The organism is Pleomorphomonas oryzae DSM 16300 (genome assembly GCF_000422965.1).
GTDB lineage: Bacteria > Pseudomonadota > Alphaproteobacteria > Rhizobiales > Pleomorphomonadaceae > Pleomorphomonas > Pleomorphomonas oryzae.
The window spans coordinates 1-56,299 of sequence record NZ_AUHB01000001.1 but is presented as its reverse complement, the minus strand read 5'-3'; the positions used below and the strand labels follow the sequence as shown (position 1 = coordinate 56,299).

Below are 56,299 nucleotides of genomic sequence, written 5' to 3'. Positions count from 1 at the left end.
AATGGGGGCTGCCGCCACCGTCTCGGCACGCACTTCGGCCGGTCGGCGCGCGCGCAAGGCTGCCTCCAGCTGCTCGATGCGCCGCTCCAGGTCGCGCGTTCTGGCGAAGGCAATGATCCCGAGCAGCGAGCCGACCAGAATGGTCAGGACAACGAGGGCGGCTAGAAGCAGAAGATCGTCCATGGCGAAACCAGTTCCCTTTTGGGAACCACTGATAACCGATTACGCGTATTTGCGGAATGCTTCCGACGGTTAGCCGTAGCGGCGCTGTCCCGGCCGTTTCGTTCGCCCGTGCGCGCCTTCGACGATGGGCGGCATCACTTCCATGACGCGCGACGGCGGGAAGGTGATGGTCACTTCGGTGCCCTCGCGCAGCTTCGACTGCAGGTCGAGCGTTCCATCATGCATCTGCATCAGCGCCACGCAGATCGGCAGACCGAGGCCGGTGCCCTGTTCGGCCGTCTGGATGGCCAGCGAGCCCTGGCCGAAGGCCTGCAGCACGATGGGGATTTCGTTCTCGGGAATGCCGGGGCCGTTGTCGCGCACCGACACATACTGGCCGCCGCCGGCCGTCCAGCCGAGCTTGATGCGGATTTCGCCGCCGGGCTGGGTAAACTTTACCGCGTTGGAGAGCAGATTGAGAATGATCTGGCGCACCGCCCGCTCATCGGCCCAGATCTTCGGCAGGTCGGATTCGAACTGCTCGATGATCGTCAGGTTCTTGGCCTTGGCCTTGAGCTTCAGGAGGTGGTGGCATTCCTCGGCGAGGAAGGAGAGGGTGACCGCCTCCTCGTTGATCTGATAGCGGCCGGCTTCGATGCGCGACAGGTCGAGGATCTCATTGATCAGCTTGAGAAGATGCTGGCCCGACGTGTGGATGTCGACGGCATATCCCTTGTAGTGCTCATTGCCGACCGGCCCGAACACCTCGTTCATCATGATTTCGGAGAAGCCCAGGATGGCGTTGAGCGGCGTCCTGAGCTCGTGGCTCATGGTGGCGAGGAAGCGCGACTTGGCAAGGTTGGCCTCTTCGGCCCGGCGACGGCTGTCGTCGGAGATCACCTTGGCCTGTTCCAGCTCGACAATCAGCGCGTCCTTCTCGACGCGGAACTCCATCATCGTTAGCGTCGACTGATAGAGCCGATAGGCCAGCAGCACGAAGAAGATTTCCGCCAGCACCAGGAAGCTGGCCATCGAATAATCGACGAAGCCACGGCCCATGGCGAGTTTCAATGCGCCACCGAGGGCGATTGGCAGCGTGCTCAGCACCACGGCGCGCGGCAGATTGCTCGTCACCATCGCCAGCACGGCGATGGCGGTCAGAAGCGCGCCGAAGGCAAAGGTGCCGGTGCCGCCGAAGATGGCGCCCGGCAGGAAGAACAGCGCGGAGAAGACAAGGCCGAACAGCGCCTCGGCGATCAGGAACTGACGGCGCCAGTAGCGGAGATTCACCGTTCCCGCCGGCGTCTGGCTGAAACGCCGGGCGATGAGGCCGATCAGCATATGGGCGATGAACACGGCACCGGCCCAGATCGCAACATACTGATAGGTCATCCAGTAGGCGGCGATGCCGCCGAGCGCCAGGATGAGCAGGCTGACCGGCAGCCAGCTGGATAGGCGGTTGCGGGCATATTCCAGCAGGATTTCATAGTCGAAGGCTGGCCTTGTCCCGGAGTCCGAAGACAGGCGCTCGCGGACGTCCCGCACCGCACGCGTCACGTCGCGGCGGCGCATCGAGCGTTGCCTGTTCTGCTCGAGGCGGGCGGTCTGAGACTGGTCCGAGCCCAGGATCATTCTTTATGTCAACTTCCAGCCAGTGGTTGCGTCACACTAATGCCCGATTTTCCCTAACGGCCGGTTCGCTCGTATGGTTAACGACCGGTGTGCAGATATTGAGCAAGAAGGGCGTTTTCCGACGGCTCTTGACAAAATGGAGAAAAAATTTCTTATTCGTAGCTACATTGGCTTCTAAAATAGAAAGTCATTTCACTTTATTGGCGGATGCGCGATCATGCTGGACCGGCTGGACAAGAAAATTCTCTCGATCCTCCAGGAGGACGCCACCATTCCGGTGGCGGAGGTAGCCAAGCGCGTGGGGCTGTCGACGACACCTTGCTGGCGGCGCATCCAGAAGCTCGAGGAAGATGGGGTCGTTCTGCGCCGCGTGGCGTTGCTCGATCCCAAGTCGGTCAACACCAAGGTGACGGTGTTCGTCTCCATCGTCACCAACCAGCACTCGGAAGAGTGGCTGCGCCGCTTTGCCGAGTTGATCCGCGAGTTCCCGGAAGTGGTCGAGTTCTACCGGATGAGCGGTCAGGTCGACTATCTCCTGCGCGTCGTCGTGCCGGACATCGAGGCCTATGACGCCTTCTACAAGCGGCTGATCGCCAAGATCGAGATTTCCGACGTCTCCTCGGCCTTCGCCATGGAGCAGATCAAGTACACCACGGCCCTGCCGCTCTCGTATATCCAGCTCGACAAGGACAAGCCCGTCTGAATATGGGTGGATTTAAAGATGAATGCCGGTTGGAGGTTTCCTCCGCCGGCCGGTTGGGCTATCCTTGCCACCTTCGCCGGCTCGGCTTTCGGGTGAGCGCAACCGCATGCAGCACGCTTCCAATCTGATTGATCCCTTCGGCCGGCGCGTCGACTATCTGCGTGTCTCGGTCACCGATCGCTGCGACTTCCGCTGCGTCTACTGCATGTCCAGCGACATGACGTTCCTGCCGCATGGCGACCTGTTGACGCTCGAAGAACTCGATCGGCTGTGCGGCGCCTTCATCCGGCGCGGCGTCCGCCGCATCCGCATCTCCGGTGGTGAGCCGCTGGTCCGGCGCGGCATCATGGCGCTGTTCCGGTCGCTCAAGACCTATCTCGATGACGGCAGCCTCGACGAGGTGACGCTGACCACCAACGGCTCGCAGCTGACCCGTTACGCCGACGAGCTTGCCGCCTGCGGCGTTCGCCGCATCAACGTGTCGCTCGACAGTCTCGACGCCGACAAGTTCAAGGCGATCACCCGCACCGGCAGCCTCGACAAGGTTCTGGCCGGTATCGACGCGGCGGTGCGCGCCGGCCTCAAGGTGAAGATCAACGCGGTGGCGCTCCGGGACGTCAACGAGTTCGAGCTTGGCGACATGCTGGCCTGGGCGCACGGGCGCGGCTTCGACATGACGCTGATCGAAACCATGCCGCTCGGCGAAATCGATGGCGACCGCCTCACCCAGTATCTGCCGCTGACCGAGGCGAGGGCGCAGCTTGCCCGCCGCTTCACGCTCGACGAAACCAATTACCGCACCGGTGGCCCGGCCCGCTACGTGACCGTTCGCGAGACGGGCGGCCGGCTCGGCTTCATCACGCCGATGACCCACAATTTCTGCGAAAGCTGCAACCGCGTGCGCGTCACCTGCACCGGCACCGTCTACATGTGCCTGGGGCAGGAGGATAAGGTTGATCTCCGCGCGCCGTTGCGTGCCTCCGAGGGCGACGACCTGCTCGACGCGGCAATCCTCAAGGCCATCGCCCACAAGCCGCGCGGCCACGACTTCGTCATCGACCGCACCGGCATTCCCTCGGTGAAGGGCCGGCACATGAACACGACGGGCGGGTAGGGGACGCACACTTGCGTCCCCCCTTTGGCTACATCACCCCTTGAGAGCTACGTCGGCCCAGTTGGACACGGCCCAGCGGGGATTGCTGGCGACGTTCTCGACGCTGTCGCGGGCCACCGTGATGAAGCCCCATTCGGCGACGTTGATCAGCGGCAGATCGGCGGCCACTTTCTTCTGGAACTCCTTGTAGAGCTCGGTGCGCGCGGCGCTATCCACCGTCTCCGCCGCCTTGTCGATCAGCGCGTCGAGCTCGGCGTTGGCGTAGCCGCCCTGGTTGGAGAAGGGTACGCCATCAGGCGTTCCCGAGCGGACCAGGATGGTGGTGGAGATGGCCGGGTCGCCACGGAACACCGGCGGCGCCACCGCCAGATCGAACGTGTGGTCGGTGTAGACGGCCTTCATGTGAGCGGCGGCGTCGTTGTTGACGATCACCGCGTCGATGCCGACGGCGGCCAGAGCCTGCCGGAGATAATCGCCGAACTGGCGCGTCTCGTTGAAATAAGGCGCTGGCAGCAGCTTGAGCTGGAAGCGGGTGCCATCGGCGCCGCGCTTATAGCCGGCCTCGTCGAGCAGCGCGTTGGCCTTGTCGACGCTGAACTCGTAGGTCGGCACGTCGGCCGTGTAGAACTCCGGCGCGTTCTTCGGCACCGGACCGGTGGCGCTGGCCGCGTAGCCGAGGAACACCGTCTTGACCACGAAGTCTTTGTCGATGGCATGGGCGATGGCCTGCCGCACCTTGAGATCGCTGAGTTCCTTGCGGCGATGGTTGATCTCGACGACGAGCTGATAGGTCAGCGCCTCGTAGCCTTTGGAGATTACCTTGATGCCCGGCACCTTGGAGATGCGGTCGAGGTCGGCGAGCGGCACGGCCGAGAAGGCGGCGAGGTGCACTTCCTCCGCCTCTAGCGCCGCGCCGGCGCCGGCCCGGTCAGGCAGCACGCGGAAGACGATCTCGTCCACCTTCGGCTCGCCCTTTTCCCAGTAATTCTCGTTCTTCGAGAGAAGGTAATATTCGCCGGGCTTGTACTCGGTGAACTTGAACGGACCCGTGCCGATCAGCTTGTCGATGGCCGGCGCCGCCTTGAGGTCGGTGCCCTCGAACACATGCTTCGGCAGCACGGCGGTGACGACCGGCAGCGCGTTGCGGATCAGCTGGACCGGTGTCGGCTTGCTGAACTTGAAGACGGCGGTGTGCTCATCCGGCGTATCGACCGCGGTGAGGTTGGCGAATATCGAGCGGCCCAAATTCTGCAGCGGCTTCCACACCTCCAGCGCCGAGAAGGCGACGTCTTCAGAGGTGAACGGCTTGCCATCATGCCAGACGACACCCTCGCGCAGCTTGAAGGTGATGGAGAGGCCATCGTCAGCCCCCTGCCAGGACAGCGCGAGTCGCGGCGCAAGTCCGTTCTCGCCGTCGTAGGACGCTTCGGCCAGCGGCTCGATCACCTTGCTCGACAGGAAGAACACGCCGTTCGATGCGACGACGGCCGGATTGAGGTTCTTCGGCTCGCTGTCGGCGGCCACCACGAGGCGCGTCTTGTCCTGCGCCAACAGGCGGGTGGTGGACAGCGCGGTCGAGGCGGCGAGAACGAGGGAGGCCTTGATGAGGCCACGGCGGGACAGAACGGCAAAGGTCATGGTGGGCTCCGGCGAAAGCTTCGGCGATCGGACCGTCGCGGATGCGATCGTGGTGACACTGTCGATCCGCCGGGCCGGATGTTACAGGGATGAATTTGCGGACGGCAACGGTCCGGAGAACTATTTTTCGTGCCGAGCCGCCTGTTGGCGCTATTCCCCGCCGAGACGATGAAAATCGCCGCTAGCGACGCGAAATCATTCCCATTCACTGACCTGCCGCTGCGCAAACATTCGGCTTTCGCAGCCGGCGCCATCCCTCTACACCTGGAGCATCCAACGGGGCCTTTCATGCAGCCGCACGACTTCTGGCAGACGATCCATCCCGCCGGCACCCATGGCGACACCGGCCCGTTCGCCGAGGCCTATCCGGCCCGCCTTGCCGATGGCCGGCAGCTGCTGCTGCCCATTCGGACGCTGACCGATGGCCGGCATGGGCTTGCCTCGCTGATCGTCAACCAGGCCAGTTTCTCGGTTCTCTCGGCACTGGCAGACGACCTTGCCGACCGGCTGCGCCCCTTTGCGCCCGACGTCGTGGTTGGATTGCCGACGCTGGGGCTGACGTTGGCCGCGGCCGTCGCCGAGCGGCTGGGTCATACGCGGTATGTCCCCTGCGGCACATCGCGCAAATTCTGGTATGTCGAGGAATTATCGGTGCCGATGAGCTCGGTCACCACCCATCATGTCAAACGCCTCTATATCGACCCGCGCATGCTACCTCTCCTCGAGGGACGCAAGGTTGCGCTGATCGACGACGTGATATCCTCGGGCAGCTCCATTGTCGCCGGCCTGCGCCTGATGGCGGCCATCGGTGTCGAGCCGGTGGTGACCGGCGCCGCCATGCTCCAGACCGACCGCTGGCGGCCGGCGCTTGCCGAACTCTCGCCGGTATGGCCCGAGCGGGTCGTCGGCTCCCTGTCGACGCCCTTCCTGGAACGAAGCAGCGGCGGCTGGATTATCTCGGCCTAACCGGACAGCACCGCCTTGAGGCTCTCCACCGTGTCGCCCGTTGGCTGATATTCGAGGCCGATGCAGCCGGTGTAGCCGTTGGCTTCCAGCCAGGCGACGCAGGCCCGCCAGTCGAGGCCGCCGCTGCCGGGTTCGTGACGACCGGGCACATCTGCCAGGTGGCAGTGGACGACCCGGTCGAGCCGATTGGCCAGCACCTTGGCGATGTCCTCGCCCATCACGGCGGAATGATAGAGGCTGTAAAGCAGCCGGATCTCCGGCCGACCGATCTCGTCAATGATATCGAGCCCTTCCGTCGTCGAGGAAAGGAAGCAACCTGGATGATCGACGAGGCTGTTGAGAGGCTCCAGGGCGAGCACCAGGCCCGACTCCTCGAGCACGCCCGCCGCCTCGGACAGTCCCTCGACGAGCGCCGCGCGCAGCTCGGTGCGTTCGCGTCCGGGAATGTCGGGCCCTGCCTCGGCGATCAGCGTCGTCGCGCCGAGCTTGCGGGCGATGTCGATCGCCTGCCGCAGTTCTTCCATGTATTCGCCGTGATAGGCGATCTCGGTGAGCGGCGCTGGCTGCTCCGACTGTTCGACGGCAAGTGCCACGAGCGGCAAGCCTGTCTCATCAAGCGCCGCCTTGATGGCGTCGATCGGTCTGTCGCGCCATTGCCGTAGCTCGACACCGTGAAGACCGGCTTTCGCAGCAAGCCGGATGCGCTCGGCAATGCCCGGCGTCTCCTTGGCGAACAGCCATTCGATGCAGGCGATGGTGCGCATGAAGCTCCTCCTCCAAGGCGTCGGCGCCGGTGACAGAGCACCGCTGCATGACTTGAGATAGTGGGGTGCCCGAGCCGCCGCGGCAACCTTTGGCACCTGCTGACGGAACGAGACGGGTGTCTCATTGAATAAAAAATTGATGGCGTGGGGAATAAAATCGAACGGACGGTGTTGTTGTCTTTGGGAGCTGGAACACTCGCGCCTCCCAAGGAGGGTTTAGTGATGAACAAACTGATCGTTTCCGCACTGCTCGTCGGCTTTGCCGTCACCGTCGCCGCGCCGGCTTTCGCCGAAGATTATGCGTCGGGCGCCATCAAGACGATGGATACCGCCAAGGGCGGAATCCTGACCGACGCCAAGGGCATGTCGCTTTATACCTTTGACAAGGATGCTGCCGGCGTCTCCAACTGCAATGGTGATTGCGCCAAGAAATGGCCGCCGGTGACGGCCGCGGCCGGCGCCAAGGCAGATGAGGATCTCTCGCTGGTGACCCGCAAGGACGGCTCGCAACAGTGGGCGTTCAAGGGCAAGCCGCTCTATCTCTGGCAGGGCGACAAGAAGCCGGGTGACATGACCGGCGACGGCATGGGCGGTGTCTGGCATCTCGCCAAGGAGTGATACCAAGACGCATTGAAAATGCTCTTGGTATTCCGCTCGCGGATTTCTCATGCAACTGATGCAAATGAGAAATTCGCAATGGTTCAATGAGCAGTTCCAGCAAAAGTGGGAACCGGTTTTGCGTCCGGAACTGCGGCTTAACAAGAAGCGGATGCGTCAGCATCTTCGCGAATTGGTGTAAGATCGGATCATGTCGAGCTTCCTGGACGATATCGAGACGCTGGTGCCGGCCTTGAGGCGTTATGCCAGGGCACTCACCCGCAATGCCGATCAAGCCGACGATCTCGTCCAGGATTGCCTCGAACGTGCCATTGCCAAGCAAAGCCTCTGGCGGCCGATCGGCCCGGTTCGCCCGTGGCTGTTCAAGATCATGATCAATCTCCACCGAAACGACCGGCGGAGGCGACGCAGCGCACCCGAGTACGAGGCGCTGGATGTCCTGCCGTTCGAGCCGGCGAGCCCGGCAACGCAGGGTGCGCGCCTGGCTTTGGCTGAAACGGCGGCGGCGCTCGACCGTCTGCCGGCCGAGCAGCGCGAGGCGTTGCTTCTCGTGGCGCTCGAAGGAATGAGCTATGCGGAGGCGGCCGGCGTTCTCGACATACCCACGGGAACGCTGATGTCGCGCATCGGCCGAGCCCGCGAGGCCCTTAGAACCATGGTGGACGGGACAGGTCCAAGATTGAGGTCGGTGAAATGAACGACAAAACCATCATCACCGAGGCTGACCTCAACGCCTATGTCGACGGTGAACTGCCGCCGGCAGAGCAGGCGGAGATAGAGGCCTATCTTGCCGACCATCCCGCCGACCGCGAGCGTGTCGCCGCGTGGCGCGACCAGGAAGCGACGCTGCGCGCCCTTTACGGCCATGTTGCCGAAGAAACGGCGCCGGCTCGTCTGTCGCCCCATCGAATTGCCATGGAGAGGCGGCGGAATTTCAGCCGAGCCGCCATGGCCATCGCCGCGTCCCTGGTACTCGTCCTGCTCGGCGGTACCGGCGGCTGGATCGGCCGAGGCCTCGTCACACCGGACGCCTCCCAGATGACGCTGGTCAGCGAGGCAGAGGCCGCGCACGCGCTTTACACGCCGGAGGTGTTGCACCCGGTGGAGGTGAACGGCGAGGACGGCGCTCACCTTACGAAATGGCTGTCCAAGCGGCTCGACCGCAGCCTGAGCATCCCAGACCTGTCGTCGGAAGGTTTCTCCCTGGTCGGCGGGCGGTTGTTGCCAGCCGCCGGCAGTGCCGCGGCGCTCTTGATGTATGAGAACCGCGACGGTGCCCGCGTCACCCTCTACGTCGTGCCGAAGTCGGGCCAGGAAACGGCCATGCATTTCAGCACCGGTGATGGGCTCACAGCGGTGTCCTGGCAGGCTGAAACGCTCGGCTGCGTGCTGGTCGGCAATCTGCCGCGCGAAACCCTGCTGAAACTCGCCAAGACCAGCTATGGCAGCCTTGATTCGGGTTCGAACGCCTGAGCGGCCCAGAGCCATTTCAGCAAAAGTGGGAACCGGCTTTGCGTCCTGACAAAGGGATAGAGCGGTTTCGGTGAACCTGTTTTCACCGGAAACGCTCCCGGCCCTCGCGATCCTAAAGCCTGGGCTGTTCGGTCCGTCTGCGGCTGCGCATCTCGCGCCAGGCTTCCATGCGGGGCGCAATGCCAAGCGCCACCGGCACCGCGATGATGAAGGTTAAGCCGACCACCCAGGGCACGTAGACCTGAGCCTGGTCGCTGAGCGGTGTTGCCATGACGGTGACCATGCCGATGCCGAACAGGACACCCTGCACGATCAAGTAGATCAGCAACGTGAGCATGATGCGAAGTCTCATCGCCATCTCCTTGAAAGTAGCCTGTACCTTCAACGCAGAGATGGCCCGCTTGGTTGCGCAGGAGGGCGAGAGCAGGCTGGACTAGAGGTTTTCCTTGATCAGCACTTCGATCCGGATCTTCTCCTGAGAGGCTAGGATCTCCCGCCGGTCCTTGCGGGCTCTGAGGATGCGGATGGCGCTGCGCACCAGATGGCCCGGGTCTTGGGTGATCAGCGCATCGACATGGTTGGCGCGCAGGGCAGCTTCCGTGAAGGGTGTGCGCTCATGGGCGATAATCACCGGCTTGTCCCTGGTGAAAACCTTGGTGACCACCTCCAAGGGAACCCGCGCCTCGGAACTCACGATGTAGACGCCCGCGATATGGGGCTGGCTCAAGAGGCTGTTGTGAATGACGCGCGTGGTGCGCTCGGCATCGCCATAGGTTTCCAGCGAGGGCAGCACCACGAGGTTCGGATAGTCGGTGTTGATGATCTCGTCAAAGCCCAGCCGCCGCTCCAGGCTGTCGCGGGCGAGCATCGTCTCGGCGATGACCAGGATCGCCCCTGCGGAGTGCTCCAGGAAACGCCCCATCAGCCTCCCTGCCGTGGCGCCCGCCGCGTGATTGTCGATGCCGACGAAGTCGTCGTGGTCGCTGGCGATCTGCCCGGCGATGAAGCTGACGGTGTCGATGCCCTTTTCGATCAGGCGCGCCTTGGCGTCGCGCACCTGGGGCGATTCCGGCGCCATGATGGCGATCCCATCCACCTGATCCAGGTCGAGCGAGCCGAGCACCTTGGCGATCTGGTGCGGATCGCTTTCGTGGATGTGCATGACATCGGCGTGAATCATCTCCGCCGCGAAGCTCTGGTTGGCCTCGTGGATGCGCGCGATCAGGCCGGCAAGAAACTCGTCGCCGGTGCGCGGCAGCAAAAACAGGAAGCGATAGCTTTTTCCGCGGGCCAGGTTGGCGGCAACGACATTGCGAATGAAGCCGAGTTTTTTGATGGCTTCATTCACCTTGAAGACGGTGTCCTCGCGGACGCCGGGCCGGTTGTTCAGAACCCGATCCACCGTCGCAAGGCTGACCCCCGCCTCAATCGCCAAATCCTTGGTTGTCGGTCGCATTCGGCCTCCCGCAGTGCGCACTTGTATCTTCTCATTGAAATTTCGCTCGAGCGCAACAGGCTTTGAGGTACGTACCTAAAAGTCTGATTGCCGTGAGGCACGTACCTCATATACGGTCAATCCCGTAAGTGTTGTAGCGAGGAGGCTGCTGCGCTTGCTAAGGGGAGGACCAACCAAATGAGCGTGAAACAGTTATTCAAGCGGGCCTTTCTTGCCGCGGTCGTCGCCCTCGGCTTCAGTGCCGGCGCAGCGCGCGCCACGGACCTGACGCTATGCTGGGCGGCCTGGGATCCGGCCAATGCGCTGGTGGAGCTCAGCAAGGAATATGAAGCCCAATCGGGCAACAAGATGCATTTCGAATTCGTGCCGTGGACCAGCTTTGCCGACCGCATGCTGAACGAGCTGAATTCGGGCGGCAAACTCTGCGATCTGATGATCGGCGACAGCCAGTGGATCGGCGGCGCCGCCGAGAATGGCCAGTACATCAAGCTCAACGACTTCTTCGACGCCAACAAGATCAAGATGGACGACTTCATCCCGGCGACGGTGGTGGGCTATTCCGAGTGGCCGAAGAACACGCCGAACTATTGGGCGCTTCCTGCCTTCGGCGACGTGGTCGGCTGGACCTATCGCAAGGATTGGTTCGCCCGTCCGGAGCTGCAGGCCGAGTTCAAGAAGAAGTACGGCCATGACCTTGCTCCGCCGACCACCTTCGACGAGCTGAAACAGATCGCCGAGTTCTTCCAGAACCGCGACATCGACGGCAAGAAGGTCTACGGCGCGTCGATCTATACCGAGCGCGGCTCGGAGGGCATCACCATGGGCGTGATGGATGTCCTCTATAGTTATGGCTTCAAATACGACAACCCGGACAAGCCCTACGACATGGAAGGCTTCGTGAACTCTGCCGATGCCGTCAAGGGGCTGGAGTTCTACAAGTCGCTCTACGATTGCTGCGTGCCGCCCGGATCGTCGAACGGCTACATGACCGAGGGTGTCGACGCCTTCAAGTCGGGCCAAGTGGCCCTGCAGATGAACTTCGCCTTCACCTGGCCGGGCTTCAACACCGATGCCAACGTGGGCGGTGACCGCACCGGCTATTTCGCCAACCCGGCCGGCCCGAAGGGTGACAAGTTCGCCCAACTGGGCGGGCAGGGCATTTCGGTTGTCGCCGCCTCGGACAAGAAGGACGCGGCGCTCACCTACATCAAGTGGTTTGCCCAGCCCAGCGTCCAGGCCAAGTGGTGGAAACTCGGCGGCTACTCGGCGCTGCGCGCCGTGGTGGAAGACCCCGGCTTTGCCAAGAGCCAGCCCTATGCCCAGACCTTCCTCGACAGCATGGCCATCGTGAAGGACTTCTGGGCCGAGCCGAGCTACGCGACACTGCTGCAATCCTCGCAGAAGTGGTTCCACGACTATGTCGTGGCCGGCCACGGCACCGCCAAGCAAGCCCTCGACGGACTGGTGGCCGATTGGCACGCCACCTTCGAGGAAGACGGCAAGTACTGACCAAGCTCATGCGGGCCGAAGGCTGTTCGCGCCTTCGGCTCGCCGCTCCAGGAAAGCAAAGCCATGTCCCTTAATCTCGCCCAACGCGTCGCGTCAGCCACGCCACCGAAGCTTGCGCGCCGGATCCGGGGCGTATCCGACCGGACGATCGCCTGGCTGTTCGTGACGCCGACCATTCTGCTGCTGCTGGCGGTGAATATTTTCCCGCTGATCTGGACGATCCGCCTGAGTCTCACGAACTTCCGCACCAACCGGCCGAACAACCCGGTCGAGTTCGTCGGTCTTGAGAACTACCGCAAGATCCTGACCAATCCGGACACCTGGGCATCCTTGCAGGCGACCGCCCACTTCCTGATCTGGACCATTGTCCTGCAGGTCGTGCTCGGCTTTTCGCTGGCCTATCTCATCAACAAGAAGTTCCGCGGCAACGATCTCTGGACCACGCTGATCGTGCTGCCGATGATGCTGTCGCCGGCTGTCGTCGGCAACTTCTGGACTTTCCTCTATCAGCCGCAGATCGGATTGTTCAATTACTTCATAGAGTTCTTTTCCGGTGTCGATCCCGCCAGCTTCTCGATGATCGGCGATGTCTCGCTGGCGCCTTGGACGATCGTCCTCGTCGACACCTGGATGTGGACGCCCTTCGTGATGCTGATCTGCCTGGCCGGTCTGCGGTCGATCCCGCCCAGCATCTATGAGGCGGCCGAATGCGATCGCGCCAGCAAGTGGCGGCAGTTCTGGACCATCACCCTGCCGATGGCGCTGCCCTTCCTGATGCTGGCGGTGCTGTTCCGGGGCATCGAGAACTTCAAGATGTTCGACCTCGTGGTGCAACTCACCGGCGGCGGCCCCGGCGCCACCACCCTGCTGACCTCGATCGACCTCAAGCGCGAAGCCTTCGAGAAATGGCGCACCGGCTTTGCCTCGGCCTACGCGGTGATCCTGTTCGTCACCGTCTTCGGTCTGGCCTCGATCTACGTGAAGGCGCTCAACAAGGTGAAAGACAGATGAGCTACTCCATCACCGAGCCGTCCAATCGCCAGAAGTGGTTCGCAGGGATCCTGGTTGTCGGCTACGCGCTGCTGACCTTGCTGCCGCTCGCCTGGATCATCGCCACCGGCTTCAAGACGCCGGCCGACGCCATCGCCTATCCGCCGAAGGTGATCTTCAGCCCGTCGCTCGAGGGCTACGTCAACCTGTTCACCTCGCGCAGCCGGGTGACGCCGGAAGACCTCGCCGCGCTGGGACCGCCGACCACTTGGTACGACGCCATCGTGCGGCAATACGACATGGTCATCAACGGTCCCTCGCGCTACGGCGAGCGGTTCATGAACTCGGTGATCATCGGCTTCGGCTCGACCTTCCTGTCGGTGTTCCTCGGCACGATCGCCGCCTATGCCTTCAGCCGCTTCAAGGTGCCGCTGAAGGACGACCTGCTGTTCTTCATCCTGTCGACCCGGATGATGCCGCCGATCGCCGTCGCCATCCCGATCTTCCTGATGTACCGGCAGCTGGGCTTGAGCGACACCCACCTCGGCATGATCCTGCTCTACACCGCCGTGAACCTGTCGCTGTCGGTCTGGCTCCTGAAGGGCTTCATCGACGAGATCCCCATCGAATACGAAGAAGCGGCGCTGATCGACGGCTACACGCGCTTCCAGGCCTTCTACAAGGTGGTGCTGCCGCAGGCCGCCACCGGCATCGCCTCCACGGCCATCTTCTGCCTGATCTTTTCCTGGAACGAATACGCCTTCGCGGTGCTCCTGACCTCGGGCACGGCGCAGACGGCGCCGCCCTTCATCCCCACCATCATCGGCTCGGGCGGCAAGGATTGGCCCGCCGTGGCCGCCGGCGCCACGCTGTTCCTGCTGCCGATCATGATCTTCACCATCCTGCTCCGCAAACACCTGTTGCGCGGCATCACCTTCGGAGCGGTCCGCAAATGAACGATTTCATCAACGGTCTCCTGCGCCTGCGCCGAGGCCCTTGGGAAATGGTCGCCACGGTGCTGATCGCCTTGGGCGTGGTCATGCTGATGCAGCCGATCGCGCTGGTGCTCTTCACCTATTCCTTTCTCGTCACGTTGATCGGAACGGTGATGTTCATCGTCGTCAGCCATTTTCCGGAGTAACCGATGGCACAGATCGTCATCAAGAACCTGCGTAAGGAATTTGGCGCCTTCACTGCCGTGCAGTCTTCCAGTTTTACCATTGAAGACGGCGAGTTCTTCATGCTGCTGGGACCGTCGGGCTGCGGAAAGACGACAACGCTCAGGATGATTGCCGGGCTGGAGCTGCCGACGGCCGGCGAGATTTACATCAACGGCACTGAGGTGAGCCAGAAACCGGCGTCAAAGCGCGATATCGCCTTCGTCTTCCAGATGTTCGCCCTCTACCCGCACATGAACGTGCGCAAGAACATCTCCTATCCCTTGGTCAGCCAGGGCATGCCAAGAGACCAGGTGCGGGCCAAGGTCGATGAGGTGGCCAAGATCCTGGGCATCACCGCCTTGCTCGACAAGCCTGTGGGCGGGCTGTCGGGCGGTGACAGGCAGCGCGTCGCGCTCGGGCGCGCCGTGGTGCGCGATCCCGCCTGCTTTCTGATGGACGAGCCGCTGGGCGCCCTCGACGCCGAGTTCCGTGAGCACATGGCGCAGGAGCTGCGCGCCCTTCACGACCGGATGCACGCCACCACGGTCTACGTGACGCATGACCAGCTCGAAGCGATGCAGATGGGCGACAAGATCGTGGTGATGAACCACGGCGTCGTCGAGCAGTTCGGCCGCCCGCAGGAGATCTACGACTGGCCGGCGACCACCTTCGTCGCCACCTTCATTGGCTCCCCGGCCATGAACCTGCTGCCCTTCGAGGGCATGGTGGGACATGGCGCGACGTCGGTGATGCTGGCCGGCACCGAGGTGCAGATCCCCAAGATGATCAGCGGCAGCGACGGCACGCTGGTTCTGGGCGTCAGGCCCGAACACGTGCATCTCGACGATGCCGCCGCCTATCGCGGGCGCATCATGGCGGTCGAATATCTCGGCACCACCCAGATCGTCACGCTGGATACGCCGCTCGGTCTGGTCAAGGCGCGCCTCAGCTCCAACAAGATGGTGACGGTTGGCGAAACCGTGGGGCTCCGGTTCGACGCCCGCTCGATCTCGCTGTTTGGATCCGATGGTCGCGCGCTGATCTCAACGGCCAATCATGGGGTATTGCACCATGGCTGAAGTCCTTTTGCAGAACGTCTCGAAATCCTTCGGACGGCAGACGGCCCTCGAGGACGTTTCCCTGACGGTGCCCGATGGCTCCTTCGTGGTGTTGCTGGGGCCGACCGGGGCGGGAAAGACGACGCTGCTGCGCATGGTGTCGGGGCTTGATACGCCCAATTCAGGCGAGGTGTTCATCGCCGGCCGTTCCATGCGCGGGTTGCCGCCGGCCGAGCGCAACGTGGCCATGGTGTTCCAGCAATACTCGCTCTATCCGCATCTGACGGTGCGCGAGAACATGGAGTTTCCGCTCAAGTCGCCCCTGCTCAGGACGCCCAAGGCTGAGATTGCCCGCAAGGTGGCCGAGGTGGCGGAGATCCTTCAGATCTCCCACAAGCTCGACAACAAGGCGACGGCCCTCTCAGGCGGCGAAATGCAGCGCGTGTCGATCGGCCGCGCCCTGGTTCGCAGTCCGTCGGTCTACCTGATGGACGAGCCGCTCTCCTCGCTGGATGCCAAGTTGCGCGCCGACCTGCGCATCGAGCTCAAGAACATCCAGGCCAATCTCGGCGCCACCTTTCTCTACGTCACCCACGACCAGATCGAGGCGATGACCATGGCGACCCATGTCGGCGTCCTCGATCATGGCCGGCTGGTGCAGTTCGGAACGCCACGCGAGATCTACGAACAGCCCGTCAGCATCTACGCCGCCGGACGCCTGGGGCAGCCGCATATCAACATCCTGCCGGCCGACCTGTTCGGCCCGGCACCGTCGGGCGCTGCCTACATCGGCATGCGGCCCGAGCAGATCCTTCAGGGCGAGGGACAGGACAGCCTGGTCAAGCGTGTCGAGCATCTCGGCGATCAGACGCGCCTGCATCTCGCGTTCAGGAACCACGACCTGACCACCGTCATCGATGCGCACACACCGCTGCGTGCCGGCGATATCGTCAAGATCCAGCCGCTGAAGCCATTCTATTTCGACGCCGCCGGCGCGCGCATCGTCTGAGGGGGGACCAACATGACGCAGTTCATGAACAAGCGTGAGAACATCGTCACCGAGGCGATCGAAGGGGCGGTGATGGCCTCGGGAGGGCGCCTCGTTAGGCTGGACGGCTTCCCGCATATCCGCGTGGTGATGCGGGCGGATTGGGACAAGAGCCGGGTCGCCATCGTCTCTGGCGGTGGCTCGGGGCACGAGCCGGCGCATGTCGGCTTCGTCGGGCCGGGCATGCTGACGGCCGCGGTTTGCGGCGACGTCTTCGCCTCGCCGTCCGTCGATGCGGTGCTGGCCGGAATTCTGGCCGTCACCGGACCTCAGGGCTGCCTCTTGGTGGTCAAGAACTACACCGGCGACCGGCTGAACTTCGGCCTCGCCGCCGAACGGGCGCGCGCCTTCGGCCTCAAGGTGAGCATGGTCATCGTCGACGACGACATTGCATTGCCCAATCTGCCACAATCGCGCGGATTGGCCGGCACGCTGTTCGTGCACAAGGTGGCCGGCGATCTCGCCGAGAAAGGCTGCGATCTGGCGACGGTCACCAGCGCCGCCGAAAGGATCATTGCTGGTACCCGGTCGATCGGCATGTCGCTCGACACCTGCACCGTGCCCGGTTCGGCCAAGGAAAGCCGCATTGCGCCCGGCAAGGCCGAACTGGGCCTCGGTATTCACGGCGAGCCGGGTGTCGAGCAGATCGACTTTCTCGGCGCCGAGCAGGCGATGGCGGCGATGATCGACAAGCTGGCGGCGCAAGCCGGCGACAGGGAGTATGTCGCTCTGCTCAACAATCTCGGCGGCGCCTCCGTGCTGGAAATGTCGGTGCTGGCCTACGAGTTGCTGCGCTCGGAGCTGGGCAGGAAGATCAGGTTCATCGTCGGGCCGGCCGCCATGATGACCTCGCTCGACATGCGCGGCGCCTCGGTGTCGATCTGTCCGCTGACGCCCGATGACGAGGCGTCGCTACTGAGCCCGGTTGCCATGTCCGCCTGGCCCGGCTGCCATCGGGTCAGCGCCCCCGCCGTCTTGGCCCTTCCCGATGGCCTGAGGCCGATTCTGCCGATTCCCTCGCAGCATCCGGCGACCCGCGACTTTCTCGTCAGGTGTTGCAACATCATGATCTCGCTGGAAGCCGAACTGAACGCGCTGGACGCAAAATCGGGAGACGGCGACACCGGGTCGACCCTTGCCGGCGCGGCGAGGGCTCTGTTGGGCGCTTTGGATCACCTGCCGCTTGCCGACCATACCCAGCTCTATCGGGCGATCGGGCTTGAGTTCAGCCAGACCATGGGCGGGTCGTCGGGCGTGCTGCTGGCGATCTTCTTCGCGGCGGCCGGCGACGCGGCCTCCAGCGGATTGCCCATGCGCGACGCGCTGATGGCCGGGCTGGCGCGCATGCAGGAAATCGGCGGGGCAAGGCTGGGCGACCGCACCATGATCGACGCCCTGCAGCCGGCGCTTTCAGCCCTGAAAGACGGCCTTGCCGCCGCGGCGACGGCGGCGCGAAAGGGCGCGGACCATACCGCGACGCTGAGTGTCGCCAAGGCCGGCCGCGCCGCCTATGTGAACGCCGAAAAGCTGGCCGGCCACGCCGACCCCGGCGCGGAGGCGGTGGCGCGATTGTTCGAGGCGCTGAGCGGGTAGCCACAACGGCGGTCGGTCTCGACTAATGGCAAAGGGGCGGGAATCGTGACGTTGGTTGCGTTCCTGCCCCCTCCGCACGCCTGCCAAACAGTCTGCATCCGGTAGCATCCGAGCGATCCATTCGATGGCGCAGAGCCGCAATTCACTGCGACAGCCAGCCGAGCGCGACATCTCCACCGCGAAACACGCCGCAGCGAAACCAGTGCTTATCAGGAGGCTATGCGTGGAAAAAGAGATGGTGGGAGAAGTAGGACTCGAACCTACGAAGGCTTAGCCAGCGGATTTACAGTCCGCCCCCTTTGCCACTCGGGACATTCTCCCATCCTGCTCCGCCGCTGCCCGAAGACGTCAGCTGAACGGGCGCTCTTATGGCGACCATGCCGGGCGCTGTCAACCCCACCGCCCGATTGTTTTGTCGACAACGCAATCGGCCTGAAGCGGTCGCCGATGGTCGGCCGGTCGGCCGGTGCATGAGCCCGAAGAAAAAGCCGCGCCACTGGCGCCGGACGGGCGTCGCGGCTATAAGCGCGGCATGTCTGACGAAACCTCTTCCCCCAAACGCCCCGGCAAACGTCCTGGGCGGCCGCAGGGCCGGCCCGCCGGTAAATTCGGCCCGCGCGAATTCCGCCCCCGCCCCAAGCGCGAGCGCGAGGCGGGCGAGGCGCTGTGGCTCTACGGCCTGCACACGGTGGAATTCGCGCTGAAGAATCCCCGCCGGGTCGCTCTGCGCCTGCTCGCCACCCGCAACGCCCAGGCCCGCCTTGCCGAGCGTTTTCCCGAGGGCAAGCTGCCGATCGCCGCCGAGGAGGCTTCTCCCTATTCTCTCGACCGGCTGCTTGGCTCCGAGGCCGTCCATCAGGGCTGCGCGCTGGAAGTCCAGCCGCTGAAGCCACTGACGACGGTGGACCTGTCCGGTGCCCGTCTCGTGCTGGCGCTCGACCAGGTGACCGATCCGCACAACGTCGGCGCCATCCTGCGGTCGGCAACGGCTTTCTCGGTCGATGCCGTGCTGACGACGACGCGTCACAGCGCCGCCGAATCCGGCGTGCTGGCCAAATCGGCCTCCGGCGCGCTCGACGTGGTGCCGGTGACCACGGTCCGCAATCTCGGCGACACGCTCGAGGAAATGAAGGCGGCCGGCTTCACGGTGGTGGGGCTCGATTCGGAGGCGCCGGAGGCGCTGGACGAAGCGCGCTTTGCCGCGCCGGTCTGTCTGGTGCTCGGTGCCGAGGGCAAGGGGCTGCGTCAGCGGACCCGCGACCTCTGCGATGTGCTCGCCCGCATCGACATGCCCGGCGAAATCAAGAGCCTCAACGTCTCCAACGCCGCCGTGCTGTCGCTCTACATGGTGCGCAAGGCAATTGCCGGCGCTTGACGATAGGACGCCTAAGAGGTGCACGGGCAGGGTTGCGCCTGACCGTGCCTTCGGTTATTCGGAAACCCGCGCCGGCGTAGCACAGCGGTAGTGCAGCGGTTTTGTAAACCGAAGGTCGGGAGTTCAATCCTCTCCGCCGGCACCATTCTCCTTTCGAGACACAAACAAACCCAAGATTTCGTTCCGATCCGTTGCGCCGCCATGCCGATGGATGCGGGCGCGGCGGGTATAAAGCTGTATTGGGCGTGGAGATGTGTGGCGTCACCATCGGTGTTCAGGCCGACGTGGGCTTCCACGGAGGCGAGCTGCTTGAGCTCCCACTCTGCAGGCAACTTTCCACGTGACAACGATAGCCGCGAACGGGTCGAAAAGAGCCAGTGAACTGTCGGCCGCGAGTAACGCTTAGTTGATCAAACGGCTCGCCGGACGAGCGGTCGCGCGATGACCGACCGGTCTGGTTGCGCTAAGGTGTACAAGGGCAATAATTTCAATGAGGCTACTATGCGTGTTGGCTTTGCTATCCTGGCCATCGCCGGGCTCGTTCTTGCTGCCTGTCAGACCGCTCCCGCCAACAATGGGTTTGGCCGGGTGATTTTTAAAGCTGGCGTTCGCGATCCCGAAACGCAGCGTGATTTTGATGCGTGCAAGATCGCTTCCATCAAAGAAATTCCTCAGAGTATCAATCCGCAAAACGGGCACGACGTGAACCAGGGACTGAGACACCGGTTCATAGATAAGTGCTTGCAAGGTAAGGGTTATTCGTTGCTCGTAAGACCGTACTGCACGGCTGGCCAAAAGAATCCGGAAGATTCTTACAAAAATGCAGATGCAATCAAATGCGCGGGGAGATCTTTTGACCGGTAATCAGCGGTCGGGAGTTCGATCCTTTCCAATGGAGTCATTGCCCTCCTGAGCGACAAGCAACTCAAAGCTTCTTTCCGATCCACTGCGCCATGCCGATGGAGGCAGGCGCGGTGGAGTCGAAGCCGTATTGGGCATAGAGGTGCCTAGCGTCGCCATCGGCGATCAGGCTAACGTAGGCTTCCGCCGGAGCGAGCTGTTTGAGCTCCTGCATCAGGTTTGACATGATCGCCTTGCCAAGGCCGCGCTTCTGGTGGGCTGGGTCCACGGCGATATCGACAATTTGGTAGCAGAGCCCATCGCCAACGGCGCGCCCCATGCCGACGACGGCCTCGCCCTGCCTGACCAGGACGCCGACAACCGTGTTGGGAAGACCGGCCGCTGCCGCCGTTGCGCTTCGGGGCGTGAGACCGGCAATTCGGCGAAGGCGACAATAGTCTTCAACGCCGGGCACCTCGACGCTCACCGCATATTCACCCATCATTTGGCTGTCTCCGCTGGCGGAGCAGACGATGGCTGCTTTCCAGGAGCCGCGCAACGGCATGGGACGGGCGGGCTCAAAGAGATTATTTTTCCTTGCCTTCCGGCGGCTCTAGGCATTTCAAATGGGCTGTTCCAGATGTCTGGCCTCTCGGCCAGAAAGCCGCCGGGAGTCTTGAAGCTTGCATCGCGCCCTGATCCTCGTCAGGCGGCGGGCGGTCAGCGCCGTTCCCGTGCTGCTGATCGTCGTGGTCGCCACGTTTCTGCTGCTGGAGGCGGCGCCGGGCGACGCGGTCGATGCCTATCTGCTGTCATCAGGTGGTGGCGACGCGGCGCTGGCCGCTGGCTTGCGGGCGCAATATGGGCTCGATCAATCGCTCCTCTCCCGCCTCATCCTCTATATCACGGCGCTCGGCCGGCTCGATCTCGGCTGGTCGGTGGCCTTCGAACGGCCGGTCAAGGATCTGATTTTCGAACGCCTGCCGACCACGCTGCTGCTGATGGGATCGGCTACCGCCTTGTCCTTCGGCCTGGGATCGCTGCTCGGCGTCGTCGCCGGCAGCCGTCCCGGTTCCTTCCGCGACCGGGCGCTCTCCATCGGTGCGCTGACCCTCTACGCCATTCCCGGCTTCTGGCTGGGGCTCGTGCTGGTGCTGGTGTTCTCGGTGTCGCTCAGGTGGCTGCCGATCGCCGGTATCGAGACCATCGCGTCCGGCAAGCAGGGGCTTGCCCGCGCCCTCGACATCGCCCGCCATCTGGCGTTGCCGGTGGCCGCGCTCGGCTTCATCTATCTCGCCCTGTTCCTCCGGGTGATGCGCACCGCCATGGCCGAGGTCTGGCGGCAGGACTTCGTGCTGGCGGCACGCGCCAAGGGCCTGACGCGCCGCCGCATCGTCTGGCGTCACGTTGTCAGGGCGGCGCTGCTGCCGCTCGTCACCGTGCTCGGCCTGCAATCGGCCGGCATGCTGGGCGGCTCGGTGGTGATCGAGAGCGTGTTCGCCATCCCTGGCTTCGGGCGGCTGGCGCAGGAGGCGGTGGCCGGCCGCGATGCGCCGCTCCTCATCGGCATCATCCTGACGTCGGCGGTGCTGGTGATCCTGGTCAACCTCGCCGTCGATCTCGTCTATGCGGTGCTCGACCCGCGCATCGGCGCTTCGGAGGCCGTGCGATGAGCTTCCTGCGCCGGCTCCTTGCGATCCCGACTGGCGCCGTGGGCGTCGTCCTGCTGGCCGTCATCGCCGCCGCGGCGCTGCTCGCGCCGTGGATATCGCCTGGCGATCCCTTGCGCATCGCCGGCCCGGCGCTGCTGCCGCCTTTTTCCGATCCGGCGCTGCCGTTCGGCACCGACCGGCTCGGCCGCGACGTGCTGGCCGGCCTCCTGCACGGCGCCCGCACCTCGCTGATCGTCGGCATCGCGGCGGCGGCCGCCTCGGTGCTGCTGGGGTCGGTGGTGGGCACCATCGCCGGCTTTGCCGGCCGGCTGGTCGATGAGGCGCTGATGCGCGTGGTCGATGCCTTCCAGATCGTGCCCGGATTCCTGCTGGCGCTGGCCTTCGTGTCGGTGGCCGGCGGCTCGCTCCCCACCGTCATCGTCGCCATCGCCCTGTCGTCCTGGGCGCAGCCGGCCCGTCTGGTCCGCGCCGAGGTGCTCAGCATCCGCGAGCGCGACTATGTCGCCGCCGCCCGCGTCATCGGCATGCATCCCCTTGAGATCGCCTTCAAGGAGATCCTGCCCAACGCGCTGCCGCCGGTGCTGGCGCTGGCGGCGGTGATCGTCGCGGCCGCCATCCTCACCGAAGCCGCGCTGTCCTTCCTCGGCCTCGGCGACCCCAACGTCGTCACCTGGGGCTCGATGATCGCGGAGGGGCGCAACGTGCTGCGCGCCGCGCCTTTCCTGTCGATTATTCCCGGCATCGGCCTCGTCGCCGCCGTGCTCGGCGTCTACCTGGTCAGCGAGGCGGCCGGCGAGGCGCTGGGGCGGGGAGGGCAGCCATGACGACGCTCGCCAGCCTCTCCGATCTCACCGTCACCTATCGCCGCGCCCCAGCACCGGCGCTCACCGGCCTGTCGCTCGATATCGAGGCGGGGGAAATCCTGGCGATCATCGGCGAAAGCGGCTCCGGCAAATCGACCCTGGCCCGCGCCATTGCCGGCCTGCTGCCTGAACGGACGGAGGTTGCCGGCACCCTTCGCTGGCCCGGCCTCGATGGCGCGCCGCGCGCCGGCCGCGACATCGGCTATGTGTTCCAGGACCCCGGCTCCAGCCTCAACCCGGTGCTCAGCATTGGCGAGCAGGTGGGGGAGGGCGCGCGCCGCCATCTCGGCCTCAGCCGCCGCGCTGCTGACGCCAAAGCCGTGCGCCTGCTCACCCGCGTTCACCTGCCGGAGCCGCAGCGCATCGCCCGCGCCTATCCGCATCAGCTCTCCGGCGGCCAGCGCCAGCGGGTGGCCATCGCCGCCGCCATCGCCGCCCGGCCGCGCCTGTTGATCGCCGACGAGGTGACCTCGGCGCTCGACGTGCTGGTGCAGGCGGCCATCGTCGATCTCCTCGTCGAACTGGTGCGCGCCGATGGCATGACGCTGGTGTTCGTCACCCACGATCTGGCGCTGGCCTCCGGCATCGCCGACCGTGTCGCGGTGATGGCCGAGGGACGCCTCGTCGAACTGGGACCGGCCGCCCAAGTAGTTGCCGCTCCCAAGGCAGCCGAGACGGCGGCGCTGATAGCAGCCCATATCGATCTGGCCACACCACCCCTCATCGGGGAGGCGCCATGACCGAACCGCTCCTCATCGCCCGCGACCTCAGCCGAACCTTTACGAGCGGCGGCCGCCATGTCACCGCGCTCGACGACGTGTCGCTGACCATCGCCCCCGGAGAAACGCTGGGGCTGGTCGGCGGCTCAGGCTGCGGCAAGTCGACGCTGGCGCGCGTGCTGACCCGCCTCATCGCGCCGGAGAGCGGCTCCATCGCCTTCCTGGGCGACGACTGGCTGGCGCTCGGCGGCGGCCGCCTGCGCGCCGCCCGGCGGCACATGCAGATGGTGTTTCAGGACCCGCTCGCCGCTTTCAACCCGCGCGCCACGGTGGGCGGCGTCGTTGCCGACGCCTTGCGCATCCACTCCGTGGTTCCCAAGGCGGAGCGCGCCGCCGAAGTGGCCCGCCTCGTCGACCGCGTCGGCCTGCCGTCCGGCCTGATGGACCGGTCGATCCGCGACATCTCCGGCGGCCAGCGCCAGCGGGTGGCCATCGCCCGCGCCATCGCCGTCCGGCCGCGCCTTGTCGTCCTCGACGAGGCGGTGTCGGCGCTCGACGTTTCGGTGCGCGGGCGCATCCTGGAGCTGTTGGTCGGCCTGCAGCGGGAAACCGGCGTCGCCTATCTCTTCATCTCGCACGACCTCGCGGTGGTGCGCGCCGTCTCCCACCGCATCGCCGTGATGGCCGAGGGACGCATCGTCGAGGAAGGACCGGCTGCGAATGTTCTGGCCGTGCCGTCTTCCGACACCCTTCTGGATCTGATCGACGCCGTGCCGCGCCTCAAGAGGGAGCCCAGAGCATGAGCGATTTCGACCCCGCCGCCCTTCTCGATCCGCCAGCCTTTCCCGCCGACCGCGTCGCCGGCCTCGCCGACCGTTTCGCCCGGCTGATCGGCACGTCGGGCGACGTGCTGCTCATCCAGGCCGAGGCGGTGGTGGCGCTCGAAGCCGTGGCGGCCAGCCTCGGCCGGCCAGGCGTCAAGGCCATCAACATCGTCACCAGCCCCTATGGCATCTGGTTTGGCCGCTGGCTGCGGCGGGCCGGCGCCAACGTCATCGAGATCCGCGCCGAAGCGGCAAGGCCGATCAGTGCGCGGGCGGTGGCGGCAGCGCTCGACGCCCATCCCGATGCCAGGCTGCTGGCGGTGGTGCATGCGGAATCGGCGAGCGGCATCTGCAACCCGTTGGAGGCCATCCTGCGCCTTGCCCGCGAGCGCGACATGCTGACGGTGGTCGATGCGGTGGCTTCGCTGGGTGGACATCCCCTCGCCGCCGACGCGATGGGGGCCGACATTGTCGTGGCTGGCCCGCAGAAAGCGTTGGCCGGGCCGGCCGGCATCTCCGCCGTCGCCGTCAGCCAGCGCGCCTGGATCGAGATCGACTGGCCCGATGCCCCTGTTACCTCGACACTGTCGCTCGTCGACCAGAAACGCCTTTGGCTCGACGCTGGCAGGGGTGCGCTGCCGGGCACGCCGTCGCCGCTAGAACTCTGGGCGCTAGCCGCTGCGCTCGACCGGGTAGAGGCCGAGGGAATCGACGCCATCATCGACCGCCACAGCGAAGCCGCCACCGCCGCCCGCGACGGCCTGGAGGCGCTCGGCCTGACGCCTTGGGCGTCACAGGAGGAAGGCTCGCATCTGGTCACGACTTTTGCGGTGCCGGCCGATATCGACATCGTCCAGCTCCTCGAACGCCTCAGAGCCAGCGACCCGGAATTCTCTCTGGGTGTCGGAGCGGGAGCCGACCGCCTCATCCGCCTCAACCACACCGGCCGCCGCGCCGATCCGGCCGTGGTGCATGCCATGATCTCGGCCCTCACCGCCGCCCTCCGCCGTTGACAAGCCGCCCGCGTCTCCCTAAACATCCCGCCTCGAAGCGGGTGTAGCTCAATGGTAGAGCAGCAGCCTTCCAAGCTGAATACGAGGGTTCGATTCCCTTCACCCGCTCCAAAATTCTCTGTCAATTCAGTGCATGTGCGTTGCGGGAAATCCTCGTATAGGTTTGGATTGGCGATATTATTGTGCTGTAAAGCAATGTCATTTCCGCATATCTAGGATTTATAATCAGGTTTGTATATAGATGTTATTCATGATTTTGGGGCTGTAGACGCTGAATCTACTGGGTGGTGAATTAATGTGATCTTTAGATTAACTGAATAATGCGCTGTTAATGCTTTTATATAGGTAGTTTGTACAGAACGTTTATTATCTCGGACTTGATTTGAAGCGAACCTCTTCCGCCCGTCCGACATTCCGGTTCGGATGGGATGAAAGCAGTTTCCTCTTAGGCGCCATAAGCTTGCGCCGTATGGCTGACCTGGATAGTGTCCGGCTGTGTTTCAGGGAGGGGAGCGACTCCACAATGCCGGAACTTCACATCAATGTGGTCGTTGAGGAGACCACTTACGAGAAACCGACAGCATGGAGATTGCTCGGTTCAAAGGGGAAAGCCGGGCATGTCATCGCGCTTTGCGACAGAAACGGTATCAAGCCCGAGAGTCTTCTTGAGGTCGGGGCCGGTGATGGTGCTATTCTTCGCTCGCTTTCTGATAAACACTTTTGCGATAACATGCATGCAGTCGAAATATCGAAATCGGGCGTAGAGGTCATTCTGGAGCAGAACATTAGTGGTCTGCGTTCATGCCAGGTCTTCGATGGCTACAGTCTTCCCTTCCAAGACAATGCATTTGATTTAGTAGTGCTCTCACACGTCCTGGAACACGTGGAGCATGAACGAGCGCTCCTGCGCGAGATTTTGCGTGTCTCAAAATTCCAAGTTATTGAAATACCTATGGACTGTAACGTTTTGCACGACGAGGTTTACCATGCACTAGGCCCAAGTTATGGGCATATAAACGCTCGCTCGCCGGATTCACTGAGATTTCTGCTTACAACAGAAAACATGGTTGTGATCGATGATGACCTTGGCAAGTACGAATTAGATCTTCAGGAATACGACTATTTCGTCAACAATTCGCGAGAACGATCAGAAGCAGCCGTTGGCGAGTTTCGTCGTCGTTACCACGAGGATGAGAAGCGCTTTAACAGTCTTCAGGGTAATGACAAGGTTAAGGCCGCTAACTACTACGCCGTCCTGACGCGAGCCGAAACGACGGAGGAGCGGACTAAAAGAGCGGTTTCGGCAGCAAAAAAGGCTATTGCCAGTGGCCGGGTGCAGGCATCGCGACTAATTTTCGATCACTTCATCTCGCAAGAGAAAATAGACGATTGCGCTCTGGAAATCGCGGCGGAATTCGCTGAAGCACGCCCGGACATAGCGCTGGAATATTTGGAGAGAATATCACCGGCTCGCGCAAACTCCGAAGATGTAGTCAGAGTAAGGGGCCTCGCAGCGTCGGCTAATCGTGCGACGGCCGTTACTTTGCATGCGAAGCCTGCGAAAGGTTTACGAGCGAAGATCGGCAGAGTATTGACTTTCCTGGCTCGGGTTTCCCGAGCCTCCAGGAAGTAGCCATGGGGCACGGGATGGGGCCTGTCGTAAAGAATTAATCTAGCGTTGGTCTTGAAATCCATTTGCCGGCAGACGTCATAAGTATCTGTGTCCTGAACGTAGCCTGTCTCGTGTTCGACAGCGGCTAGAATCTCGGCATGACAGTCTCTCCCGGGGTAGACGTCGGCATCAATGGCTGGAGCGGTCCGTTCTCCGCGATAGAGATTGCGCGCGATAGCGGGTGGGGTGGGCGTTCTTTGAACGCCGGCCTTGCTCGTCTTTCCAAAGCTGGCGATGAGCGCCCTATCTGGGCGCCTCGTTTCAGCACGCCAACCTTCCTCCCCTATGAATAGACCACACCGCAAGCGCACCTACGCCCTTGCAATGTTGGGCAAATTCCCTTTCATACCGGGAGGCGGACGTGCAGATACGGGCAAGTCAGGGCGAGCAATGAGCATCGCCCGCCTCATCGAAGAACTGGCGGCCACTGGTGCCCCGATCGATGCCATCGTCATCGCCGTTCGTGCAGTTGAGGAAGGGCTGGTTGTCGAGGCCGAGCGGCGCGCCAGGGCGACCGAGCGCAAGCGCCAGCAGCGTGAGAGGGACAGGAAGCGTGACGGTCACGCGACGGTCACCGGTCAGTCATCCGACACCCCCCGTCCCCCCTCTTTCCCCCACACCCCCAAACACCCCCCTATATCCCCCCAGACTACACCGGATGAGGCGCGCGACACGGCTTCAGAACCGGTGATGGAACCGATGTCGGCCTCGATGCCGATTCCTGGGCCGACTTCCGGGCCGATCTCGGAGCCGGATGGCGAAACGTTGGCTCGTGAGCTGGCCGATGCCGGGGGGAGGGCGCTGGCCAAGCCCGCCTCGGCGCCGGGGCTGCTCGTGCTCTCCGATCCGATGAACTGGATCCGCAATGGCTGCGACCTCAAGGCCGATATCCTCCCGACCATCCAGGCCCGATGCAGCCGTGCCAGACCGTCGAGCATCCGTTCCTGGAGCTACTTCACCAAAGCCGTCTACCAAGCCCGCGACACCCGCCTGAAACCCGCACCGGAGCCGAACCCTGTCCAACTCTCCCGCACGTCCCGCAGCACTTCCCGTCCAGCCGCAACCTCACCCCAAGACGCTATCCTTGCCGCCTTCGCTCGCCGAGCTGGAGCGCACCTTGCGGCCAGAGGAGGCGGCGAGTCGGACCCCGACCTTGAGCCGGGCGCTTACCCCGGACGAACGATCGATCTTGTCGCGGTTGGTCGATGAAGTTGCGCCGCGTGCCGAGGCCAAGCCCGGTTCCGTGGCGGCGCTTCAGGAGGCCGCCAAGCTCCTCGTGGTGTTTCCCGCTAGCAACATCAGCGAAGCCGTCATAGATGCCCGCTCGGAGGCCTATGAGATCGCCCTTGAGGACGTGCCGGCTTGGACGGTCGAGGCTGCTGCCAAGCGCTGGCTCAAGGGCGAGGTGGCCGTCCTCGCCGACAAGCCGAACCTCTCCTTTCCGCCATCCCCACCCCAGCTCCGCGCGCTGGCGCTGGACGAATGGGGAAAGGCACGGGCCGCGCTGTGGCGGTATCGGCGGCTGATGGAGGGCAGGGTGGAGCGCGTGGTGCCGCTGAAGGGGCGGAGGTCGTTGCCAAAAGTGACGCTTCAGGCGTTTGATCCAAAATGTCGCCCGCCGGCAGATGCCTATCCTGGTTGAGCATGAGGCCTGAGACCTGGCCCTATCAGTTGTCGCAATAGCCACCATCCATGAGGATCTCCCCCGTGTCCTCATTGAACACAAAGCGCATGTCGCAGGTTTCTGTGTCTGGAGCCGAAATTGGGCCGGCGCAGGCGGTGTCGATCGGCGTGTAGAGTTCCGCATACCAGCGATGATGCACGTAAGTATCGAAGCCGACGGTCTCTTCCGGCTGAACCAGTGCGTATTCTTTCAGTTGCCCGTCGAAGTCCGCCCAATAGATGCGCATCGCATATTGGGTGGCATTGGTGAACCGGATGCCGGTTGGAATGTTTGTGGCAGGCGATGGCGGCTGCGTGTCTCCGCATCCACCGGCAGAAGCGGGCAGCGCTTGAAGCGCGACCGCTGATAAAATGGCGGCACCCAATAGATTTCTGAGCATGACACGACCGTCCCCCGAACAGCTGGCTCATATGCGGAGTCACCATAAAAGCTAAACAAAAGCAATGGATCTCTACGTATTTTTCTGAATGGCGTTCGGGCGCCAAAACCACGAGCTCCGCCCCCCGGAGCGGATCTGCCGACAGAGAATCTGAAGGTGACCTTCAGAACTTGCGATTAGGTCGCAGGCGCCTCCGGGCCTATATTGAGGGTGCAAAAGAAATGAGAGAAAGAGGCCGGAAACCTCCGGTCTGGAAGAAGGAAAAACCGAGATGTTCGCCACCCTCAAGCGTACCGCCAAGCTCCTCCGCGTTCCCACCCAGGCCGAGCGCGATCTGGCCTACCTCAACGAAGCTGGCGACCGCTACGACCTGGAAGCCCGCGAGCGCAACCTCAGCCGCCGCGTTGCCAACCGGGGCCTCGGCCTCTGAGGATCTGACGGCGGAAAGCCGACAAGGCTGACCACGACGTCGAGCGCTCGAAACCTGACCGGTTCGGGCGCTTTGTCGTTCTTGCGGCCTGGTCGAAGATGATGCCGAAACACAAAACCCCACCGGTGAGGGCGGGGCTTTGGCGGTCTTGTTGTCGAAGGGTCAGGCGGAGCGCTTGCGCTGCTGGCCGAGGCCCATCTGCTTGGCGAGGTTGGAACGCGCCTCAGCATAGTTCGGCGCAACCATCGGGTAATCGCTCGGCAGGTTCCACTTCGCCCGGTACTCGTCGGGCGACATGTCGTAGTGGGTGCGCAGATGGCGCTTCAGCGACTTGAACTTCTTCCCATCCTCAAGACAGATGAGATAGTCCGGCGTGATGGACTTCTTGATCGAAACGGCTGGCTTGGCGGGCTCCGCTGCAACCTCCTGGCTTTGGCTCTCGCCATTGCCAGCGCGTACGCGAGCCAGGGTGCTGTGAACGCTGGCGATGAGCGCGGGCATTTCCGGCACCGGAACGGAGTTGTTGCCGACATAGGCGGCAACAATGCTTGCCGTCAGATCGAGCGTGGTCAGTTTGTCGTAATCGTCCACGAGGATGGCTCCAAATATAAGCAAGAATCTTGAATACACTCCCTACTCTTCGAGGGGCAATTGATCAACATAATAGTTTTGTCCGACGCGTAATTATATATTGAATGGTCGACCCTAGTTTGTGTTGTTGAAATCCAGAATTGGCGGTTAGCCTCTATACTCTCACGTGTGTACTGTTCGATTTCAATCCCGGCGCCACAGGCCCGCGCTCCCGATGGACGAGGGGCGATGGTGGCCAGCGGATAGCCGGAGACCAGACAGCCCGCCATGAAGGTGTGGGCGCCAATCCGCCCCGCCGCCGATCCTTCGCCGGGCGGCTACAACAGCGCGTCGTCGTCGCGATCCCGCTAACGCCACTCCTATCCAAAGAGAATCTGAAGATGACTTTCAGAACTTGCGATTAGGTCACAGGCGTCTCCGGGCTTATATTGAGGACATCAGAAGAACAGAGAAAAGAGGCCGGAAACCTCCGGTCTGAAACAAGGAAAACCGAAATGTTCGCCACCCTCAAGCGTGCCGCCAAGGCCCTCCGCGTTCCGACCACCGAAGAGATGGAACTGGCCTATATCTACGAAGCCGGTGACCGCTACGACCTCGAAGCTCGCGAGCGCAACCTCAGCCGCCGCAACTTCAACCGGAACCTCGGTCTCTGAGGATCCCAAGGCGGTTTGACCGCCCCGATCGACACGACGTTGAGCGCTCGACCTGACCGGTTCGGGCGCTTTGTCGTTTCCGAGACGGTGCTGACGCAGATCTCATGGCAGGTCGGCGGCAAATAGCGAGAGTGAACTGCAACAAGCAGTGGTGCTGCTCAATGGGGCGCCTGGGCCTGTGATGGACGCAGCGGAGCCGCCGTTGGCGACGATGAAGCGCTCTTCCGCCATTCGATTATCGGGACCGGCTCCGGCGAGGGGCGTTCCGGTTTTCATCACGCAGCGGGCGATATACCGCAAGTTGTCAAATCGCCAGTGTTTTCGTGGGCTTATAGATATTTGAAAATTTCTAAGGTAGTCTGGTAAGCAATGGAGCTGATGGACGATTTATCGACAGCCTGCCGGTCAACGATCGCGAGGTCTGATAATGGAACAGCGTTGTAGCGCTTCGGAGGGTGGTCATCTGGCCGCCGTGTGTTCTGAGCCAGGGTGTAAAGGCACGCCGCTACGCTGCTCAGCCAAGAACGAAGCGTTCTGCGCTATCTTCGACACGCTGTTCGGGACGAACTCCGCACCCATTCTGCTCATCAATCCGGAAGACGATGGCGCTGTGGTCGATGCCAACAAGAAGGCATTGGAGTTCTACGGTTATAGCCGCGAGGCGTTCCGGCAACTCCACGTTTGGGACATCAATACGCTGGGCCGCGCGGTGCTGCCGGTGATGCGCGAGATCTCCTCCTGGGCGGGAGGGCACTATCCGCAACGCTTTCGCCACCGGCTGGCAGACGGAACAATTCGCGACGTGCAAGTCTACGCCGGGCCGGTGCAGCTGGCCGACTGCAAGCTGCTGCTGTGCATCGTTCAGGATATCACCGCGGTGATCGAGGCCGAACAGTTCAATCGTCTCCTGCTCGACAGCGTCAACGTGGGCGTCTGCGGCATAGACGATACGGGAGCCTTCACCTTCGTCAATCCAGAAGCCGTCAGGGCGTTCGGTGTTCTTCACGAGAGCGAGGTCATCAAGCTCGGCATTCATCGATTTCTCGGCGACGCCGGCGAGCAAGCCGGCGGCGAGATCCACCCGATCCTCCGCATGGCCTCGACCGGCCCCACCGCTCAGGGGATCGAGTGCTTCATGCGAAAAGCCGACGGTACGCTCTTTCCCGTCCGGCTTGTCGTCAGCCCGATCCGGGTTGGCGATCGGATCCAGGGCTCCGTTCTGAGCTTTACCGATCTGACCAAGCAGCGCGAGCAGGAAGAGCAGGTTGCCGACCTGATCAATTCGGTTCCCGGCATCGTCTTCCAGGCGGTGATGGCTGCCAACGGTCGCTTCAGCCCCACGTATTTCAACGCCGCAGCCACAGGTTTCCTTGGAATATCGTCGGAGATCGACCTGACCTCGCCTGAAGTCTTGTCGTCTTTCTTGCCACGCTTCGGGTGGATTGGTCTCCTGCGCAGCCTCAAACGATCGGCCAGATGGCAACAGCCATGGGAGCGGGAGTTTCAGATCAACGGCAGGGAGGGCGGCAAGTGGCTGCTTGGCCGGGCCAAGACACGTTTGCAATCCAATGGCGACGTTGCTTTTACCGGCGTGCTTCTCGACATCACCGATCGCAAGCGGCTGGAGGCCCGCCTGGAGGCGGCGGCCCTGACGGATTCATTGACCGGACTCAAGAACCGCCGGCATTTCGAGCAGGCTCTGAAGACCTCGGCCGAGCGTCACCTTGCCCAGGCGCGCCCCTATTCGCTGATGGTGGTCGATATCGACCACTTCAAACAGCTCAACGACCGCTATGGCCACGACGTTGGCGACGACACGCTGCGGCATGTCGCCGGCATCTTGCAGCTCCGGTCGCGCGAAATGGATTGCGCTGCCCGATGGGGTGGGGAGGAGTTTGCGGTCCTGCTGCCGGACACCGGGCTGGAGTTCGCCTCATCTCTGGCCAACGACATTCGGTCTCATGTGGCCGAGGCAGGATTTCCGGCAGACGGCCTCTCGGTCAGCATCGGCGTCGGCGAAGTTGCCAGCGGAGAAGACCCCGGCGCCTTCTTCCGCCGCGTCGACGCCGCGCTCTACCGCGCCAAGGCAAACGGCCGCAATCGCGTCGAACTCGCGTGAGCCTGTCATGCCGTGCCGACAATCAGGCCGGAATGAAAGCCGTCCCACGCTGTGAGGAACGGCCCGGCAGCTCCAGGCCGCCGGGCGCTGAAAAACGTCAGGTCCGGGGATCGACCCATCCGCCCACCGGCTCAAAGCCGCCCATGGCCTCTCGGGGGCCCCAGGTCAGCGGCTTGTAGAGCGCCGGCGCCGTGCCGGAATCGAGCACCGGCTGGACGATCTGCCAGGCAAGTTCCGCCATGTCCTCGCGGGTGAACAGTTGGCGGCGGCCGTTCATCGCGTCGCCGATCAGCCGCTCATAGGGGAGGAGGTTGTCCATGCCGTCGCTGACGGCGCTGAGCTCCACCGCCTCGCCGATCATGTTGCCGCCGTTGGCCTTGCGCCGTGCGCCGATGCCGATCGCCACCTCGGGACCAAGGCGGAAGCGCATGTAGTTGGCTTCGCCCGGCCGGATCGGGTCGAACACGTCGAGCGGCGGCCGCTTGAAGCGGACCACCACCTCGGTGGCGCGCACCGGCAGGTTCTTGCCGGCGCGAATGTAGAAGGGCACGCCCTGCCAGCGCCAGGTGTCGATGAACAGGCGCACCGCCACGAAGGTCTCGACCCGCGAGTTGGCGGCAACGCCCGGTTCGTTGCGATAGCCCTCGAACTGGCCGCGGACGACGTCGAGCTCCTCAAGCGGGCGGATGGCTTTCAGCACCTGCACCTTCTCGTCGATCAGGTCGTCAGAGAGGGCGTTGACCGGCGGTTCGGTGGCGAGCAGCAGCAGCACGTTGATCAGGTGGTTCTGCACCACATCGCGCAACGCGCCGACCTCCTCATAGAAGCGGCCGCGCCCCTCGACGCCGAAGTTCTCGGCCATGGTGATCTGCACGCTGTCGATGTAGTTGCGGTTCCACAACGGCTCCAGGAAGGAGTTGGCGAAGCGGAAGTAGAGGAGGTTCTGGATCGCCTCCTTGCCGAGATAGTGGTCGATGCGGAAAATCTCGTCTTCTTTGAAGACGGTATGCAGAACGCGGTTGAGCTCCTGCGCCGATTGCAGGTCGCGGCCGAACGGCTTTTCGACCATCAAACGCGCGCCGAGCGAGAGGTTGGCCTGCTTGAGGCCGGCGGTCACCGAGGCGAACATCGACGGCGGGATCGCGAGATAGTAGAGCACGCGCCGGCGGTCCGACAGTGCCTCCTGGAGACGGGTGAACGTCGTCGGGTCCTGGTAGTCGCCGGGGACGAAGCGCATCAGGCTGGCGAATTTGGTGAAGGTTGCCTCGTCGATGTCGCCGGAGCTGGCGATGCTCTCGCGGGCGCGCTCCACCAGCTTCTCGACGCTCCAGCTATCGCGGGCAACGCCGACGATGGGTTCGTTGAGATTGCCGCGCCGCACCATCTGATAGAGCGACGGATAGATCATCTTGCGGGCGAGGTCGCCGGTGGCGCCAAAGATGACGAGAGCGTCCGACCGTCCGTTGCGGGCTTCTTTGATGACTCTGGGCATGTCAGTGGCCCTCCTTCTTTTCGATATGGCCGCCAAAGGCTTGGCGCATGGCCGAAAGCACCTTGTTGGCGAACTCGTCATTGCCGCGCGAGGTGAAGCGGCTGAATAGGGCCGACGACAGCACCGGCACCGGCACGGAGGTGTCGATGGCGGCCTGAAGCGTCCAGCGCCCCTCGCCGGAATCGGCGACGTGGCCCTGATAGGAGGCAAGGTTGGGGTCGGCGGAAAGCGCCGAAGCCGTCAGGTCGAGCAGCCACGAGCTGATGACGCTGGCATGCCGCCACACCTCGGTCACCGCAGCGATGTCGAAATCGTAGCGGTAGTATTGCGGCTCATCGAGCGGGCTGGTCTCGGCGTCGGCCTTGCGCGCCACCGAGCCGGCGTTGGCCGATTTCAGGATGTTCAGCCCCTCGGCATAGGCGGCCATCATGCCGTATTCGATGCCGTTGTGGATCATCTTGACGAAATGGCCGGCACCGGCCGGACCGCAGTGGAGGTAGCCGCGCTCCGCCGCGCTGAGCGACGGATCGCCGCCGGGGGCCAGGGTTGCAAAAATGGGATCGAGCCGCGCCACGGCGCCGGTGTCGCCACCGATCATCAGGCAGTAGCCGCGCTCCTTGCCCCATACGCCGCCGGACGTGCCGACATCGAGGAAGTGAATTCTGGCCGTTGCCAGTTCGCCGGCCAGATCCACCGCCTTGCGATAGTTGGAGTTGCCGCCGTCGATGATCGCGTCATCGGGGGAAAGGCGCGTCGACAGATCGCGAACGGCCGCTTCCGTGACGGCGGCCGGCAGCATCAGCCAGATGGCGCGCGGCGGCTTCAGGCGGGATATCAGGTCATCGACCGAGGAGGCGGGAACGGCGCCTTGCGCCTCCATGGCGGCGACGCTGTCCCGGTTGACGTCGTAGGCCACGACCTCGTGTCCGCCTGCCATAAGCCGGAGTGCCATGTTGTAGCCCATCCGGCCCAGTCCCATCATTCCGATCTGCATATGTCATTCTCCGTGAAGCCTTACGGACTTCGGGTGTCTGGAGTTCAGGCCCAAAGGGGCGTTGGGGCGTGTTGGTTGATGTAGGGCGGTTCGGGAGGGCTCAATTCGGCGCTGCGAGGCTGACGAAGAGCGGTATGAATTGGGGTCTGGGCAAAATCGCATCAGCCATCGGAGACCTTCCTGAACTGCCAATATCGGGCACTCACTTAGGTATATTACCTAGGCTCCGAGTAAATGGCCAACCCGATCACGTTCAAAGGAGGTAGCGGTGAAAAGGCGTGTCGGCCGCCCTATTCACGCTCAGAGGCTATGAGCGGGGGCGATTTCGCCGCCTTGCGGGCGGGCGCCAAGGCATGGAAGCCGGCACCCGGTGCAGGGCAGCTCCGATGTTGCGTCCGGGATTGGGGCAAGACAAACGTGCTCTAGACTGCCAATGCAGCGGACGTTTTGAAAATCTGCGACAGCTCGGTGGGCGGCATCGGCTTGCCCATCAGGAAGCCCTGCAGCTCGTCACAGCCGAAAGCCCGCAGAACGTCTCTCTGTTCGGGTGTTTCAACGCCCTCGGCGGTCGTCTTCAGCCCCTTGGCATGCGCCATTGAGATCATGGCCCGAACAATTTCCGCGTCGCCCTCGGACTCGGTGATGTTCTTCACAAAGCTGCGGTCGATCTTGATGCGATCGAAGCTGATATCCCTGAGCCGTTCGAACGTCGACGACCCTGTTCCGAAGTCATCGATGGCGATGGCGATCCCCTTGGCATTCAGGGATTTGATGTTTTGCAGCCCGACTTCCTCGGAATCTGCGAAGTCGGTTTCGGTCATCTCAAGTTCGAGACGCTCCGCCGGAAAACCGGTTCTCGACAGCACGGCAGATACGGCTTCGACGAACTCGGGATCACGCAGCTGAATGGGAGACACATTGACGGCGAGATGGTCGACTGGCCATGCAACGGCTTCGCGGCAGGCGGTTTCCAGAACCCACAAGCCCAGGTCGCCGATCAAGCCCGCCTCTTCGGCAATGGGAATGAACACCACCGGCGAAATCGCTCCCCGTCCGGGATGCTGCCAGCGGACGAGCGCCTCGGCCCCCAGGACACGATCGCCGTCGCTGGCGAATTTGGGCTGATAGACGACGGAGAGTCCGATCTTTGTCCGGAGGGCTTCGCGAAGATCCGCCTCTATGGCGGCCCGGTTCTGGATGGCATCGTCCATCTGGCTGCCGAAGATCGAGAAGCGACGGCGCCCGGCCAGTTTGGCATGATAGAGGGCGACGTCGGCCTTCCTGTTCAGCTCCGGTCGATCGGTGCCGTGATGAGGAGCCATCGACACGCCTATGGAGACGCCGATGAAGGCTCGCCGCCCCTCGATCTCCATCGGCTCGGCGAGACTGTCGATGATCTCACTGCAAATCTGCTCGACTTCGCGCTTGGTCCGATGGGGGATCAGGGCTGCGAACTCGTCTCCGCCCACGCGGTAGACAGGGGCGTTGGCAGGAAGGATGCCGGCCGTGCGCCGGGCGAATTCGACCAGGACGGCATCGCCGATCTGGTGGCCCAGGATGTCGTTGACCTGCTTGAACCGGTCGAGGTCCATGAACAGAAACGCCAGAGGGTCGGATTGCTGGTGGAGGGAGAACTGATCAACCAGCTCATCGGCGGCTTTCTCATAGGCCGCCCGATTGGGAAGCCCGGTGAGCGGGTCGTGCGAGGCGAGATATCGGATGTGCTCGTTGTTCTTGATCCGATCCAGCTTGCGACGATAGGACGCCGAGGAGATCAAGAGAGTGCCGACCATCAGCGTCGACGCCACCAGCGCCAGAATCGGCAACAGGGAGGCGAGAAGGCGCCGCCCCGGCTGATAGGGTACCCATTCGAACGGAACGGTCGCGCCGCTGGTGTCGCCGGTCAGGGTCACAGACGCCGCGTCTGGATCAAGCGCGCCGGCCGGAACGAATTTCAGATCTTGCAGAACATGCGCCTGGCCAACCCGGCGGATGACGTCGCCTTCAAGATACTGAATGGCGACATGGATATGAATCGTCGAGATGGATTGGCTCAGTCTCCCGGAGTCGGAGACAATCGGCTTTACGCTCAACACCGCCGGCTGTCCCGCGACGTAGAGATAGTCGCTGACGCCCACCGATTGTTCGTGGCTGCCTGCGATCGGCGCCTCTTCAGTCGCCAGTTTGGAACGGAGGGCTTGCAGATAGGGGCGCAACAAGTCGCGGCGTTCTTCGAAGAAGCCGGCCGGCTTTATTTGATTGTCGGCAAAAGAATAGATCGGCTGATCCTGCCCATCCAGCACATAGGCCTCATCGACGCCGAAGAATGTGTGCATCCAGCTGCCGAGGTTGCCATCGATCCATTCGTCATTGCCGCTCACGGCCGTTCTCTCGACGGCCTCATCCCAGAATGTGGAACTTTCCTGGTTATGAGACAGATTGGTGCGAATTTCTCTCAGAGCATAGCCGGCGATCTCGCCCTGCCTGCGGATATCCTCCTGATCAACCGACCGAGCAGCCCAAACGAGAAATAGCCCGATGGCCGACAGCGCAAGGACCATGGCCAGCAAGGAGGCGACGACCCGAGACAGGAAAAGAGAGAAGGGTTGATTCATCAAGGCGTCCCGGGGTCCAATTCGCGCTCGTGCCGTACCAAGCTGAAGCTCTCTTTCATTGCCACCTAAACGCCAGCCGATTTAAGAATTGGTTATTTTCTTTGTGAAGCATGATATGCTTGATGCATGTAGACCAGAGGTATTCTGGAATTCAGGATGTTTATTCGGCTGGTTTAAACCTACGGTAACCCCACGCTGCTCACAGCAGGTAAATAGTATTATAATACAATATTGCATGGAGTTTTGCGGCAAAAGGTATGGGCGCCTCGCAGGTCTATCCCTTGAGGTAGGGTAAGCGGATACTGCGGCCCTGCTACGGTATCTATCTGTCATGAACTGGCGCGAAAGCTTCGTCACCGATCGCAACAACACCGGCAGCGCGAGTATCACGCGCGGCTCCCGAGCCAATGGGCCGCCGGTGGCGACGATCACATGCCCATAGGGCGAATCTTCCATGGGCTCTCCGACCTTTGCCCACCCGCTAGCCCGCGGTTTTCCTCAGAAATAGGAAGATCTCGCTGCGGTGCTCTTCGGGCGGCGACGGGCGGGTACGTCGAGTGGCTTGCCTTAGCCGTGTGGCGACCTTGAATTTTCAGGGAAAGCGGTCCATATGGCACAGCCTCGGAGCTGATTGCTCTTTGCGGGGAGAGCGGCGCTAATCAGGGCTTGAACCTTGCGTTAAAAGGCACTATTCGAGCCGCCGACCGGCCGCCCCGGTTCGGGGGCAGCGCACGAAAAGGCCCCATCAAACCTTTCGAGAGAGACGAAGCGATGGCCAAGGAAAAGTTTTCGCGGACGAAGCCTCACTGCAATATCGGTACGATCGGTCACGTCGACCACGGCAAGACGTCGCTGACGGCGGCGATCACCAAGGTGCTGGCCGAGACGGGCGGCGCGACGTTCAAGGCCTATGATCAGATCGACGCGGCTCCCGAAGAGAAGGCGCGCGGCATCACGATCAACACGGCCCACGTCGAGTACGAGACGAAGAACCGTCACTATGCTCACGTCGACTGCCCAGGCCACGCCGACTATGTGAAGAACATGATCACCGGTGCCGCCCAGATGGACGGCGCGATCCTGGTCGTGTCGGCTGCCGACGGCCCGATGCCGCAGACCCGCGAGCACATCCTCTTGGCCCGTCAGGTCGGCGTGCCCGCCATCGTCGTCTACCTCAACAAGTGCGACATGGTCGACGATCCGGAGCTGCTTGAGCTGGTTGAGATGGAAGTGCGTGAGCTTCTGTCGTCCTACGACTTCCCCGGCGACGACATTCCGATCGTCAAGGGTTCGGCGCTCGTTGCCCTCGAGGGTGGCGACCCGGTCCTCGGTCATGACTCGATCCTCGAGCTGATGACCCAGGTCGATGCCTATATCCCGCAGCCGGACCGTCCGGTTGACCAGCCGTTCCTGATGCCGATCGAAGACGTGTTCTCGATCTCCGGTCGTGGCACCGTGGTGACCGGCCGTGTCGAGCGCGGCATCGTCAAGGTGGGCGAGGAAGTCGAGATCGTCGGCATCCGTCCGACCACCAAGACGACGGTGACCGGCGTCGAGATGTTCCGCAAGCTGCTCGATCAGGGCCAGGCTGGCGACAACATCGGCGCTCTGCTGCGCGGTACCAAGCGTGAAGACGTCGAGCGCGGCCAGGTGCTGTGCAAGCCGGCTTCGGTGAACCCGCACACCAAGTTCAAGGCGGAAGCCTACATCCTGACCAAGGAAGAGGGTGGCCGTCACACGCCGTTCTTCACCAACTACCGCCCGCAGTTCTACTTCCGCACGACGGACGTGACCGGCGTGGTGACGCTGAACGAAGGCGTCGAGATGGTGATGCCCGGCGACAACGTGACGATGAACGTCCAGCTGATCGTTCCGATTGCCATGGAAGAGAAGCTCCGCTTCGCTATCCGTGAAGGTGGCCGCACCGTCGGCGCCGGCGTCGTCGCTTCGATCGTCGAGTAAGTAGAAGTTTTCCGGCGGCTCCGGCCGCCGGAATCCCCTGAATTTCCGGGCTGATCCACAGCCAAGTCATTCGGGAGACAAAGAAATTGCCAGGCGGGGGTTGCTCCGCCGGCAAGAATCGGTGAGAAGGGCGCACCGCGTTTTTGGTGCTTGATCCGGAAGCCGGTTCGGCTATAAGCGAACGGACTGGCGTCCGCGAGCGGAAGTCTTAGGGGTATAGCTCAGTTGGTAGAGCGGCGGTCTCCAAAACCGCAGGTCGCGGGTTCGAGCCCTGCTGCCCCTGCCATTTCCCTCTTGCGTCGACCTACCGGAAGCTATAGATAACGGTTCCTGTCTCGTGGCGCGCGGAGCTGACGTTCCGCGCGCCCGACCGTCATGAGTGGATGTATGGCCAAGACTAGCCCCCTTGAGTTTCTGCAGCAAGTTCGGACCGAGGCCGGCAAGGTCACGTGGCCGACCCGGCGCGAAACTGCGATCACGACGACCATGGTGTTCATCATGGCCATCCTTGCGGCAATCTTCTTCCTGGTTGCCGACATGATCATGAACTGGGGTGTCGGGTTGCTGCTCGGCCTCAGCGGCTGACGAACGACCGCCGAGGGAGCATCGACATGGCAAAACGCTGGTACATTGTGCACGCCTACTCGAATTTCGAGAAGAAGGTGGCCGACTCCATCAAGGAGCAGGCGCAACAGCGCGGTCTCGCGCACCTCTTCGAGCAGGTGCTGGTACCCACTGAGAGCATCACGGAAGTGCGTCGCGGCCGCAAGGTTTCGGCCGAGCGCAAGTTCTTTCCCGGTTACGTCCTCGTTCGCATGGATATGACCGACGAGGCTTACCACCTCATTAAGAACACGCCGAAGGTCACTGGGTTCCTGGGCTCCGACAATAAGCCGGTTCCCATTCCCGACCGCGAGGCGGAGCGGATCATGAATCAGGTCGAGGTTGGCGTCGAACGGCCCAAGCCGTCCGTCAGCTTCGAAATCGGCGAGCAGGTCAAGGTGTCCGACGGCCCGTTCGCCTCCTTCTCCGGCCTCGTCGAAGAGGTGGATGAGGAACGCAGCCGCCTCAAGGTGGCGGTGTCGATCTTCGGCCGCGCCACGCCGGTCGAGCTGGAATACGGTCAGGTCGAAAAGGTCTGACGCACGTTTGCGGTGCCGGTTACGCCGGTGCCGCGTCCGTCGCTTGGTACGCCAAGCGGCACCCACCCCGTGGGAGAGGGGCCCCGGCAATCGCCGCCGGGACACGGTCCTCCGACCACGAACCTGAAGGCGAGCCGGCTTTGCCGGGGCTGCCGACGAGGAGATAAAAATGGCGAAGAAAATCACCGGCTACCTGAAGCTTCAGGTGGCGGCCGGTTCGGCGACCCCGTCGCCCCCGATCGGCCCCGCGCTCGGTCAGCGCGGCCTCAACATCATGGAATTCTGCAAGGCGTTCAACGCGCAGACGCAGGGTATGGAAAAGGGCATGCCGATCCCGGTGCTCTTCACCATCTATGCCGACCGCTCGTTCACCTTCAAGCTGCGTACGCCGCCGGTTGGCTACTTCCTCAAGAAGGCCGCCGGTATCGACAAGGGCTCGAAGACGCCGGGTACCGGTTCTGCCGGCTCCATCACCAAGGCGCAGGTGCGTGAAATCGCCGAGAAGAAGCTCGCCGACATGAACGCCGCCTCCATCGACGCCGCCATGCTCATGGTCGAGGGCTCTGCCCGCTCCATGGGTCTGCAGATCGCGGAGTGACCGACATGGCCAAGCTTCCCAAGCGCGTCGCCGCCAGTCGCGAAGGCATCGATCGCAAGAAGTTCTACCCGCTGACCGAGGCCCTCGGCCTGATCAAGGAACGCGCCACGGCGAAGTTCGACGAGACCGTCGAAGTCGCCATCAACCTGGGCGTCGATCCCCGTCATGCCGACCAGATGGTCCGTGGCGTCGTTCAGCTGCCGCACGGCACCGGCAAGACCGTTCGCGTCGCCGTGTTCGCCCGTGGCCTCAAGGCCGACGAAGCGACCGCCGCTGGCGCCGACATCGTCGGTGCCGAGGATCTGGTTGAGACCATCCAGAAGGGTGAGATCAACTTCGACCGCTGCATCGCCACGCCGGACATGATGCCGCTGGTCGGTCGTCTCGGTAAGGTGCTGGGCCCGCGCGGCCTGATGCCGAACCCCAAGGTCGGCACCGTCACGCAGGACGTCGCCGCCGCCGTCAAGGCGACCAAGGGTGGCGCTGTCGAGTTCCGTGTCGAGAAGGCTGGTATCGTCCACGCCGGCATCGGCAAGGCGTCGTTCAGCGCCGAGGCTCTGCTCGAGAACATCCGGGCCATCGTCGATGCCGTCCAGAAGGCCAGGCCGGCCGGTGCCAAGGGCACCTACCTGCAGCGCCTCTCGGTCTCCTCGACCATGGGCCCTGGCGTCAAGGTTGAAGTCGGCTCCCTGGGTGCCGCTTCCTGACGATGAATTCCGACCTATATAGGGTCGGCTGCTCCGACAAGGAGCGAACAAGTTTCCCGTCGGCTTAGGCCGGCGGGATCGGTGGCTTTCAGAGGGCTTGCCCGAAGAAGGCTTCCGACCCTGTCCGAGATTGTGGGTGTCCCGGCATTTCTGCCGCGACCTAAGCCGCCGGACCGATCCTGGTTTTCCGGGTGACGTCGGGGCCTGCATGAGACGGGAGTGAGATCCGTATGCATCCGAAGGGTGGTTCGCCGCTCTTCCAATGACCAGTACCGGTTCGAACTCTTCCCTCCAGCCACGCCGGTTTTCCGGAACGGGTTGGCGGACAGGCCGCGAGCGCCGCGCTTGAGCCCTTTGGGTGAGGGGCGTGGCAACAGCAACCTGACGGCGAGGCGCAAGCCTTGTCGTTTATCTGGAGACAGGCCGTGGATAGAGCGGAAAAGCGGGAACTGATCGACGCACTCAACGCCTCGTTCAAGGGCGCGGGCGTCATCGTCGTGTCCCACTACCAAGGCCTTACCGTCGCTGACCTGCAGGCGTACCGCGCCCGCATGAAGGAAGCCGGCGGCAAGGTCAAGGTCGCCAAGAACCGCCTCGCCAAGCTTGCTCTTCAAGGCACTGATGCCGAGCACATCGCTGACCTGTTCACAGGTCCGACCGTCATCGCCTACTCGGCGGATCCGGTCGCGGCGTCCAAGGTCACCGTCGAGTATTCCAAGACCAACGACAAGCTCGTTGTTCTCGGTGGTGCTCTCGGCAAGACCAACCTCGATGCCAACGGCGTCAAGGCTCTCGCGAGCCTGCCGTCGCTGGACGAACTGCGCGCCAAGCTGCTGGGTATGATCAATACCCCGGCGACCCGCATCGCAGGCGTCCTGCAGGCACCCGCGGGCCAGCTGGCCCGCGTGTTCGGGGCTTATGCCAAGAAGGACGAAGCGGCGTGAGGCCGTTCGACCTGAAACACAAATCTGGTTCGAACCGTTACTGAAGGAAGAAGTGAAATGGCTGATCTTGCCAAGCTGGTCGATGAACTGTCGGCCCTGACCGTCCTGGAAGCCGCCGAGCTGTCCAAGCTCCTCGAAGAGAAGTGGGGCGTTTCCGCCGCTGCTCCGGTCGCCGTCGCCGCCGTTGGTGGCGCTGCTGCGCCGGCCGCTGCCGAGGAAGAGAAGACCGAGTTCGACGTCATCCTCGTCGATGCCGGCGACAAGAAGATCAACGTGATCAAGGAAGTCCGCGCCATCACCGGTCTCGGCCTCAAGGAAGCCAAGGACCTGGTCGAAGGCGCTCCGAAGCCGGTCAAGGAAGCCGCGTCCAAGGACGAGGCCGCCAAGATCAAGAAGCAGCTTGAAGAAGCTGGCGCCAAGGTCGAAGTCAAGTAATCGACCTGACAATTTTGACGGTGGGCGGCTCGACAAAATCGGGCCGCCCAACGGTTGTTTTTGAGATGGCCTTTATTTGGCCCGAATCGAACCGAATTGGCTAAAGACTTGGCCTGTCGGTAGACGATCGGTTTGTCCCGAGCCCTTCGGCAACGTTGAGAGCGTTGCACATCAAAGGGTTCCGGTCTGCCGATCACGGTGTACGAGGGAAGCAATGGCGCAAACGTTCAACGGCCGCAGGCGTGTCCGCAAGTTCTTCGGAGACATCCGGGAAGTTGCCGAGATGCCGAACCTGATCGAGGTCCAGAAGGCGTCCTACGACCAGTTCCTCATGGTGGAGGAACCGAAGGGTGGGCGTCCTGAAGAGGGTCTCCAGGCCGTTTTCAAGTCTGTGTTCCCGATTTCCGATTTTGCTGGCACGGCTTTCCTGGAATTCGTTCGCTACGAGTTCGAGGCGCCGAAGTATGACGTCGACGAGTGCCGCCAGCGCGGCATGACCTTTGCCGCGCCGCTGAAGGTGACGCTGCGCCTCATCGTATTCGATGTCGATGAGGATACTGGCGCCAAGTCGGTCAAGGACATCAAGGAGCAGGACGTCTACATGGGCGACATGCCGCTCATGACCGACAACGGCACCTTCATCGTCAACGGCACCGAGCGCGTCATCGTTTCGCAGATGCATCGTTCGCCGGGCGTGTTCTTCGATCACGACAAGGGCAAGAGCCACTCGTCGGGCAAGCTGCTGTTCGCCGCGCGCATCATCCCCTATCGCGGGTCCTGGCTCGACATCGAGTTCGACGCCAAGGACATCGTCTATGCGCGTATCGACCGCCGCCGCAAGATCCCGGTGACGAGCCTGATGTTCGCCCTCGGTCTCGACGGCGAAGAGATTCTCGACACCTTCTACAACAAGATCATCTACGAGCGCGCCAAGGATGGCTGGCGCATGCCTTACGATGCCAATCGCATGAAGGGCATGAAGGCCGTTGCTGACCTGATCGACGCCGACACCGGCGAAGTGGTGGTCGGCGCCGGCCGCAAGCTGACCGCTCGCGCTGCCCGTCAGCTCGCCGATAAGGGCCTCAAGGCCTTGAAGGTGACCGACGAGGAGCTCGAAGGGCTCTATATCGCCGAAGACGTCGTCAACATGCAGACGGGTGAGATCCACGTCGAGGCTGGTGACGAAATCACCGCCAAGATGCTGGCTCAGCTGGCTGAACTCGGCATCGACGAGCTGCCGCTGCTCGACATCGATCACGTCAACACCGGCGCCTACATTCGCAACACGCTGGCCGTCGACAAGAACGAGCTGCGCGAGAGCGCGCTGTTCGACATCTATCGCGTCATGCGTCCGGGCGAGCCGCCGACCATCGACACCGCCGAGGCGATGTTCAAGTCGCTGTTCTTCGACGCCGAGCGCTACGACCTCAGCGCCGTCGGCCGCGTCAAGATGAACATGCGCCTCGACCTCCAGTGCCCGGATACCGTCCGTATCCTGCGCAAGGAGGACATCCTCGCCGTCATCAAGACGCTCGTTGAGCTGCGTGACGGCAAGGGCGAGATCGACGACATCGACAACCTCGGCAACCGCCGTGTCCGTTCGGTCGGCGAGCTGATGGAAAATCAGTATCGCGTCGGCCTCCTGCGCATGGAGCGCGCCATCAAGGAGCGCATGAGCTCGGTCGACATCGACACGGTCATGCCGCAGGATCTGATCAACGCCAAGCCGGCTGCCGCCGCGGTGCGCGAGTTCTTCGGCTCGTCGCAGCTCAGCCAGTTCATGGACCAGACCAACCCGCTCTCCGAGATCACCCACAAGCGCCGCCTGTCGGCCCTTGGCCCGGGCGGTCTGACCCGCGAGCGCGCCGGCTTCGAAGTCCGCGACGTGCACACCACGCACTATGGCCGTATCTGCCCGATTGAGACGCCGGAAGGCCCGAATATCGGTCTGATCAACTCGCTCGCCACCTTCGCCCGCGTCAACAAGTACGGCTTCATCGAGAGCCCGTACCGGATCGTCGAAAACGAGCGGGTGACCGACAAGGTCGTCTATCTCTCGGCGATGGAAGAGAGCAAGTACACGGTCGCCCAGGCCAATGCCGCGCTCGACGCTGAAGGCCGTTTCGTCAACGACCTCGTCATCTCCCGTCATGCCGGCGAGACGGCTGCGGTTGCCAAGGAACGCGTCGACCTGATGGACGTGTCGCCGAAGCAGGTCGTGTCGGTTGCCGCGGCGCTGATCCCGTTCCTTGAGAACGACGACGCCAACCGCGCTCTGATGGGCTCGAACATGCAGCGTCAGGCCGTGCCGCTGGTGCGTGCCGAGGCGCCGTTCGTCGGCACCGGCATGGAGCCGGTCGTGGCTCGTGACTCGGGCGCTGCCATTGCCGCCAAGCGCGGCGGTGTCATCGACCAGGTGGACGCCACCCGTATCGTTATCCGCGCCACCGAGGACCTCGATCCGTCGAAGTCCGGCGTCGATATCTATCGCCTGATGAAGTTCCAGCGCTCCAACCAGTCGACCTGCATCAACCAGCGTCCGCTGGTGCGCGTCGGCGACGTGGTGGCCAAGGGTGACATCATCGCCGACGGTCCGTCGACCGATCTCGGCGACCTGGCGCTCGGCCGGAACGTGCTCGTCGCGTTCATGCCGTGGAACGGCTACAACTACGAGGACTCGATCCTTCTCTCCGAGAAGATCGTGGCCGAGGACGTGTTCACCTCGATCCACATCGAGGAGTTCGAGGTGATGGCCCGCGACACCAAGCTGGGCCCCGAAGAAATCACCCGCGACATCCCGAACGTGTCGGAAGAAGCGCTGAAGAACCTCGACGAAGCCGGTATCGTCTACATCGGCGCCGAAGTGCAGGCCGGCGACATCCTGGTCGGCAAGATCACGCCGAAGGGCGAGAGCCCGATGACGCCGGAAGAGAAGCTTCTGCGCGCCATCTTCGGTGAGAAGGCGTCGGACGTTCGCGACACCTCGCTGCGCGTTCCGCCGGGCGTCACCGGCACCATCGTCGAAGTGCGCGTCTTCAACCGCCACGGCGTCGAGAAGGACGAGCGCGCCATGGCGATCGAGCGCGAGGAGATCGAACGCCTCGCCAAGGACCGCGACGACGAGCAGGCCATTCTCGACCGTAACGTCTACGGCCGTCTGATGGACATGCTGATCGGCAAGACCGGCGTCGGCGGCCCCAAGGGCTTCAAGAAGGACACCGTCCTCGACCAGGAGAAGCTCGAGGAGTTCCCGCGTTCGCAGTGGTGGCAGTTCGCCCTCGAAAGCGAGCAGGCCATGGGCGAGATCGAGGCCCTGCGCAAGCAGTATGACGAGAGCCGCAAGCGGCTCGAGCAGCGCTTCATTGACAAGGTGGAGAAGCTGCAGCGCGGCGACGAACTGCCGCCGGGCGTCATGAAGATGGTCAAGATCTTCGTCGCCGTGAAGCGCAAGATCCAGCCGGGCGACAAGATGGCCGGCCGTCATGGCAACAAGGGTGTCGTCTCGCGCATCGTGCCGGTGGAAGACATGCCGTTCCTCGAGGACGGTACCCATGTCGACATCGTGCTGAACCCGCTCGGCGTGCCCTCGCGCATGAACGTCGGTCAGATCCTTGAGACCCACCTTGGCTGGGCTTGCGCCGGCATGGGCCGCAAGATCGGCGAGATGCTCGAAGCCTACCGGCATGGCCAGGGCATCGAGCCGCTGCGCGACCTCGTGGTCGATACCTATAAGGGGTCTACCAAGACCGAGAACATCAGCGAATACAGCGACGACGAGATCCTGCTTCTCGCCAATCAGGTGAAGAAGGGCATTTCGATCGCCACGCCGGTGTTCGACGGCGCTCGCGAGCCGGACATCAATCTGTTGCTGGCCAAGGCCGGGGTGAATACGTCCGGCCAGTCGGTGCTCTATGATGGCCGTACCGGTGAAGCCTTCGACCGCAAGGTGACGGTTGGCTACATCTATATGCTGAAGCTCCACCACCTCGTGGACGACAAGATCCACGCCCGTTCGATCGGTCCCTACAGCCTCGTGACCCAGCAGCCGCTGGGCGGCAAGGCGCAGTTCGGTGGCCAGCGCTTCGGTGAAATGGAAGTGTGGGCGCTCGAAGCCTACGGTGCAGCCTACACGCTGCAGGAGATGCTGACGGTGAAGTCGGACGACGTGGCCGGCCGTACCAAGGTCTACGAGGCGATCGTCCGTGGCGACGAGGCCTTCGAGTCCGGCATCCCCGAAAGCTTCAACGTGCTGGTCAAGGAGATGCGGTCGCTCGGCCTCAACGTCGAGCTGGTCAACTCCAAGGAACACGCCGTTCTCGGCGACGAGCGGCCCCAGGACGCGGCGGAGTGATCCGGCGCGCCTAACGACGGAAATGCCTTGAGCTGTCGGCGCGAAAGCGCCGGCAGTTCGGCGTGTCCGGAAACCCTACGAAATTACTCATGCAGCCCCCGCCGGCGAGGCGGACAGACGGCGGTCGGGCAGCATCACAGGAGAACGAGCCGATGAACCAAGAGGTCATGAACCTTTTCAACGCACAGGCTCCCGTGCAGGTCTTCGATCAGATCAAGATCTCCCTCGCTTCCCCCGAGAAGATCCTTTCCTGGTCCTATGGCGAGATCAAGAAGCCTGAGACCATCAACTATCGTACCTTCAAGCCCGAGCGCGATGGCCTGTTCTGCGCCCGCATCTTCGGGCCGATCAAGGACTACGAGTGCTTGTGCGGCAAGTACAAGCGCATGAAGTACAAGGGCGTCATCTGCGAGAAGTGCGGCGTCGAAGTCACGCTGTCGCGCGTTCGCCGCGAGCGCATGGGCCACATCGAGCTCGCAGCGCCCGTCGCCCACATCTGGTTCCTGAAGTCGCTGCCGAGCCGCATTGGTCTGTTGCTCGACATGCCGCTCAAGGACCTCGAGCGCATTCTCTATTTCGAAAACTACGTCGTCACCGAGCCGGGCCTCACGCCTCTCAAGCAGCATCAGCTCCTCACCGAAGAGGACTACATGCGCGCTCAGGAGGAGTATGGCGAGGACACCTTCACCGCCCTGATCGGCGCCGAAGCCATCCGTGAGCTTCTGCAGTCGCTCGACCTCGCCAAGCTGGCCGAAAAGCTGCGCCAGGAGATCGCCGAGTCGACCTCCGAGCTGAAGCCGAAGAAGCTCGCCAAGCGCGTCAACATCATCGAGGCCTTCATCCAGTCGGGCAACAAGCCCGAGTGGATGGTCATGAGCGTCATCCCGGTCATCCCGCCGGACCTGCGCCCGCTGGTCCCGCTGGACGGCGGCCGCTTTGCGACCTCCGACCTCAACGACCTCTATCGTCGCGTCATCAACCGTAACAACCGCCTGAAGCGCCTCATCGAGCTGCGTGCGCCGGACATCATCATCCGCAACGAAAAGCGCATGCTGCAGGAGTCCGTCGATGCGCTGTTCGACAACGGTCGTCGTGGCCGCGTCATCACCGGCGCCAACAAGCGTCCGCTGAAGTCGCTCTCCGACATGCTGAAGGGCAAGCAGGGCCGCTTCCGTCAGAACCTCCTCGGCAAGCGCGTCGACTACTCCGGCCGTTCGGTCATCGTGGTCGGCCCCGAGATGAAGCTGCATCAGTGCGGCCTGCCGAAGAAGATGGCGCTTGAGCTGTTCAAGCCGTTCATCTACTCGCGCCTCGACGCCAAGGGCTTCTCCTCGACGGTGAAGCAGGCCAAGAAGCTGGTGGAGAAGGAGCGTCCGGAAGTCTGGGATATCCTCGACGAGGTGATCCGCGAGCATCCGGTCATGCTGAACCGCGCCCCGACGCTGCACCGCCTGGGCATCCAGGCCTTCGAGCCGATCCTGATCGAAGGCAAGGCCATCCAGCTGCACCCGCTCGTCTGCTCGGCCTTCAACGCCGACTTCGACGGCGACCAGATGGCCGTGCACGTGCCGCTCAGCCTCGAGGCCCAGCTCGAAGCCCGCGTGCTGATGATGTCGACCAACAACATCCTGCACCCGGCCAACGGCGCGCCGATCATCGTTCCCTCGCAGGACATCGTCCTCGGCCTCTACTACCTGTCGATCATGAACGACGGCGAGCCGGGCGAGGGCATGGCCTTCGCCGACTTCGGCGAGCTGCAGCATGCGCTCGACACGGGGGCCGTGACGCTGCACTCCAAGGTGCGCGGCCGCTTCAAGACCATCGACAAGGACGGCAACCCGGTCTCCAAGATCTACGAGACCACCCCTGGCCGCATGATGATCGGCCAGCTGCTGCCCAAGAACCACAACGTGCCGTACGACCTCTGCAACGAGCTCATGACCAAGAAGAAGATCTCGGGCATGATCGATGCGGTCTACCGCCATTGCGGCCAGAAGGAGTCGGTGATCTTCTGCGACAAGATCATGGCCCTCGGCTTCAAGGAAGCCTGCAACGCCGGCATTTCCTTCGGCAAGGACGACATGGTCATTCCGGAGACCAAGGCGAACCTGGTCGGCGAGACCCTGGCGCTGGTCAACGACTATGAGCAGCAGTACTCCGACGGCCTGATCACTCAGGGCGAGAAGTACAACAAGGTCGTCGACGCCTGGGCCAAGTGCACCGACAAGGTGGCCGAGGAGATGATGAAGCGCATCTCCTCCGTGCAGAAGGACGAAAGCGGCCGTACCAAGCCGATGAACTCCATCTACATGATGAGCCATTCGGGTGCCCGTGGTTCGCCGGCCCAGATGAAGCAGCTCGCCGGTATGCGTGGCCTGATGGCCAAGCCGTCGGGCGAGATCATCGAGACGCCGATCATCTCGAACTTCAAGGAAGGCCTCAGCGTGATGGAGTACTTCAACTCCACTCACGGTGCCCGTAAGGGTCTGGCCGACACCGCTCTGAAGACCGCCAACTCGGGCTATCTCACCCGTCGTCTCGTCGACGTGGCGCAGGACTGCATCATCACCGAAGTCGACTGCGGCGCCGAGGACCAGGGTCTTCGCATGCAGGCGATCGTCGATGCCGGTCAGGTCGTGGCCACGCTCGGTGCCCGTATCCTCGGCCGTACGGCCGCGGAGGACATCACCGTCGCCGCAACCGGCGAAGTGGTGGTGCCGAAGGGCAAGCTGATCGAAGAGCGCGACGTCGAGCGTATCGAGAAGTCGGGCATCCAGTCGGTGAAGATCCGCTCGGTGCTGACGTGCGCCACCAAGGTCGGCGTCTGCGCCAAGTGCTACGGTCGCGATCTGGCCCGCGGCACGCCCGTCAACATGGGCGAAGCCGTCGGTGTCATCGCTGCCCAGTCGATCGGCGAGCCGGGTACCCAGCTCACCATGCGTACGTTCCACATCGGTGGCACGGCGCAGGTGGTGGATAGCTCGTTCATCGAGTCGACCATCGAAGGCACGGTCAAGATCCGCAACCGCAACGTCGTGCGCGACAGCGAGGGCAAGCTCATCGCCATGGGCCGTAACCTCGCCGTGGTGCTCGTCGACGAGGCCGGCAACGAGCGTTCGACCCACCGCGTGGTCTACGGCTCGCGTCTGCATGTCGACGATGGCGACAAGATCAAGCGCGGCCAGCGTCTTGCCGAGTGGGACCCCTACACCCGCCCGGTGCTGACCGACGTCGATGGTATCGTCGGCTCCGAGGATCTGGTCGAAGGCGCTTCGGTGTCGGAGACCACCGACGAGGCGACCGGTATCACCAAGCGCGTGGTCATCGACTGGCGCGGCTCGGCCCGTACGTCGGATCTCAAGCCGGCGCTGATCGTCAAGGACGCCAACGGCAAGATCGGCAAGCCGCAGAAGGGTGGCGACGCCCGCTACCTGCTCAGCCCCGACGCCATCCTGTCGGTCGAGCCGGGTTCGAAGGTGCATGCCGGCGACGTGCTCGCCCGTATCCCGCTCGAAAGCGCCAAGACGCGCGACATCACCGGCGGTCTGCCGCGTGTTGCCGAGCTGTTCGAGGCTCGTCGTCCGAAGGATCATGCCATCATCGCCGAGATCGATGGCACCATCCGCTTCGGCCGCGACTACAAGAACAAGCGCCGTGTGCTCATCGAGCCGCACGACGCCAGCCTTGAGCCGCGCGAGTACCTGATCCCCAAGACCAAGAACTTCCACCTTCAGGAAGGCGACGTGGTCGAAAAGGGCGATTACATCGTCGACGGCAACCCGGCGCCGCACGACATCCTGGCGATCAAGGGCGTGGAGGCACTGGCTGCCTACCTCGTCAACGAAATCCAGGAAGTCTACCGGTTGCAGGGCGTGGTGATCAACGACAAGCACATCGAGGTGATCGTTCGCCAGATGCTGCAGAAGGTCGAAGTCACCGAGGGTGGCGACACCGACCTGATGGGCGGTGATCAGGTGGACGCCATCGAGTTCGAACAGATCAACGAGAAGGCGAAGTCCGAGGGCAAGCACCCCGCGGTCGCTCACCCGATCCTGCTCGGCATCACCAAGGCCAGCCTGCAGACCCGCTCCTTCATCTCGGCGGCGTCCTTCCAGGAAACCACCCGCGTCCTCACCGAAGCGGCGGTCAACGGCAAGGTCGATACGCTCGAGGGCCTCAAGGAGAACGTCATCGTCGGCCGCCTGATCCCGGCTGGTACCGGCTCGCTGATGAGCCGCATCCGCCAGGTGGCGACGCGCCGCGACGAACTGATCCTCGAGGAGCGCCGCAAGGACGCCCTCGGCGAGGGCGTCGAGGTGAGCGTCGGCGAAGTCGACCGGATCGGCACCGAGGTCTGATCGGCCGAATCCGAAAGTTGAAATGGCGCGGCGCTCCGCACGGGGCGCCGCGCTTTTCTTTTGAAAGATTCGCCGGAAAGGATTCGCCGGCCGGATCCGGGTTTCGGCGGGCAGGCTTGGGGAGGATTCGCATCCTCATCCCACAGGGACGGCCGAAAAGGGCAGGGTGGGTTGCATTTGTTGCGTGAGATTGTCATGGAATTGCCGCTTCGTGCGCCTGCGGCGGTACCATGTCCGCAGAAGGCCGAGGTTTCTGGCTTTTTTGCTCGGCCGGCTTGACGGTTGGGGATTGTTTGAGTAGTGTCCGCGCCACTTGAAGAGTTGGTCTGTAACGCGTGATCGATCACTGGTCCTTAAGCCCTTGATCAAGCCTCGTTAAACGCAATTCGATCCACTGGTGGTGAAAGCTGTTGTACGCATGAACGGTGCCGACTGGCATTGTTCCTCTGCTTTCCGCCGCGCCGGACGTGAGATTTCACGTTATCGGCGCGCTTCGTTTTGTGCGGGCGGGGTGCGGAGAGCTGCGAATTTGGTCAGGGAGCTGGCCTGTTGCCTCGGTTTGGGCAGCGGTTGGTTCTGAAGGAAGTAGTTCCGGTTTTAAGTTCCGGACGTTTGGATTGAAGGTGAAGGATGCCGACGATCAATCAGTTGATCCGTAACCCGCGCGTTGCGCCGGTTTACCGTGAGAAGGCCCGCCATCTTGAGGCTTGCCCTCAGAAGCGCGGCGTCTGCACGCGTGTTTATACGACGACCCCGAAGAAGCCGAACTCGGCCCTTCGTAAGGTCGCCAAGGTTCGTCTGACCAACGGCTACGAGGTCATCGGTTACATTCCTGGTGAGGGCCATAACCTCCAGGAGCACTCGGTCGTCATGATCCGTGGCGGTCGCGTCAAGGACCTTCCCGGCGTGCGCTACCACATTCTCCGCGGCGTGCTCGACACGCAGGGCGTGAAGAACCGCAAGCAGCGCCGTTCCAAGTACGGCGCCAAGCGTCCGAAGTGATCCCTGGCCGGATCTGTGCGTGAAGCCGGATCCGGTCGGTCTTATTTTGCTATACCCGGAGACGAAGTATGTCCCGTCGTCACAGTGCAGAGAAGCGCGAGATCAATCCCGATCCGAAGTTCGGTGATATCGTCGTTTCCAAGTTCATGAACTCGATCATGCAGGACGGCAAGAAGTCGGTTGCTGAAGCAATCGTCTACGGTGCCTTCGACAGCATCGAGACCCGCACCCGCCAGAGCCCGGTCCAGACCTTCCACCAGGCGCTCCACAACGTGATGCCGCAGATCGAAGTTCGGTCGCGCCGCGTTGGTGGTGCCACCTACCAGGTTCCGGTCGAGGTCCGTGCCGAGCGCCGTCAGGCCCTCGCCATTCGCTGGCTGATCACCGCCGCTCGCGGCCGCAACGAGAAGACCATGGTCGATCGTCTGTCGGGTGAGCTGATGGATGCCGCCAACAACCGCGGCACCGCCGTCAAGAAGCGCGAAGATACGCACCGGATGGCTGAAGCCAACCGCGCCTTCTCGCACTATCGCTGGTAAGCCTGAGAGGCGGAGACGAACATGGCTCGTACGCATAAGCTCGAGGACTACCGCAACTTCGGCATCATGGCCCACATCGATGCGGGCAAGACGACGACGACGGAACGCGTCCTCTATTACTCGGGCAAGTCCCACAAGATCGGCGAAGTGCACGACGGCGCTGCCACCATGGACTACATGGAGCAGGAGCAGGAGCGCGGCATCACCATCACGTCGGCTGCCACCACCACCTTCTGGAACGGCAAGCGCCTCAACATCATCGACACCCCAGGCCACGTCGACTTCACCATCGAAGTCGAGCGTTCGCTGCGTGTGCTCGACGGTGCTGTCTGCGTGCTGGACTCCAACCAGGGCGTCGAGCCGCAGACCGAGACGGTGTGGCGCCAGGGCGACAAGTACAACGTGCCGCGCATTGTCTTCTGTAACAAGATGGACAAGACCGGCGCCAACTTCGACCAGTGCCTCAGCGACATCAAGACGCGCCTCGGTGCCCGTCCGGTCGCTCTGCAGCTGCCGATCGGTTCGGAAGCCAACTTCAAGGGCATCGTCGACCTCATCCGCATGAAGGCGGTCGTGTGGGAAGACGAGCAGCTCGGCGCCAAGTTCCACGACGAGGAAATTCCGGCCGACATGCTCGAGCGCGCCAAGGAATCGCGCGCCGAACTGATCGAAGCCGCCGTCGAAATGGACGACACCGCCATGGAGGCCTACCTCGAGGGCAACGAGCCCGACGAGGCGACCCTCAAGAGGCTGATCCGCAAGGCGGTTCTGGTTTCTGCCTGGTTCCCGGTTCTGGCTGGCTCGGCCTTCAAGAACAAGGGCGTGCAGACGCTGCTCGACGCCGTTGTCGACTTCCTGCCGTCGCCGGTCGATGTGCCGCCGACCAAGGGTATCGACCCGAAGACAGAAGAAGAGATCGTCCGTCATTCGTCCGACGACGAGCCGCTCTCCATGCTGGCCTTCAAGATCATCGAAGATCCCTATGGCGTTCTGACCTTCGCTCGCGTCTACTCGGGCGTGCTGGCCAAGGGTTCGACCGTTCTGAACTCGACCCGCGAGAAGCGTGAGCGCATCGGCCGTATGGTGCAGATGCACGCCGACACCCGTGAGGACGTCGAAGAAGCCCGCGCCGGCGACATCGTCGCTTTCGTTGGTCTCAAGGACACCCGCACCGGCGATACGCTCTGCGATCCGCTGAAGCCCGTCATCCTTGAGAAGATGGAATTCCCCGAGCCGGTCATCGAGATGGCCGTCGAGGCCGCGACCAAGAGCGAGCAGGAGAAGCTCTCCATCGCCCTGCAGAAGCTGGCCTCCGAGGACCCGTCCTTCCGCGTCTCCACCGACCAGGAGTCGGGCCAGACGATCATCAAAGGCATGGGCGAGCTGCATCTCGACATCAAGATCGACATTCTCCGTCGTGCTCCGCACAACATCAAGGTGAACGTCGGCGCCCCGCAGGTTGCCTACCGCGAGACCATCCGCAAGGCCACCGAGATCGACTACACCCACAAGAAGCAGACCGGTGGTACCGGTCAATTCGCCAAGGTGAAGTTCGTCGTCGAGCCGAACGAAGTCGGCAAGGGCTTCCAGTTCGAGAACAAGATCATCGGTGGTGTGGTTCCCAAGGAATACATCCCCGGCGTCGAAAAGGGCCTGAACTCGGTGATGACCTCTGGTCCGCTCGCCGGCTTCCCGGTGGTCGACGTCAAGGTCACGCTGATCGACGGCGCCTACCACGAAGTTGACTCGTCGGCCATCGCCTTCGAAATCGCTTCCCGCGCCGCTCTGCGCGAAGCCATCGAGAAGGCCTCGCCGGCTCTGCTTGAGCCGGTGATGAAGGTCGAGATCGTGTCGCCGGAAGAATACGTCGGTTCCGTCATCGGCGACGTCAACTCCCGTCGCGGCCAGATCCAGGGCCAGGACATGCGCGGCAACGCCAATGTCATCACGGCCTTCGTTCCGCTCGCCAACATGTTCGGCTACGTGAACCAGCTCCGTTCGATGAGCCAGGGACGCGCCAGCTACACCATGCAGTTCGACCACTACGAGCAGGTCCCGGCTGCGGTCGCCCAGGAAGTCCAGGCCAAGTACGCCTGATTTCCGGACCGCTGACCTCACCCGCTTACACGAGACAAAGGAAGATATCCGATGGCTAAGGAAAAGTTTTCGCGGACGAAGCCGCACTGCAACATCGGCACGATTGGTCACGTCGACCACGGCAAGACGTCGCTGACCGCTGCGATCACCAAGGTGCTCGCCGAGACCGGTGGCGCGACGTTCAAGGCCTATGACCAGATCGACGCCGCTCCCGAAGAGAAGGCGCGCGGCATCACCATCAACACGGCGCACGTCGAGTACGAGACGAAGAACCGTCACTATGCTCACGTCGACTGCCCAGGCCACGCCGACTATGTGAAGAACATGATCACCGGTGCCGCCCA

General features: G+C 63.0%; 52 protein-coding genes and 4 tRNA genes (1 of these 56 cut by a window edge). 42 read left to right on the top strand and 14 right to left on the bottom strand.

Translation table 11 applies throughout. The features are described from left to right. Both G522_RS0100295 and G522_RS24875 read right to left on the bottom strand, forming a co-directional pair. A protein-coding gene (locus G522_RS0100295) for a DUF2339 domain-containing protein (protein WP_051227931.1) crosses the window boundary here: on the bottom strand, positions 1-183 show its start. It extends 2,571 nt beyond the left edge of the window; only the first 183 of its 2,754 coding nucleotides appear in the window; the start codon lies at positions 181-183; the stop codon falls past the left edge of the window. 69 nt (positions 184-252) lie between these two features. After that, the gene (locus G522_RS24875) at positions 253-1,794 is read right to left on the bottom strand and encodes an ATP-binding protein (RefSeq protein WP_051227928.1); all 1,542 of its coding nucleotides are present in this window, start codon (positions 1,792-1,794) and stop codon (positions 253-255) included. A gap of 220 nt (positions 1,795-2,014) precedes the next feature. On the opposite strand from G522_RS24875, the gene G522_RS0100285 reads away from it, so the two are divergent. Together G522_RS0100285 and moaA are read left to right on the top strand one after the other, a co-directional pair. Next, complete coding sequence (locus G522_RS0100285) at positions 2,015-2,497, top strand: Lrp/AsnC family transcriptional regulator (RefSeq protein ID WP_210162875.1); 483 nt, start codon at positions 2,015-2,017, stop codon at positions 2,495-2,497. A gap of 106 nt (positions 2,498-2,603) precedes the next feature. After that, positions 2,604-3,611, top strand: coding sequence for a GTP 3',8-cyclase MoaA (moaA, locus tag G522_RS0100280; RefSeq protein WP_026789336.1), 1,008 nt, complete (start codon positions 2,604-2,606; stop codon positions 3,609-3,611). A 33-nt stretch (positions 3,612-3,644) separates the two neighbouring features. Here moaA and G522_RS0100275 read toward each other — a convergent pair whose 3' ends face one another. Continuing rightward, a complete protein-coding gene (locus G522_RS0100275; RefSeq protein WP_026789335.1) occupies positions 3,645-5,249 on the bottom strand; it encodes an ABC transporter substrate-binding protein in 1,605 nt (534 codons plus the stop codon). 288 nt (positions 5,250-5,537) lie between these two features. Here G522_RS0100275 and G522_RS0100265 point away from each other — a divergent pair, with 288 nt between their 5' ends. Beyond that, positions 5,538-6,215: a phosphoribosyltransferase gene (locus G522_RS0100265; protein ID WP_051228184.1), complete on the top strand. Its 678-nt coding sequence runs from the start codon at positions 5,538-5,540 to the stop codon at positions 6,213-6,215. On the opposite strand, the gene G522_RS0100260 is transcribed toward G522_RS0100265, so the two are convergent. Beyond that, entirely contained in the window at positions 6,212-6,979 is a 768-nt protein-coding gene (locus G522_RS0100260) for a TIM barrel protein (RefSeq protein ID WP_026789333.1), read from the bottom strand. The two genes, G522_RS0100265 and G522_RS0100260, sit on opposite strands and share 4 nt — an antisense overlap. Positions 6,980-7,201: 222 nt before the next feature. Here G522_RS0100260 and G522_RS0100255 point away from each other — a divergent pair, with 222 nt between their 5' ends. The 3 genes from G522_RS0100255 to G522_RS0100240 all read left to right on the top strand — a co-directional run bounded on the left by G522_RS0100255 (position 7,202) and on the right by G522_RS0100240 (position 9,070). Next, positions 7,202-7,597 (top strand): COG4315 family predicted lipoprotein, encoded by a 396-nt coding sequence (locus G522_RS0100255; RefSeq protein WP_026789332.1) that lies wholly within the window; start codon positions 7,202-7,204, stop codon positions 7,595-7,597. Positions 7,598-7,787: 190 nt separating this feature from the next. After that, positions 7,788-8,294: a sigma-70 family RNA polymerase sigma factor gene (locus G522_RS0100245; protein WP_026789331.1), complete on the top strand. Its 507-nt coding sequence runs from the start codon at positions 7,788-7,790 to the stop codon at positions 8,292-8,294. Beyond that, on the top strand, positions 8,291-9,070 hold the full coding sequence (locus tag G522_RS0100240; RefSeq protein WP_026789330.1) for an anti-sigma factor family protein: 780 nt from the start codon (positions 8,291-8,293) through the stop codon (positions 9,068-9,070). Before G522_RS0100245 ends, G522_RS0100240 begins: the two co-directional genes overlap by 4 nt. Positions 9,071-9,182: 112 nt before the next feature. Here the strand turns inward: G522_RS0100240 and G522_RS0100235 are convergent, their stop codons facing one another. Beyond that, positions 9,183-9,422 carry a hypothetical protein gene (locus tag G522_RS0100235; RefSeq protein WP_026789329.1) on the bottom strand — a complete coding sequence of 80 codons (240 nt, stop codon included), beginning with the start codon at positions 9,420-9,422 and terminating at the stop codon, positions 9,183-9,185. A gap of 81 nt (positions 9,423-9,503) precedes the next feature. Then, positions 9,504-10,526 (bottom strand): LacI family DNA-binding transcriptional regulator, encoded by a 1,023-nt coding sequence (locus G522_RS0100230; RefSeq protein ID WP_026789328.1) that lies wholly within the window; start codon positions 10,524-10,526, stop codon positions 9,504-9,506. A gap of 177 nt (positions 10,527-10,703) precedes the next feature. Here G522_RS0100230 and G522_RS0100225 point away from each other — a divergent pair, with 177 nt between their 5' ends. From G522_RS0100225 to G522_RS0100195, 7 genes are all read left to right on the top strand, one after another. Then, positions 10,704-12,035 (top strand): ABC transporter substrate-binding protein, encoded by a 1,332-nt coding sequence (locus G522_RS0100225; RefSeq protein WP_051227922.1) that lies wholly within the window; start codon positions 10,704-10,706, stop codon positions 12,033-12,035. A gap of 63 nt (positions 12,036-12,098) precedes the next feature. Then, on the top strand, positions 12,099-13,046 hold the full coding sequence (locus G522_RS0100220; protein WP_026789326.1) for a carbohydrate ABC transporter permease: 948 nt from the start codon (positions 12,099-12,101) through the stop codon (positions 13,044-13,046). Further along, positions 13,043-13,981: a carbohydrate ABC transporter permease gene (locus G522_RS0100215; protein ID WP_026789325.1), complete on the top strand. Its 939-nt coding sequence runs from the start codon at positions 13,043-13,045 to the stop codon at positions 13,979-13,981. Before G522_RS0100220 ends, G522_RS0100215 begins: the two co-directional genes overlap by 4 nt. Continuing rightward, the gene (locus G522_RS0100210) at positions 13,978-14,166 is read left to right on the top strand and encodes a hypothetical protein (protein ID WP_026789324.1); all 189 of its coding nucleotides are present in this window, start codon (positions 13,978-13,980) and stop codon (positions 14,164-14,166) included. Before G522_RS0100215 ends, G522_RS0100210 begins: the two co-directional genes overlap by 4 nt. A 3-nt stretch (positions 14,167-14,169) precedes the next feature. Beyond that, on the top strand, positions 14,170-15,264 hold the full coding sequence (locus G522_RS0100205) for an ABC transporter ATP-binding protein (RefSeq protein WP_026789323.1): 1,095 nt from the start codon (positions 14,170-14,172) through the stop codon (positions 15,262-15,264). Continuing rightward, positions 15,257-16,252 (top strand): ABC transporter ATP-binding protein, encoded by a 996-nt coding sequence (locus G522_RS0100200; protein ID WP_026789322.1) that lies wholly within the window; start codon positions 15,257-15,259, stop codon positions 16,250-16,252. The genes G522_RS0100205 and G522_RS0100200 overlap by 8 nt, the downstream gene beginning before the upstream one ends. Positions 16,253-16,264: 12 nt before the next feature. Next, positions 16,265-17,884: a dihydroxyacetone kinase subunit DhaK gene (locus tag G522_RS0100195; RefSeq protein WP_026789321.1), complete on the top strand. Its 1,620-nt coding sequence runs from the start codon at positions 16,265-16,267 to the stop codon at positions 17,882-17,884. A 236-nt stretch (positions 17,885-18,120) separates the two neighbouring features. Here the strand turns inward: G522_RS0100195 and G522_RS0100190 are convergent. Next, positions 18,121-18,205 (bottom strand) — tRNA-Tyr (locus G522_RS0100190). A gap of 211 nt (positions 18,206-18,416) precedes the next feature. Here G522_RS0100190 and G522_RS0100185 point away from each other — a divergent pair. The 3 genes from G522_RS0100185 (at position 18,417) to G522_RS0100175 (ending at position 20,123) form a co-directional block, all read left to right on the top strand. Next, positions 18,417-19,259 (top strand): TrmH family RNA methyltransferase, encoded by an 843-nt coding sequence (locus G522_RS0100185; protein ID WP_026789320.1) that lies wholly within the window; start codon positions 18,417-18,419, stop codon positions 19,257-19,259. A 70-nt stretch (positions 19,260-19,329) separates the two neighbouring features. Next, positions 19,330-19,404: transfer RNA gene (locus tag G522_RS0100180), tRNA-Thr, on the top strand. Between the two features lie 296 nt (positions 19,405-19,700). Then, on the top strand, positions 19,701-20,123 hold the full coding sequence (locus tag G522_RS0100175) for a hypothetical protein (RefSeq protein ID WP_026789319.1): 423 nt from the start codon (positions 19,701-19,703) through the stop codon (positions 20,121-20,123). Between the two features lie 61 nt (positions 20,124-20,184). Here the strand turns inward: G522_RS0100175 and G522_RS0100170 are convergent, their stop codons facing one another. After that, complete coding sequence (locus tag G522_RS0100170; protein ID WP_026789318.1) at positions 20,185-20,604, bottom strand: GNAT family N-acetyltransferase; 420 nt, start codon at positions 20,602-20,604, stop codon at positions 20,185-20,187. A gap of 178 nt (positions 20,605-20,782) precedes the next feature. Between G522_RS0100170 and G522_RS0100165 the strand changes: the two genes are divergently transcribed. The 7 genes from G522_RS0100165 to G522_RS28710 all read left to right on the top strand — a co-directional run bounded on the left by G522_RS0100165 (position 20,783) and on the right by G522_RS28710 (position 26,824). Next, a complete protein-coding gene (locus G522_RS0100165; protein WP_026789317.1) occupies positions 20,783-21,772 on the top strand; it encodes an ABC transporter permease in 990 nt (329 codons plus the stop codon). Next, a complete protein-coding gene (locus G522_RS0100160) occupies positions 21,769-22,596 on the top strand; it encodes an ABC transporter permease (RefSeq protein ID WP_026789316.1) in 828 nt (275 codons plus the stop codon). Before G522_RS0100165 ends, G522_RS0100160 begins: the two co-directional genes overlap by 4 nt. Next, complete coding sequence (locus G522_RS0100155; RefSeq protein WP_026789315.1) at positions 22,593-23,375, top strand: ABC transporter ATP-binding protein; 783 nt, start codon at positions 22,593-22,595, stop codon at positions 23,373-23,375. The genes G522_RS0100160 and G522_RS0100155 overlap by 4 nt, the downstream gene beginning before the upstream one ends. Further along, positions 23,372-24,157 (top strand): ATP-binding cassette domain-containing protein, encoded by a 786-nt coding sequence (locus G522_RS0100150; RefSeq protein WP_026789314.1) that lies wholly within the window; start codon positions 23,372-23,374, stop codon positions 24,155-24,157. The genes G522_RS0100155 and G522_RS0100150 overlap by 4 nt, the downstream gene beginning before the upstream one ends. Next, positions 24,154-25,191 carry an aminotransferase class V-fold PLP-dependent enzyme gene (locus tag G522_RS24870; RefSeq protein WP_084632628.1) on the top strand — a complete coding sequence of 346 codons (1,038 nt, stop codon included), beginning with the start codon at positions 24,154-24,156 and terminating at the stop codon, positions 25,189-25,191. The genes G522_RS0100150 and G522_RS24870 overlap by 4 nt, the downstream gene beginning before the upstream one ends. A gap of 37 nt (positions 25,192-25,228) precedes the next feature. Next, positions 25,229-25,302 (top strand) — tRNA-Gly (locus G522_RS0100140). 412 nt (positions 25,303-25,714) lie between these two features. Beyond that, positions 25,715-26,824 (top strand): class I SAM-dependent methyltransferase, encoded by a 1,110-nt coding sequence (locus G522_RS28710; RefSeq protein ID WP_169453442.1) that lies wholly within the window; start codon positions 25,715-25,717, stop codon positions 26,822-26,824. Positions 26,825-27,241: 417 nt separating this feature from the next. On the opposite strand, the gene G522_RS0100130 is transcribed toward G522_RS28710, so the two are convergent. Beyond that, complete coding sequence (locus G522_RS0100130; protein ID WP_026789313.1) at positions 27,242-27,427, bottom strand: hypothetical protein; 186 nt, start codon at positions 27,425-27,427, stop codon at positions 27,242-27,244. Between the two features lie 126 nt (positions 27,428-27,553). On the opposite strand from G522_RS0100130, the gene G522_RS29860 reads away from it, so the two are divergent. Then, positions 27,554-28,072, top strand: a complete 519-nt coding sequence (locus G522_RS29860; protein WP_156886775.1) for a hypothetical protein — start codon at positions 27,554-27,556, stop codon at positions 28,070-28,072. After that, the gene (locus tag G522_RS0100120; protein WP_156886774.1) at positions 28,053-28,505 is read left to right on the top strand and encodes a hypothetical protein; all 453 of its coding nucleotides are present in this window, start codon (positions 28,053-28,055) and stop codon (positions 28,503-28,505) included. The genes G522_RS29860 and G522_RS0100120 overlap by 20 nt, the downstream gene beginning before the upstream one ends. A 25-nt stretch (positions 28,506-28,530) precedes the next feature. On the opposite strand, the gene G522_RS0100115 is transcribed toward G522_RS0100120, so the two are convergent. Further along, entirely contained in the window at positions 28,531-28,926 is a 396-nt protein-coding gene (locus tag G522_RS0100115) for a VHL beta domain-containing protein (RefSeq protein WP_084632627.1), read from the bottom strand. Between the two features lie 271 nt (positions 28,927-29,197). Here G522_RS0100115 and G522_RS29855 point away from each other — a divergent pair, with 271 nt between their 5' ends. Further along, complete coding sequence (locus G522_RS29855) at positions 29,198-29,356, top strand: DUF3563 family protein (RefSeq protein WP_156886773.1); 159 nt, start codon at positions 29,198-29,200, stop codon at positions 29,354-29,356. 162 nt (positions 29,357-29,518) lie between these two features. On the opposite strand, the gene G522_RS0100105 is transcribed toward G522_RS29855, so the two are convergent. Then, on the bottom strand, positions 29,519-29,947 hold the full coding sequence (locus G522_RS0100105; RefSeq protein ID WP_026789309.1) for a Ros/MucR family transcriptional regulator: 429 nt from the start codon (positions 29,945-29,947) through the stop codon (positions 29,519-29,521). Positions 29,948-30,441: 494 nt separating this feature from the next. Here G522_RS0100105 and G522_RS29850 point away from each other — a divergent pair, with 494 nt between their 5' ends. Continuing rightward, a complete protein-coding gene (locus G522_RS29850) occupies positions 30,442-30,600 on the top strand; it encodes a DUF3563 domain-containing protein (protein WP_156886772.1) in 159 nt (52 codons plus the stop codon). A 427-nt stretch (positions 30,601-31,027) separates the two neighbouring features. Next, positions 31,028-32,719 carry a sensor domain-containing diguanylate cyclase gene (locus G522_RS0100095; protein WP_084632626.1) on the top strand — a complete coding sequence of 564 codons (1,692 nt, stop codon included), beginning with the start codon at positions 31,028-31,030 and terminating at the stop codon, positions 32,717-32,719. A gap of 97 nt (positions 32,720-32,816) precedes the next feature. Here the strand turns inward: G522_RS0100095 and zwf are convergent, their stop codons facing one another. The 3 genes from zwf to G522_RS24860 all read right to left on the bottom strand — a co-directional run bounded on the left by zwf (position 32,817) and on the right by G522_RS24860 (position 37,820). After that, the gene (gene zwf / locus G522_RS0100090) at positions 32,817-34,211 is read right to left on the bottom strand and encodes a glucose-6-phosphate dehydrogenase (protein WP_026789307.1); all 1,395 of its coding nucleotides are present in this window, start codon (positions 34,209-34,211) and stop codon (positions 32,817-32,819) included. A 1-nt stretch (position 34,212) separates the two neighbouring features. After that, the gene (gene gnd, locus G522_RS0100085; RefSeq protein ID WP_026789306.1) at positions 34,213-35,205 is read right to left on the bottom strand and encodes a phosphogluconate dehydrogenase (NAD(+)-dependent, decarboxylating); all 993 of its coding nucleotides are present in this window, start codon (positions 35,203-35,205) and stop codon (positions 34,213-34,215) included. 422 nt (positions 35,206-35,627) lie between these two features. Continuing rightward, positions 35,628-37,820, bottom strand: coding sequence for a putative bifunctional diguanylate cyclase/phosphodiesterase (locus tag G522_RS24860; protein ID WP_036837489.1), 2,193 nt, complete (start codon positions 37,818-37,820; stop codon positions 35,628-35,630). A 771-nt stretch (positions 37,821-38,591) separates the two neighbouring features. Here G522_RS24860 and tuf point away from each other — a divergent pair. From tuf to G522_RS24855, 14 genes are all read left to right on the top strand, one after another. Continuing rightward, the gene (gene tuf / locus G522_RS0100070; protein ID WP_026789305.1) at positions 38,592-39,782 is read left to right on the top strand and encodes an elongation factor Tu; all 1,191 of its coding nucleotides are present in this window, start codon (positions 38,592-38,594) and stop codon (positions 39,780-39,782) included. 210 nt (positions 39,783-39,992) lie between these two features. Further along, positions 39,993-40,068, top strand: a tRNA-Trp gene (locus G522_RS0100065). Positions 40,069-40,169: 101 nt separating this feature from the next. Further along, positions 40,170-40,367 (top strand): preprotein translocase subunit SecE, encoded by a 198-nt coding sequence (secE, locus tag G522_RS0100060; RefSeq protein WP_026789304.1) that lies wholly within the window; start codon positions 40,170-40,172, stop codon positions 40,365-40,367. Positions 40,368-40,393: 26 nt separating this feature from the next. Then, positions 40,394-40,924, top strand: a complete 531-nt coding sequence (nusG, locus tag G522_RS0100055) for a transcription termination/antitermination protein NusG (protein WP_026789303.1) — start codon at positions 40,394-40,396, stop codon at positions 40,922-40,924. A 169-nt stretch (positions 40,925-41,093) separates the two neighbouring features. Beyond that, complete coding sequence (rplK, locus tag G522_RS0100050) at positions 41,094-41,522, top strand: 50S ribosomal protein L11 (protein ID WP_026789302.1); 429 nt, start codon at positions 41,094-41,096, stop codon at positions 41,520-41,522. Between the two features lie 5 nt (positions 41,523-41,527). Continuing rightward, positions 41,528-42,229: a 50S ribosomal protein L1 gene (gene rplA / locus G522_RS0100045; RefSeq protein WP_026789301.1), complete on the top strand. Its 702-nt coding sequence runs from the start codon at positions 41,528-41,530 to the stop codon at positions 42,227-42,229. A gap of 425 nt (positions 42,230-42,654) precedes the next feature. Further along, the gene (rplJ, locus tag G522_RS0100040) at positions 42,655-43,173 is read left to right on the top strand and encodes a 50S ribosomal protein L10 (RefSeq protein WP_026789300.1); all 519 of its coding nucleotides are present in this window, start codon (positions 42,655-42,657) and stop codon (positions 43,171-43,173) included. A gap of 57 nt (positions 43,174-43,230) precedes the next feature. Further along, complete coding sequence (gene rplL, locus G522_RS0100035; protein ID WP_026789299.1) at positions 43,231-43,608, top strand: 50S ribosomal protein L7/L12; 378 nt, start codon at positions 43,231-43,233, stop codon at positions 43,606-43,608. A 214-nt stretch (positions 43,609-43,822) separates the two neighbouring features. Beyond that, entirely contained in the window at positions 43,823-47,959 is a 4,137-nt protein-coding gene (gene rpoB, locus G522_RS0100030) for a DNA-directed RNA polymerase subunit beta (protein WP_026789298.1), read from the top strand. A gap of 152 nt (positions 47,960-48,111) precedes the next feature. Beyond that, positions 48,112-52,317 carry a DNA-directed RNA polymerase subunit beta' gene (gene rpoC / locus G522_RS0100025; protein ID WP_026789297.1) on the top strand — a complete coding sequence of 1,402 codons (4,206 nt, stop codon included), beginning with the start codon at positions 48,112-48,114 and terminating at the stop codon, positions 52,315-52,317. Between the two features lie 630 nt (positions 52,318-52,947). Next, the gene (rpsL, locus tag G522_RS0100020; RefSeq protein ID WP_026782429.1) at positions 52,948-53,319 is read left to right on the top strand and encodes a 30S ribosomal protein S12; all 372 of its coding nucleotides are present in this window, start codon (positions 52,948-52,950) and stop codon (positions 53,317-53,319) included. Positions 53,320-53,387: 68 nt separating this feature from the next. Beyond that, positions 53,388-53,858, top strand: a complete 471-nt coding sequence (rpsG, locus tag G522_RS0100015; protein WP_026789296.1) for a 30S ribosomal protein S7 — start codon at positions 53,388-53,390, stop codon at positions 53,856-53,858. A gap of 21 nt (positions 53,859-53,879) precedes the next feature. After that, positions 53,880-55,955, top strand: a complete 2,076-nt coding sequence (fusA, locus tag G522_RS0100010; RefSeq protein ID WP_026789295.1) for an elongation factor G — start codon at positions 53,880-53,882, stop codon at positions 55,953-55,955. A 51-nt stretch (positions 55,956-56,006) separates the two neighbouring features. Further along, positions 56,007-56,299 (top strand): GTP-binding protein (locus tag G522_RS24855; RefSeq protein WP_036837484.1); only part of this gene is annotated, 293 nt, incomplete at its 3' end.

What these genes read in the sequence shown, in the direction of transcription:
- G522_RS0100215 (WP_026789325.1), top strand. Translation starts at nt 13,043, where the DNA reads ATGAGCTACTCCATCACCGAGCCGTCCAATCGCCAGAAGTGGTTCGCA.
- G522_RS0100240 (WP_026789330.1), top strand. Translation starts at nt 8,291, where the DNA reads ATGAACGACAAAACCATCATCACCGAGGCTGACCTCAACGCCTATGTC.
- G522_RS29855 (WP_156886773.1), top strand. Translation starts at nt 29,198, where the DNA reads ATGTTCGCCACCCTCAAGCGTACCGCCAAGCTCCTCCGCGTTCCCACC.
- G522_RS0100170 (WP_026789318.1), bottom strand. Translation starts at nt 20,604, where the DNA reads ATGATGGGTGAATATGCGGTGAGCGTCGAGGTGCCCGGCGTTGAAGAC.
- nusG (WP_026789303.1), top strand. Translation starts at nt 40,394, where the DNA reads ATGGCAAAACGCTGGTACATTGTGCACGCCTACTCGAATTTCGAGAAG.
- G522_RS0100095 (WP_084632626.1), top strand. Translation starts at nt 31,028, where the DNA reads ATGGAACAGCGTTGTAGCGCTTCGGAGGGTGGTCATCTGGCCGCCGTG.
- secE (WP_026789304.1), top strand. Translation starts at nt 40,170, where the DNA reads ATGGCCAAGACTAGCCCCCTTGAGTTTCTGCAGCAAGTTCGGACCGAG.
- G522_RS0100155 (WP_026789315.1), top strand. Translation starts at nt 22,593, where the DNA reads ATGACGACGCTCGCCAGCCTCTCCGATCTCACCGTCACCTATCGCCGC.
- rplA (WP_026789301.1), top strand. Translation starts at nt 41,528, where the DNA reads ATGGCCAAGCTTCCCAAGCGCGTCGCCGCCAGTCGCGAAGGCATCGAT.
- G522_RS0100200 (WP_026789322.1), top strand. Translation starts at nt 15,257, where the DNA reads ATGGCTGAAGTCCTTTTGCAGAACGTCTCGAAATCCTTCGGACGGCAG.
- gnd (WP_026789306.1), bottom strand. Translation starts at nt 35,205, where the DNA reads ATGCAGATCGGAATGATGGGACTGGGCCGGATGGGCTACAACATGGCA.
- rpsG (WP_026789296.1), top strand. Translation starts at nt 53,388, where the DNA reads ATGTCCCGTCGTCACAGTGCAGAGAAGCGCGAGATCAATCCCGATCCG.
- G522_RS24875 (WP_051227928.1), bottom strand. Translation starts at nt 1,794, where the DNA reads ATGATCCTGGGCTCGGACCAGTCTCAGACCGCCCGCCTCGAGCAGAAC.
- fusA (WP_026789295.1), top strand. Translation starts at nt 53,880, where the DNA reads ATGGCTCGTACGCATAAGCTCGAGGACTACCGCAACTTCGGCATCATG.
- tuf (WP_026789305.1), top strand. Translation starts at nt 38,592, where the DNA reads ATGGCCAAGGAAAAGTTTTCGCGGACGAAGCCTCACTGCAATATCGGT.
- G522_RS24870 (WP_084632628.1), top strand. Translation starts at nt 24,154, where the DNA reads ATGAGCGATTTCGACCCCGCCGCCCTTCTCGATCCGCCAGCCTTTCCC.
- G522_RS0100255 (WP_026789332.1), top strand. Translation starts at nt 7,202, where the DNA reads ATGAACAAACTGATCGTTTCCGCACTGCTCGTCGGCTTTGCCGTCACC.
- G522_RS0100185 (WP_026789320.1), top strand. Translation starts at nt 18,417, where the DNA reads ATGTCTGACGAAACCTCTTCCCCCAAACGCCCCGGCAAACGTCCTGGG.
- G522_RS0100220 (WP_026789326.1), top strand. Translation starts at nt 12,099, where the DNA reads ATGTCCCTTAATCTCGCCCAACGCGTCGCGTCAGCCACGCCACCGAAG.
- moaA (WP_026789336.1), top strand. Translation starts at nt 2,604, where the DNA reads ATGCAGCACGCTTCCAATCTGATTGATCCCTTCGGCCGGCGCGTCGAC.
- G522_RS0100230 (WP_026789328.1), bottom strand. Translation starts at nt 10,526, where the DNA reads ATGCGACCGACAACCAAGGATTTGGCGATTGAGGCGGGGGTCAGCCTT.
- zwf (WP_026789307.1), bottom strand. Translation starts at nt 34,211, where the DNA reads ATGCCCAGAGTCATCAAAGAAGCCCGCAACGGACGGTCGGACGCTCTC.
- G522_RS0100210 (WP_026789324.1), top strand. Translation starts at nt 13,978, where the DNA reads ATGAACGATTTCATCAACGGTCTCCTGCGCCTGCGCCGAGGCCCTTGG.
- G522_RS0100150 (WP_026789314.1), top strand. Translation starts at nt 23,372, where the DNA reads ATGACCGAACCGCTCCTCATCGCCCGCGACCTCAGCCGAACCTTTACG.
- G522_RS0100115 (WP_084632627.1), bottom strand. Translation starts at nt 28,926, where the DNA reads ATGCTCAGAAATCTATTGGGTGCCGCCATTTTATCAGCGGTCGCGCTT.
- rpoB (WP_026789298.1), top strand. Translation starts at nt 43,823, where the DNA reads ATGGCGCAAACGTTCAACGGCCGCAGGCGTGTCCGCAAGTTCTTCGGA.
- G522_RS29860 (WP_156886775.1), top strand. Translation starts at nt 27,554, where the DNA reads ATGGAACCGATGTCGGCCTCGATGCCGATTCCTGGGCCGACTTCCGGG.
- G522_RS0100235 (WP_026789329.1), bottom strand. Translation starts at nt 9,422, where the DNA reads ATGAGACTTCGCATCATGCTCACGTTGCTGATCTACTTGATCGTGCAG.
- rplL (WP_026789299.1), top strand. Translation starts at nt 43,231, where the DNA reads ATGGCTGATCTTGCCAAGCTGGTCGATGAACTGTCGGCCCTGACCGTC.
- rpoC (WP_026789297.1), top strand. Translation starts at nt 48,112, where the DNA reads ATGAACCAAGAGGTCATGAACCTTTTCAACGCACAGGCTCCCGTGCAG.
- G522_RS0100260 (WP_026789333.1), bottom strand. Translation starts at nt 6,979, where the DNA reads ATGCGCACCATCGCCTGCATCGAATGGCTGTTCGCCAAGGAGACGCCG.
- G522_RS0100275 (WP_026789335.1), bottom strand. Translation starts at nt 5,249, where the DNA reads ATGACCTTTGCCGTTCTGTCCCGCCGTGGCCTCATCAAGGCCTCCCTC.
- G522_RS0100225 (WP_051227922.1), top strand. Translation starts at nt 10,704, where the DNA reads ATGAGCGTGAAACAGTTATTCAAGCGGGCCTTTCTTGCCGCGGTCGTC.
- G522_RS0100160 (WP_026789316.1), top strand. Translation starts at nt 21,769, where the DNA reads ATGAGCTTCCTGCGCCGGCTCCTTGCGATCCCGACTGGCGCCGTGGGC.
- G522_RS29850 (WP_156886772.1), top strand. Translation starts at nt 30,442, where the DNA reads ATGTTCGCCACCCTCAAGCGTGCCGCCAAGGCCCTCCGCGTTCCGACC.
- G522_RS0100245 (WP_026789331.1), top strand. Translation starts at nt 7,788, where the DNA reads ATGTCGAGCTTCCTGGACGATATCGAGACGCTGGTGCCGGCCTTGAGG.
- G522_RS0100195 (WP_026789321.1), top strand. Translation starts at nt 16,265, where the DNA reads ATGACGCAGTTCATGAACAAGCGTGAGAACATCGTCACCGAGGCGATC.
- G522_RS24860 (WP_036837489.1), bottom strand. Translation starts at nt 37,820, where the DNA reads ATGAATCAACCCTTCTCTCTTTTCCTGTCTCGGGTCGTCGCCTCCTTG.
- G522_RS0100265 (WP_051228184.1), top strand. Translation starts at nt 5,538, where the DNA reads ATGCAGCCGCACGACTTCTGGCAGACGATCCATCCCGCCGGCACCCAT.
- G522_RS28710 (WP_169453442.1), top strand. Translation starts at nt 25,715, where the DNA reads ATGCCGGAACTTCACATCAATGTGGTCGTTGAGGAGACCACTTACGAG.
- G522_RS0100205 (WP_026789323.1), top strand. Translation starts at nt 14,170, where the DNA reads ATGGCACAGATCGTCATCAAGAACCTGCGTAAGGAATTTGGCGCCTTC.
- rpsL (WP_026782429.1), top strand. Translation starts at nt 52,948, where the DNA reads ATGCCGACGATCAATCAGTTGATCCGTAACCCGCGCGTTGCGCCGGTT.
- rplK (WP_026789302.1), top strand. Translation starts at nt 41,094, where the DNA reads ATGGCGAAGAAAATCACCGGCTACCTGAAGCTTCAGGTGGCGGCCGGT.
- G522_RS0100175 (WP_026789319.1), top strand. Translation starts at nt 19,701, where the DNA reads ATGACCGACCGGTCTGGTTGCGCTAAGGTGTACAAGGGCAATAATTTC.